58 protein-coding genes and 1 riboswitch (2 of these 59 running past the window's edge) are annotated in these 57,671 nt (G+C 37.6%); of the genes, 27 read left to right on the top strand and 31 right to left on the bottom strand.

Annotation, left to right across the window (positions count from 1 at the left end; all coding sequences use genetic code 11):
- The 5 genes in view from AVFI_RS15165 to AVFI_RS15145 are tightly spaced (at most 2 nt apart) and all read left to right on the top strand, a layout consistent with a single transcriptional unit that may run on beyond the window.
- Positions 1–415 carry the 3' portion of an alkaline phosphatase family protein gene (locus AVFI_RS15165; protein ID WP_188863226.1) on the top strand. It extends 401 nt beyond the left edge of the window, so only the last 415 of its 816 coding nucleotides appear in the window; its start codon lies off the left edge, out of view; its stop codon occupies positions 413–415.
- Complete coding sequence (locus AVFI_RS15160) at positions 412–1,299, top strand: ABC transporter permease (protein WP_188863227.1); 888 nt, start codon at positions 412–414, stop codon at positions 1,297–1,299. Before AVFI_RS15165 ends, AVFI_RS15160 begins: the two co-directional genes overlap by 4 nt.
- On the top strand, positions 1,286–2,074 hold the full coding sequence (locus AVFI_RS15155) for an ABC transporter permease (protein ID WP_054775151.1): 789 nt from the start codon (positions 1,286–1,288) through the stop codon (positions 2,072–2,074). Before AVFI_RS15160 ends, AVFI_RS15155 begins: the two co-directional genes overlap by 14 nt.
- Positions 2,071–3,090, top strand: coding sequence for an ABC transporter ATP-binding protein (locus AVFI_RS15150; protein WP_054775150.1), 1,020 nt, complete (start codon positions 2,071–2,073; stop codon positions 3,088–3,090). Before AVFI_RS15155 ends, AVFI_RS15150 begins: the two co-directional genes overlap by 4 nt.
- Positions 3,091–3,092: 2 nt before the next feature.
- Positions 3,093–3,749, top strand: coding sequence for an HAD family hydrolase (locus AVFI_RS15145; RefSeq protein ID WP_188863228.1), 657 nt, complete (start codon positions 3,093–3,095; stop codon positions 3,747–3,749).
- Positions 3,750–3,793: 44 nt separating this feature from the next.
- On the opposite strand, the gene AVFI_RS15140 is transcribed toward AVFI_RS15145, so the two are convergent.
- The 10 genes from AVFI_RS15140 to AVFI_RS15095 form a co-directional block, all read right to left on the bottom strand.
- Positions 3,794–4,003 (bottom strand): hypothetical protein, encoded by a 210-nt coding sequence (locus AVFI_RS15140; protein ID WP_005423775.1) that lies wholly within the window; start codon positions 4,001–4,003, stop codon positions 3,794–3,796.
- A gap of 277 nt (positions 4,004–4,280) precedes the next feature.
- Positions 4,281–4,490 carry a transcription antiterminator/RNA stability regulator CspE gene (gene cspE, locus AVFI_RS15135; RefSeq protein ID WP_005423776.1) on the bottom strand — a complete coding sequence of 70 codons (210 nt, stop codon included), beginning with the start codon at positions 4,488–4,490 and terminating at the stop codon, positions 4,281–4,283.
- A gap of 347 nt (positions 4,491–4,837) precedes the next feature.
- Positions 4,838–5,752, bottom strand: a complete 915-nt coding sequence (locus tag AVFI_RS15130) for a halovibrin HvnA (protein ID WP_188863229.1) — start codon at positions 5,750–5,752, stop codon at positions 4,838–4,840.
- A gap of 28 nt (positions 5,753–5,780) precedes the next feature.
- Positions 5,781–7,970: a DUF1566 domain-containing protein gene (locus tag AVFI_RS15125; protein ID WP_188863230.1), complete on the bottom strand. Its 2,190-nt coding sequence runs from the start codon at positions 7,968–7,970 to the stop codon at positions 5,781–5,783.
- Positions 7,971–7,995: 25 nt separating this feature from the next.
- Positions 7,996–9,768, bottom strand: coding sequence for an RCC1 domain-containing protein (locus tag AVFI_RS15120; protein WP_214651493.1), 1,773 nt, complete (start codon positions 9,766–9,768; stop codon positions 7,996–7,998).
- A gap of 60 nt (positions 9,769–9,828) precedes the next feature.
- On the bottom strand, positions 9,829–10,995 hold the full coding sequence (locus tag AVFI_RS15115; protein ID WP_188863231.1) for a hypothetical protein: 1,167 nt from the start codon (positions 10,993–10,995) through the stop codon (positions 9,829–9,831).
- 74 nt (positions 10,996–11,069) lie between these two features.
- Entirely contained in the window at positions 11,070–12,953 is a 1,884-nt protein-coding gene (locus AVFI_RS15110; protein WP_236782044.1) for a hypothetical protein, read from the bottom strand.
- A gap of 1 nt (position 12,954) precedes the next feature.
- Positions 12,955–13,989, bottom strand: coding sequence for an outer membrane beta-barrel protein (locus AVFI_RS15105; RefSeq protein ID WP_005423781.1), 1,035 nt, complete (start codon positions 13,987–13,989; stop codon positions 12,955–12,957).
- Positions 13,990–14,056: 67 nt separating this feature from the next.
- Positions 14,057–14,344 (bottom strand): hypothetical protein, encoded by a 288-nt coding sequence (locus tag AVFI_RS15100; RefSeq protein WP_005423782.1) that lies wholly within the window; start codon positions 14,342–14,344, stop codon positions 14,057–14,059.
- Between the two features lie 440 nt (positions 14,345–14,784).
- Positions 14,785–15,588, bottom strand: a complete 804-nt coding sequence (locus AVFI_RS15095) for a tyrosine-type recombinase/integrase (RefSeq protein WP_188863232.1) — start codon at positions 15,586–15,588, stop codon at positions 14,785–14,787.
- A 264-nt stretch (positions 15,589–15,852) separates the two neighbouring features.
- On the opposite strand from AVFI_RS15095, the gene AVFI_RS15090 reads away from it, so the two are divergent.
- From AVFI_RS15090 to AVFI_RS15075, 4 genes are all read left to right on the top strand, one after another.
- A complete protein-coding gene (locus tag AVFI_RS15090; protein WP_038155702.1) occupies positions 15,853–16,863 on the top strand; it encodes an HlyD family secretion protein in 1,011 nt (336 codons plus the stop codon).
- Positions 16,860–18,329: an MDR family MFS transporter gene (locus tag AVFI_RS15085; protein WP_005423785.1), complete on the top strand. Its 1,470-nt coding sequence runs from the start codon at positions 16,860–16,862 to the stop codon at positions 18,327–18,329. The genes AVFI_RS15090 and AVFI_RS15085 overlap by 4 nt, the downstream gene beginning before the upstream one ends.
- 170 nt (positions 18,330–18,499) lie before the next feature.
- Positions 18,500–19,378 carry a halovibrin HvnA gene (locus AVFI_RS15080; RefSeq protein ID WP_065623289.1) on the top strand — a complete coding sequence of 293 codons (879 nt, stop codon included), beginning with the start codon at positions 18,500–18,502 and terminating at the stop codon, positions 19,376–19,378.
- 155 nt (positions 19,379–19,533) lie between these two features.
- The gene (locus AVFI_RS15075; protein ID WP_005423787.1) at positions 19,534–19,749 is read left to right on the top strand and encodes a hypothetical protein; all 216 of its coding nucleotides are present in this window, start codon (positions 19,534–19,536) and stop codon (positions 19,747–19,749) included.
- Positions 19,750–19,801: 52 nt separating this feature from the next.
- On the opposite strand, the gene AVFI_RS15070 is transcribed toward AVFI_RS15075, so the two are convergent.
- Entirely contained in the window at positions 19,802–21,406 is a 1,605-nt protein-coding gene (locus tag AVFI_RS15070) for a mechanosensitive ion channel family protein (protein ID WP_012535509.1), read from the bottom strand.
- A gap of 236 nt (positions 21,407–21,642) precedes the next feature.
- Positions 21,643–22,164 (bottom strand): NADPH-dependent FMN reductase, encoded by a 522-nt coding sequence (locus AVFI_RS15065; RefSeq protein ID WP_065597844.1) that lies wholly within the window; start codon positions 22,162–22,164, stop codon positions 21,643–21,645.
- Positions 22,165–22,340: 176 nt separating this feature from the next.
- Here AVFI_RS15065 and AVFI_RS15060 point away from each other — a divergent pair, with 176 nt between their 5' ends.
- Complete coding sequence (locus AVFI_RS15060; protein WP_012535357.1) at positions 22,341–23,243, top strand: LysR family transcriptional regulator; 903 nt, start codon at positions 22,341–22,343, stop codon at positions 23,241–23,243.
- Between the two features lie 6 nt (positions 23,244–23,249).
- Here AVFI_RS15060 and AVFI_RS15055 read toward each other — a convergent pair whose 3' ends face one another.
- Together AVFI_RS15055 and AVFI_RS15050 are read right to left on the bottom strand one after the other, a co-directional pair.
- Complete coding sequence (locus tag AVFI_RS15055; RefSeq protein WP_005423791.1) at positions 23,250–24,089, bottom strand: TPR end-of-group domain-containing protein; 840 nt, start codon at positions 24,087–24,089, stop codon at positions 23,250–23,252.
- A 91-nt stretch (positions 24,090–24,180) separates the two neighbouring features.
- Complete coding sequence (locus tag AVFI_RS15050) at positions 24,181–24,768, bottom strand: LysE family translocator (RefSeq protein ID WP_017018938.1); 588 nt, start codon at positions 24,766–24,768, stop codon at positions 24,181–24,183.
- Positions 24,769–24,874: 106 nt separating this feature from the next.
- Between AVFI_RS15050 and AVFI_RS15045 the strand changes: the two genes are divergently transcribed.
- Positions 24,875–25,318 (top strand): Lrp/AsnC family transcriptional regulator, encoded by a 444-nt coding sequence (locus AVFI_RS15045; protein WP_054775148.1) that lies wholly within the window; start codon positions 24,875–24,877, stop codon positions 25,316–25,318.
- Here AVFI_RS15045 and AVFI_RS15040 read toward each other — a convergent pair.
- A complete protein-coding gene (locus AVFI_RS15040; protein WP_054775147.1) occupies positions 25,315–25,998 on the bottom strand; it encodes a cation transporter in 684 nt (227 codons plus the stop codon). The two genes, AVFI_RS15045 and AVFI_RS15040, sit on opposite strands and share 4 nt — an antisense overlap.
- A gap of 140 nt (positions 25,999–26,138) precedes the next feature.
- On the opposite strand from AVFI_RS15040, the gene AVFI_RS15035 reads away from it, so the two are divergent.
- Positions 26,139–27,023 (top strand): LysR family transcriptional regulator, encoded by an 885-nt coding sequence (locus AVFI_RS15035; protein ID WP_005423803.1) that lies wholly within the window; start codon positions 26,139–26,141, stop codon positions 27,021–27,023.
- 106 nt (positions 27,024–27,129) lie between these two features.
- Positions 27,130–27,747, top strand: a complete 618-nt coding sequence (locus AVFI_RS15030) for a LysE family translocator (protein ID WP_017018935.1) — start codon at positions 27,130–27,132, stop codon at positions 27,745–27,747.
- A 90-nt stretch (positions 27,748–27,837) separates the two neighbouring features.
- Here the strand turns inward: AVFI_RS15030 and AVFI_RS15025 are convergent, their stop codons facing one another.
- From AVFI_RS15025 to AVFI_RS15015, 3 genes are all read right to left on the bottom strand, one after another.
- Positions 27,838–28,812: a GGGtGRT protein gene (locus tag AVFI_RS15025; RefSeq protein WP_065623286.1), complete on the bottom strand. Its 975-nt coding sequence runs from the start codon at positions 28,810–28,812 to the stop codon at positions 27,838–27,840.
- 14 nt (positions 28,813–28,826) lie between these two features.
- A complete protein-coding gene (locus AVFI_RS15020; protein ID WP_005423808.1) occupies positions 28,827–29,519 on the bottom strand; it encodes an iron-sulfur cluster assembly scaffold protein in 693 nt (230 codons plus the stop codon).
- Positions 29,520–29,669: 150 nt separating this feature from the next.
- A riboswitch (Fluoride riboswitch) is annotated at positions 29,670–29,735 on the bottom strand.
- Between the two features lie 154 nt (positions 29,736–29,889).
- On the bottom strand, positions 29,890–30,321 hold the full coding sequence (locus AVFI_RS15015) for a c-type cytochrome (protein WP_005423810.1): 432 nt from the start codon (positions 30,319–30,321) through the stop codon (positions 29,890–29,892).
- A gap of 133 nt (positions 30,322–30,454) precedes the next feature.
- On the opposite strand from AVFI_RS15015, the gene AVFI_RS15010 reads away from it, so the two are divergent.
- The 10 genes from AVFI_RS15010 (at position 30,455) to AVFI_RS14965 (ending at position 37,762) form a co-directional block, all read left to right on the top strand.
- On the top strand, positions 30,455–31,093 hold the full coding sequence (locus AVFI_RS15010; protein WP_054775146.1) for a cytochrome b/b6 domain-containing protein: 639 nt from the start codon (positions 30,455–30,457) through the stop codon (positions 31,091–31,093).
- Positions 31,094–31,098: 5 nt separating this feature from the next.
- Positions 31,099–31,524, top strand: coding sequence for a MarR family winged helix-turn-helix transcriptional regulator (locus AVFI_RS15005; protein ID WP_012535415.1), 426 nt, complete (start codon positions 31,099–31,101; stop codon positions 31,522–31,524).
- Between the two features lie 275 nt (positions 31,525–31,799).
- Positions 31,800–32,345, top strand: coding sequence for a diaminobutyrate acetyltransferase (gene ectA / locus AVFI_RS15000; protein WP_038155704.1), 546 nt, complete (start codon positions 31,800–31,802; stop codon positions 32,343–32,345).
- Positions 32,346–32,365: 20 nt separating this feature from the next.
- Entirely contained in the window at positions 32,366–33,631 is a 1,266-nt protein-coding gene (ectB, locus tag AVFI_RS14995) for a diaminobutyrate--2-oxoglutarate transaminase (RefSeq protein ID WP_063666869.1), read from the top strand.
- A gap of 14 nt (positions 33,632–33,645) precedes the next feature.
- Entirely contained in the window at positions 33,646–34,032 is a 387-nt protein-coding gene (locus AVFI_RS14990; protein WP_054775210.1) for an ectoine synthase, read from the top strand.
- 88 nt (positions 34,033–34,120) lie between these two features.
- Positions 34,121–35,548, top strand: coding sequence for an aspartate kinase (locus AVFI_RS14985; RefSeq protein WP_155661865.1), 1,428 nt, complete (start codon positions 34,121–34,123; stop codon positions 35,546–35,548).
- A gap of 454 nt (positions 35,549–36,002) precedes the next feature.
- The gene (locus AVFI_RS14980; RefSeq protein ID WP_155653683.1) at positions 36,003–36,893 is read left to right on the top strand and encodes a helix-turn-helix transcriptional regulator; all 891 of its coding nucleotides are present in this window, start codon (positions 36,003–36,005) and stop codon (positions 36,891–36,893) included.
- A 38-nt stretch (positions 36,894–36,931) separates the two neighbouring features.
- The gene (locus AVFI_RS14975; protein WP_005423826.1) at positions 36,932–37,195 is read left to right on the top strand and encodes a RebB family R body protein; all 264 of its coding nucleotides are present in this window, start codon (positions 36,932–36,934) and stop codon (positions 37,193–37,195) included.
- A gap of 12 nt (positions 37,196–37,207) precedes the next feature.
- Complete coding sequence (locus AVFI_RS14970) at positions 37,208–37,480, top strand: hypothetical protein (protein ID WP_005423827.1); 273 nt, start codon at positions 37,208–37,210, stop codon at positions 37,478–37,480.
- Positions 37,481–37,564: 84 nt separating this feature from the next.
- Positions 37,565–37,762, top strand: a complete 198-nt coding sequence (locus tag AVFI_RS14965) for a RebB family R body protein (RefSeq protein WP_054775144.1) — start codon at positions 37,565–37,567, stop codon at positions 37,760–37,762.
- A 359-nt stretch (positions 37,763–38,121) separates the two neighbouring features.
- Here AVFI_RS14965 and AVFI_RS14960 read toward each other — a convergent pair whose 3' ends face one another.
- The 11 genes from AVFI_RS14960 to AVFI_RS14910 all read right to left on the bottom strand — a co-directional run bounded on the left by AVFI_RS14960 (position 38,122) and on the right by AVFI_RS14910 (position 53,993).
- Positions 38,122–48,393, bottom strand: coding sequence for a putative adhesin (locus AVFI_RS14960; protein ID WP_199414877.1), 10,272 nt, complete (start codon positions 48,391–48,393; stop codon positions 38,122–38,124).
- A 398-nt stretch (positions 48,394–48,791) separates the two neighbouring features.
- Positions 48,792–49,610, bottom strand: a complete 819-nt coding sequence (locus tag AVFI_RS14955) for a hypothetical protein (protein WP_155661869.1) — start codon at positions 49,608–49,610, stop codon at positions 48,792–48,794.
- A gap of 27 nt (positions 49,611–49,637) precedes the next feature.
- Positions 49,638–50,369: a hypothetical protein gene (locus AVFI_RS14950; protein WP_005423831.1), complete on the bottom strand. Its 732-nt coding sequence runs from the start codon at positions 50,367–50,369 to the stop codon at positions 49,638–49,640.
- Between the two features lie 240 nt (positions 50,370–50,609).
- Positions 50,610–50,888, bottom strand: a complete 279-nt coding sequence (locus AVFI_RS14945; RefSeq protein ID WP_005423832.1) for a RebB family R body protein — start codon at positions 50,886–50,888, stop codon at positions 50,610–50,612.
- A 31-nt stretch (positions 50,889–50,919) separates the two neighbouring features.
- Positions 50,920–51,228: a RebB family R body protein gene (locus AVFI_RS14940; RefSeq protein ID WP_011263932.1), complete on the bottom strand. Its 309-nt coding sequence runs from the start codon at positions 51,226–51,228 to the stop codon at positions 50,920–50,922.
- A gap of 39 nt (positions 51,229–51,267) precedes the next feature.
- Positions 51,268–51,576 carry a RebB family R body protein gene (locus tag AVFI_RS14935; protein WP_005423837.1) on the bottom strand — a complete coding sequence of 103 codons (309 nt, stop codon included), beginning with the start codon at positions 51,574–51,576 and terminating at the stop codon, positions 51,268–51,270.
- Positions 51,577–51,614: 38 nt separating this feature from the next.
- Positions 51,615–51,893 (bottom strand): RebB family R body protein, encoded by a 279-nt coding sequence (locus tag AVFI_RS14930; protein ID WP_005423838.1) that lies wholly within the window; start codon positions 51,891–51,893, stop codon positions 51,615–51,617.
- 32 nt (positions 51,894–51,925) lie between these two features.
- Positions 51,926–52,210 carry a RebB family R body protein gene (locus tag AVFI_RS14925; RefSeq protein ID WP_005423839.1) on the bottom strand — a complete coding sequence of 95 codons (285 nt, stop codon included), beginning with the start codon at positions 52,208–52,210 and terminating at the stop codon, positions 51,926–51,928.
- Positions 52,211–52,245: 35 nt separating this feature from the next.
- Positions 52,246–52,524, bottom strand: a complete 279-nt coding sequence (locus tag AVFI_RS14920; protein ID WP_005423840.1) for a RebB family R body protein — start codon at positions 52,522–52,524, stop codon at positions 52,246–52,248.
- Between the two features lie 85 nt (positions 52,525–52,609).
- A complete protein-coding gene (locus AVFI_RS14915) occupies positions 52,610–53,194 on the bottom strand; it encodes a structural protein P5 (protein WP_252653964.1) in 585 nt (194 codons plus the stop codon).
- Positions 53,195–53,345: 151 nt separating this feature from the next.
- Entirely contained in the window at positions 53,346–53,993 is a 648-nt protein-coding gene (locus AVFI_RS14910) for a hypothetical protein (RefSeq protein ID WP_005423842.1), read from the bottom strand.
- Positions 53,994–54,222: 229 nt separating this feature from the next.
- On the opposite strand from AVFI_RS14910, the gene AVFI_RS14905 reads away from it, so the two are divergent.
- Genes AVFI_RS14905 through AVFI_RS14895 form a run of 3 tightly spaced genes read left to right on the top strand, consistent with a single transcriptional unit; the run spans position 54,223 to position 55,089 of the window.
- Positions 54,223–54,501, top strand: coding sequence for a RebB family R body protein (locus AVFI_RS14905; protein ID WP_063660389.1), 279 nt, complete (start codon positions 54,223–54,225; stop codon positions 54,499–54,501).
- Positions 54,502–54,532: 31 nt separating this feature from the next.
- Entirely contained in the window at positions 54,533–54,808 is a 276-nt protein-coding gene (locus tag AVFI_RS14900) for a hypothetical protein (protein ID WP_155661873.1), read from the top strand.
- A gap of 32 nt (positions 54,809–54,840) precedes the next feature.
- Positions 54,841–55,089: a hypothetical protein gene (locus tag AVFI_RS14895; RefSeq protein WP_047863368.1), complete on the top strand. Its 249-nt coding sequence runs from the start codon at positions 54,841–54,843 to the stop codon at positions 55,087–55,089.
- On the opposite strand, the gene AVFI_RS14890 is transcribed toward AVFI_RS14895, so the two are convergent.
- Positions 55,086–55,973: a LysR family transcriptional regulator gene (locus AVFI_RS14890; RefSeq protein ID WP_054775137.1), complete on the bottom strand. Its 888-nt coding sequence runs from the start codon at positions 55,971–55,973 to the stop codon at positions 55,086–55,088. The two genes, AVFI_RS14895 and AVFI_RS14890, sit on opposite strands and share 4 nt — an antisense overlap.
- A gap of 142 nt (positions 55,974–56,115) precedes the next feature.
- Between AVFI_RS14890 and AVFI_RS14885 the strand changes: the two genes are divergently transcribed.
- Entirely contained in the window at positions 56,116–56,553 is a 438-nt protein-coding gene (locus AVFI_RS14885; protein ID WP_054775208.1) for a PACE efflux transporter, read from the top strand.
- 111 nt (positions 56,554–56,664) lie between these two features.
- Here AVFI_RS14885 and arsA read toward each other — a convergent pair whose 3' ends face one another.
- Positions 56,665–57,671, bottom strand: partial view of an arsenical pump-driving ATPase gene (arsA, locus tag AVFI_RS14880; protein WP_347341245.1) — the 3' portion only. Its footprint extends 742 nt past the window's final position; only the last 1,007 of its 1,749 coding nucleotides appear in the window; its start codon lies beyond the right edge, outside the window; the stop codon is at positions 56,665–56,667.

The following is a 57,671-nucleotide window of genomic DNA, read 5'->3' as shown; positions in this document are numbered from 1 at the left end:
TGATGAAGCATTATTTCTTGATGCTGAGCACCTGCGTCGTACGCACCAACCGGATTTTTTATTAATCCACCCAATGAATATTGATGATGTTGGACATAAATTTGGTCTGGATTCTCGTCAATATCGAAATAGTGCCCGCACTGCTGACATTATTTTATCTAACTACATTGATGACTGGGTAAACGACGGCTATCAAGTCCTTATTACCAGCGATCATGGTATGAATAACGATCTATCACATGGTGGAAATCTACCAGAAGAGCGTGACGTCCCCTTATTTGTTATTGGAGAGCGCTTTGCTCACCAAGCATCCGATAACATCCAGATTAAGCAAACGGATATTTGCGGTGTGTTATGTCAATTATTAAGCCTTAAACACAACAAAACCTATCCTCAGGAATTATTAGTATTATGAGTAGTTCTGCAGTCACTCACCCAAGCAACGCATCAAATAAATCGATTGTTGCTTGGATAAAGAAAATGAAACCAGCAATTTGGCTTGCTCCATTAGCGCTGTTTTTTTATCTCTTTCAATTAGCGCCTATGATTTGGGTATTCATCAATAGTTTCATTTATGAAGATGAATACTCATTTGAAAACTACCAAGAAATATTCGATTCTAGCTTTATGCTACAAGGGTTTAGTAACAGTCTATGGTTATCGATATGGTCCAGTTTAATAAGCTTAATGATTGCGACACTCTTGGTTTCGTCACTTCGTCGCATTGATAGTAAGCTACGTGATGGCATTATTGCTTTCACTAACATGAGCAGTAACTTTTCAGGTGTACCATTAGCGTTTGCTTTCATTATCATTCTTGGTGTCAATGGGGCATTTACCCTATTACTTAAACAATACGGATTAATAGATGACTTTAATCTCTATGGGAAATGGGGATTGCTTTCTCTATACATCTACTTTCAGATCCCACTTGCCGTGTTATTACTTTATCCCGCTTTTGATGCATTAAGTGATGATTGGCAAGCGGCATCAGCATTACTTGGCGCTAAAACATGGCAGTACTGGACCAAAATAGCGCTGCCAGTACTCTTCCCTGCGCTACTAGGTACATTCATTATTCTTATCGCCAACGCCATAGGGGCTTATGCGAGTGTATATGCCTTAACCAATGGTAACTACAACGTAATTACTGTACGTATCGCTAGTCTTGTTTCTGGTGATTTATTCCTAGAACCAAATTTAGCGGCCGCTATTTCCGTTATATTAATGGCCATTCTGGCTTTTATTACCATAGTTAATCAGTGGCTTATCGCTAGGAGTTATCATGCAAAACGCTAATACCGCATTTCATAAATCGGTGGTTTACTCTATTGTCGGATTAATGATGATCCCCATCATCGCTACTTTTATTTATTCGATTTCATCTCGTTGGGGAGCCACCATTTTACCCGATGGATTTTCTCTACAATGGTATGGTCAACTCTTAACAGATGAGCGATTTTTAGCCGCTTTTGGACGCTCATTATTTATTGACATTTCTGCATTAACGCTAAGTGTTGTCTTAATTGTCCCTGCTATTTTTGTTGTGTTTTATTACTTTCCAAAACTCGACAAAGTAATGAATATTCTGATCTTATTGCCTTTTGCAGTACCACCTGTGGTCTCCTCTGTTGGATTATTGCAAATCTATGCAGATAGCAGTATCCCTTTAGTGGGAACGCCTTGGATATTAATTGGAACCTACTTTACCATTGCACTTCCATTTATGTACCGTGCTATCGCAAATAGCTTTGAATCCATTAATTTACAAGATCTTATGGATGCAGCTCATTTATTAGGGGCCAGTACAACAAGAGCATTTCTCTTGATCATTCTTCCGAATTTACGTAAAGGACTAATGGCCTCACTTTTTCTCTCTTTCTCTTTTTTACTAGGTGAATTTGTCTTCGCTAATATCTTGGTTGGCACACGCTATGAAACCTTACAAATCTATCTCTACAATATGCGTCAAACCAGCGGACACTTCACGTCTGCATTAGTGATGACCTATTTCTTGTTTATCTTTTTACTGACTTGGTTAGCAAGTCGCTTTAACCGAGGTATTAAATCATGAGCTATGTAAACGTAAACCAATTAACAAAACGTTTTGGTGACAATACGGTTTTTGAAAACGTAAATTTTAATATAGAAAAAGGCGAGTTTATTACTTTACTAGGTCCAAGCGGATGCGGTAAATCAACCCTACTTCGTAGCCTAACAGGATTAGATCCTATCAATAATGGTGAAATTTGGGTTAATGGCGAAAACATAACAGAACAAACACCACAGCAGCGTGGTATTGGCATGGTATTTCAATCTTATGCGCTTTTTCCAAATATGACCGTAAAAGAAAACATCGCTTTTGGTTTAAAAATGAAAAAGATAGACGTAAATACGATTGAAAAAGAAGTCTGTAAAGTTATTGAATTAGTTGATTTAAAGGGTAAAGAAGATCGCTACCCTCATCAACTTTCAGGTGGGCAACGTCAACGAGTAGCACTCGCTAGGGCCCTGGTTGTAAAACCGAGGATCTTACTACTTGATGAGCCTTTATCTGCACTTGATGCCAAAATAAGAAAGCGTCTCCGACAGCAGATCCGCGATATTCAAAAAGAACTAAACTTAACTACGATCTTTGTTACTCATGATCAAGAAGAAGCCATGATCATGTCAGATCGCATCTTCTTAATGAATCAAGGTGAGATTGTTCAGCAAGGATCACCCGAAGAGATTTATACTCAACCTGCAAATGAATTTGTGGCAAGCTTCATGGGACATTACAATTTGGTTGATGCACCAAAAGCCAAACAATTATTTGATATTGAAACCGAATGGAAAGTCGCTATACGCCCTGAATCGATTTATGTAAAAGAAGAAGGCAGGCACTATGCTGAACATATTTCTTCACCAAAACAAGGGATTATCAAAAATCATCAACTGCTTGGTAATGTCATTCGCTATCAAGTGGATGTTAATGATTGCGACTTAACCGTTGATTTACTTAATCGTTCATCAGAAAGACTATTAGCAGCGGGAAGTAAACTAGAGTTACTTTTTAATCTTAACGAAATTCAGCCAGTGAGAGCCTAAACATGACACACCCACTTTATATATTTGATCTTGATGAGACCTTGATTAATGGTGATTGCGCCATGATTTGGAATGAATTTTTAGTTGATAAAGGCATTGTCACAACACCTGATTTTTTAGAAGAAGACAAACGCTTAATGACGCTGTATTCACGAGGTTTAATGGACATGGAAGATTATCTTACCTTTGCCATGTTCCCACTAAAAAACATACCAACAGATCAAGTAGAAGTACTCGTTGAAGAGTGCGTTAAACAACACATACTTCCTCTTTTATTCCCAGAAGCGAAAATACTCATTAACCAGCTAAAAGCAGATAATGTAGATATGATTGTTATTTCAGCTTCTGTCAGTTTTCTTGTAAAAATCATAGCCAAGAACATAGGTATAGAGCATGCAATTGGAATTGATTTAAAAGAAAAAAATGGCTGTTATACAAGACATATACTTGGTGTTCCAAGTTACAGAGAAGGCAAAGTATCTCGACTAACAGAATGGTTAAATGGAGGAGATAAAACCTATTCTAGTCTTCATTTTTATACTGATTCAATCAACGATTTACCATTATGCTTGTACGCAGATCATACGTACTTGGTAAACCCTTGTGAACAATTAGCAGTATATTCTAAAAAGAAAAATTGGCCGATACTTGCTTGGTGAAGCCAATAAATCAAAAATTATCCTTAATTTTCGTGATAACTGGTTTAAAACGAAACCATAAAATTACCAATAGTTTGATTATGGCTATTGGTAATACTGCCTTCACCTGTCTCTTCACTGTATGAGAAATCAACATCAAGCGAATCAAGTTGTCCTTTCATTAAAAGATTACGTAGTAATACATCGCTGTTTAATTGATGAACTACTGCGTCCCACGACACATTGTTTTTAAAAATTGTGAAATTTACGTTCATTAAATACCTTTATATTTTGATAGTTTTTTTCAATTTTCATTTTATAAATTAAAGAGTTCGTAAAATGAAAATAAAATAATGTAATTTGAATTTGTTGTAGAAAAATGATGGATTAAAACTAATGAAGTAGATGTTACTGAGAGATTTATGGCAAGTACGAAACAGGAGCAGATGTTTGAAATGTTGCAATCTTACAAGTAGAGCTAATTTAAGTATTAATTGTGCATTATAAAGTAGCGCAAATGGCGTAAACACCACCTGCGCAACTTATTTGAAATTAAAGCGCTACAACGTTAGCAGCTTGAGGGCCTTTTTGGCCTTGCTCAACTTCAAAAGAAACTTTTTGGCCTTCAGCAAGAGTTTTGAAACCTTCTGAAGCGATAGCACGGAAATGTACGAATACGTCAGCGCCGCCGTTATCTTGAGTGATGAAACCGAAACCTTTTTCTTCGTTAAACCATTTAACGATACCAGTTGTTTTAGACATATTATGTCCCTTCTTAGTAAAAATTCATAAAAATCGCATTATGCGATGTGCTTGAGCTTGAATTATTAAATGTGGCGATAAAGCTAAGGGAGACACTGAGGATAACAACACTTACGAAGAAATTCTGAGGCTTACTTTTACTTGATGTTCACTAACAACTCTGAGCAACAGAGCGAGGACAATAGTACTTGATTACTGATCTTTGTAAAGGCTTTTTTAATTTTTTTAAAAAAACTGTAAAAATGTTCTGTTATATAAATATTTATATTCCATCCACATACAAGTACAAAAAACCGCCATAACAATGACGGTTTTATCTTTACAATCAATAACTTTAAAATGAAAAATTAAATTGCTTGATCACTTATAGAAAATAAAAATTGAGCATCTTGATTTGAGTGATCAGGTAGCTTCATTTTAATTACAGGAATAGCAATGCCTGTTGTTTGATAAAAATCTTTTTGATAACTTTGGGCTTCATTTCGTCCATTATAGCCAGAATCAGCTGTATAGAAAAAAGCTTGTATAGGTAATTCTCTACCTATATTTTGTGGCCATACAGCTAATCTTAGCTCATTTTGAGTACCAAATGATTCACTAGAAATCTTAGCCATTGATTTAATACCTTCAGAAAAGTTTCTAGATGTATCAGATGGTGCAGTCTCTCTTAAGTTAAACGAACATTGATGATGGTGCTTATCGCCATGCGTATCATAATAATGTGATTTCCACTCTGATGCCGTATAAATATTTTGTTGGTCACAAGAACGACTAGAACCCTTATAATCAATATTCTCTCCACAACCATTATAATTACGATGATTTGAATCTGCATCGATAGGGAAGAAACATAGATAATCTAAATCTCTTTTACCTTGTGGAGCACCAAATATTTGATAAATAATATAACCACTATCATAACCATAAGCCAATCTAGTATATTTTGAATCTTTGCGTAAATAAGAAAACGATACCCCACCACTTTTTATTGCATTTGGGCTTGGATTCCAAACGTGATAATTACCAGGCTTATTACCACGGAAAGTAATCCCCGAACACAAAAACGCAGGAGAACCATTACAATCTTGCGAAGTATCATTGTAATCCTTCTTTAATGCATCGACTAATGAACTACCTTGCTGTTGTGTAATAACACTACTACCACTACGGCTTACCGCAGTACTATCATCAGAAACATCATTTGCCAACACAGACAAACTAAGAGGTAAAACAAACCAACTGATCAATTTTATAAATTTCATAATATATTCCATATATTTTAAGTTGTAATTAATGCACATCACTGCGGTCAATACACGTTACGTAATCGGTATACGTGTCATAACCGTCATCGCTATTACCATTACTCAAATCAAGCCAGAAATGAGCATCGGGATCAGAACCAGACCCTGATACGGTCGATGACCAGTAATATGTATTGGTTGGCCATTGATATCTCCCCATATCACCGTATTCATTCTGCAACGTTTTCAGATCCCAGATTGTTGGCAATTTCCATGATGAACTGCCTCCAATACGTAAACCTTCACAAAATTGCTTTGCTGTGTTTGGATGATATTTAGGATATTTATAGCCATTTTCATTGTTGTACCCATCATAATTATGATAAGAACCAACCTGGTCTAATTGCTCAACATTGACTGGACAAGAAACTTTAGCGCCACTTGATAACGTCACCATTCCACCATCGTTTGAGCAAGTAGGTGTATATTTATCATCATCTTCAGTGATAGCTAATGACGTTATACAACTTTGATTTCCTTCAATTTGCCCTGTACTTTTAGGGACAACACAGAACTCAATGTGCTGGCCAACAAGAGAGGCATCGTTTTTCAAATTGAAAGTAGAAGAGAAATGCTCTGTTCCTTTATCTCGATATAATTCTTCGTGAGTTTCCACCACAGTCCAGGTGCGCAAACTGTTTTTTTCTTCTGCACCAGAATCAGCTGCAACATAAAGATAATCACCTTTTAATTTCTCGCCTATAACTGGCACATCAGGGGTTATTCGTAACGATGATACTGAAGGTAAACTCTCTTCCCCTGTCTTCCATGTTGTCACTTCATCACCACAACTAGGGTGATATGCAAGAAAATAAGATACGCTGTTATCAGGGGCTTGCGTGGAGTACAAATCAATAGGCATGCCATCGCAAGTCAATGTAATATCATCAACATTAGCGCCATTAGCCCAACTGTTTAAAATATTACTTCCTGCCCCCAAGCCTTGGTGGTTTACAGCAGCAAATGCATTACCACTGGCAATGGTTTCACTAGCAGGAGCAACAAATGCATTTAAAGCATCAGGTGACAGTTCTGCACTTTGTAACGCATCAATATAATTCCCATCACTATCAAGTACCAAAGCACCTTCATTGGATGTTCTCGTCACTAAACGGGTATTTTCGCCATACGTTTTTTGAGTATGCTGGTTGCCCCATTGCGCCAGTTTTCCGGTTGATATATCCGTGGCAATAAAGCTGCATCGAGTCGCACTTAACTGGGGACTTTTCATATTTAGTAAGAAACTAGAAGTTGATGAATTTATCTTTCCTCCACAAGCATCATCTCCCCACGCATAAATAGTTGAATTAGAGATAACCGCAAAGGCTTTTTCTGTTGCTTGTATACTCGAACTTCCAGAACTATTTAAAATAGAAGAAATATCACTAGGAATAGTGCCTGACTCTGAATTATCTCCCCCCCATGCAACGTATTTATTACTCTGTGTTTTAACTAGAAACGCATCTTTCGTAGCATAAATAGACTGTACAACTTCATTTTTTAAAGCCTTTTTAGCCTCTTTAGATATTGTTCCCCCAGCGGTACCGTCACCCCACGCCTTAATCTTTCCTGATTCTAAAAGCGCAACCCAAGCAATAGGTTCACCGATAGTACCTCCAGAGTGATAAATTGAGCGTATAGAGTCAGAAGACGTAATTGCATCAATCGTGTTCTCTGTTCCTGTCGACGGAGTATATTCAATAAGTGAACCATCGGTTTTTACTATCATGAATGATTCTGTTCCCGGATAAACAGACTGGATATTCTCAATCGATTTCTCTTCACCACGAGTAACACCATTTCCCCAAGCAACGCCTTGGTGGAATACAGGATCTAAAGCCAGAAAAGCATTACCAGATGCATACATTTGGCTTGGTTTAATAAATGCTAATAATTCATCTAATGTACTTCCTGCTTCTATTTCCCCCCCAAACTGCGGATTACCAAATGCCATCACATTTTGATATTCACCCTTATCTTGTATGATAAAAGCACCTGCAGCGAGGTTAATCCCAGCAGTACCTGGTAATGGTTCACTATTATTAAAGCGATAATTATTTGTTTGATTAAACCAACTGTTATTCGCTTCACTTTGAGGGATTAACATTGGTTGTGCAGCCATCACTACTGGACTTAATACATTAGCCAATAGAAGTGCGATAATAGACTTTTTCATTATTATTCCTTTGTTATTATTTTTATTACTCATTGAACACACCATCAGGAACAGAATTGCCCCACATCACGACAGCACCGCTTCCCCTAACATAAAACCCCCCTACAACTTCCTCCTCGAACTCAGAAAACGTATTAAAACTACCAATTTGAGAAATATCAGAAAGATCATTAATGGCACTACGTAAATTCAAACTAGAGTCATCAGAAGAAAGACACTGATGTCCATCAGGAATACAACCACCTTGGTTTAGCCCTCCCCACGCATACACATCATCCATCGCCTTCATCAAAAAAGCGTGATTATTGCCAATGACATTAGCTATTGAGAAGGTAGGAATATTGCTTGGCAGTGCTCCGCCATATTTCTTATCTCCCCACACAAAAAGATGTGAGCTGTCGTATAAAGCAATGGCTTTTTCTGTTGATGCACAATGAAAATCATCGGTAATCGTTGTTGCATCTAACTCTGTTTGAATATTTGATGGGATATAACCAGCACCGTAATCATTTCCCCATGCAGCAACACCTTTATTGCCATCAGAAATAGCAACAAACGATGCATCAGATGCACATAAACGGGTAATAGGGTTTGTATTAGTAAAGTCAATAGCCGCAGAACTTAGTAATCCACCATAATATGAATCACCCCATGCTTTTACCTTCCCTGATGTGGTGATCCCAGCAAAGGCATAACGAGTCGCGTACACCGTTTGGATATTTTGGTGCTGCTCAAATGGACTATGTCCCCATGAATAAGCATTTCCATCATTATCGAGTACAGTAAAACTGTCTTGAGACGTGACAATATCTTTAATTGATAAAGCGGATTTCATTTCATCAGGTAATGTGCCGCCATATATGGATTGTCCCCACGCAACAAGCTTTTGTTTACCACTTGGCATATCAAACACAGCTAAAAATGCTTGAGCAGTATGATAAATTGCCTTTGGTAAACCATCTTTGCTTAACAACTTATCAATACGTTTTTGTGCTTCACTTGATATTGAGCCACCACGAACCATATCCCCAGCCGTATTTATTCCACCATCTTTTAAAATGGCAGCCATAGCATAAGGCGCTGGAAAAATTTCTTCGACCTGATTGATATAAGATGGCGTCGTATCAAACTGCCCCCAAATAATGGCATCATCTGACTCACTTTTTATCGCAAAGCCATCAAGCATAGAATACACTTCTTTCGCTTTAGGTAAGTTAGGGGCATTAGTCACTTCAGAGCCATAACCAATTAATGAAGCATCGCCCTCAGAGCTAAGAGATAACGCCGCAGAATTACTTGTTACAAAGGAAACATCATCTTTTGCATCCGTGATTGGTGCATTGTATAAACTGAAGTTTTTAGTTTGATTTAAATAACTGAATAACGCATTTTTATTATCAATATCTCCATTAGTAATTAATTCACTTCTGCATTCATTTTCTGATGGTAAATATGCTCCAGACTTACTGATTGCTGATATACAATAACTTAAATACTTACCAGCAAGATCCTTGGGAATACTAACAGAAATTGAATAATCTTCCGTTTCACCTGATGATAATAAATCATCACTTTTACAGGTAGAAAACTCATCATTTAAAATACAAGTATAATACTGAATTACTATATTATCACTTGGTTCAACCAAATAACTTATACTAGTCTTTTTATTTTCTATTGGTGGCGATGTCAAATATAAATCTTCTATTTGTATTACAGCTAACTTTTGAGAAAAAGCGATATCGCAATTAGTTATTAAAACAATTGCAAATATTAAATTTAATACATTAAATTTCATTAATATTTTATTCCAGATAAAAAAAGCCTCTATAAAGAGGCTTTATATATTGTTATTAATTTATTTATCTTCACATACAACTAAAGCAAGCGAGTTAGGAGATTGACTGAAAACTTCAAAATCAGCTTTATCATCATCATAGCCAACAGTCATATAGTTACCAAAGTAAATTCCAGGTTCTTCCGTATCAAGCACCGAACTCCAAAACATACGAATGTTATTAGGCCAATGCTCTGTTTCACCACCAGCAACTGAATGAGCATTCATATAATTAGAAAACTCAGTAGCATCTTTAACTAACTCTAAACCTCGATTGTTACATTCCTTTATAGCTTGATCTATTTTCAAAGCAGCGAACCCATAAGCACTAGCACTTTCTGGAACTTCAACACCATCGCCATTAGTGAATACTATATTTTCAGGCTGCTCATCAAATGTTGTTTCAGATTCTAACATTGGTCGATAATACTTATCCGCAATATTACCTCCTGGATAGTTTTCTTGAATTACAAATGGTTTAGCGTCATCAACCGAACCACTACCAAAATCATCTGTAACGGTTACTGAAACTGCCACAACTAGATTCATACCTGCAACTACATCAACATCACCAGTACCATCATTATATTTTTCAGGAATTGTATAATTTATCTCATTTTTATTTGTTGTTGAGTGAACTAATGTCCCATTAATAAACCACTTATATTCGGTATCAGTAAAGTCATCCATTGTTAGAGGTTCATCAGGAGTCGTACTATCTGGATCAAACACATCAAAATCTAACGTTACAGTTTCGGTTGGTGCAATAAATTTACCAACAAGAATACTTGATATTGTAGTATTACCAATTCTAGGATCCTTATCTTTAGTCTGTAGATTATATGTACTTACATTATTTAAAGATAAATTATCAGAACACTCGATTGCTGAAGTATCTTCTAATTTATTAATATAAGAAACACATGCAGATAAAACCTGACTATTACCTAAAATGTCAGGAGTCACCTTTAATTGAGAACCAGAACCAACAATTACATTCTTTTCATCTTTCCAAATATATTCAGGGTTTTTTATTTGATCTTCTTGTAAATCTGATTTAACTGTTAATACCGTATTTGGATAAATTTCTTGACCCTGATGTTCAATATATACATTAGCCGATGCAGTTCCAACTACACCTACACTAATCAATGAAATCACTGCCAACTGATTTAATTTAAAATACATAATTTATATTCTCCAACCACTATTATTGTGGTTAATTATTTATAGTTTAATAAGAAGCATCTATTATTAAATGCCTATTTACTTACACACACCGAATTAATAAAGGTCTTACCTGTAAAATCCGGATCATTAAAGCCAGCGTTACGATCTTCATTAAAAAGAACATCAACGTTAGCAAAAACTAAAGGATCTAATTGTGAACTTGTAAAGCCAGCATTAGTCGCTATATTTCCATTAACAAATGACACCCAACCAGTAGTTGTTGAATGAAATGAAAAAACATTTGGTGGAGTTATTAGACTTACAGTACTTTTTGATAAACCAATTAAAGAACGATTCAAAGCTGTCAAACTATAAGCCGACGATGATAACTCCAACATATTTTGTTCTAAATCGTCATGGTTAGAACCATGGCCTTCAACATCAACTCCCGAAACAGGTAAATACCATTTTTTTCCGTTATCCGATAACAATCGACATGAATCTGCTTTAATGTCTTTACTATAAAGTGCCCAATAATAGCCATAAGATTCCGAAGGACCTGTATCAACGGAAGCAGGAAACTCACCTTCACTAAATTTCAGTTTTTGTGCATTTTTTGCTTCTGTTATTGTTAATGGTCTATGGTAATAAGCGTCATCTCTTGTACCACTCAAAGAATCTAAATAACGTCCTTCTGCCGAACCAGGGATCAAGATTTCACGTATCGGCTCTATACCTCGAGAGTAAAATAATGGCTTATCTGGTGTTTCAGGATAATATGCACCACCTGTGACGCACTCCGTATCATCCGTACATATCTCAGCATCCCCTTTTGCCGAAAGAGGTGTCGCTTCTGAGGCATTAACACAATATTCATACCCAAGTTCGGTACTATCAATACAAAAACTGATGTCTTTACCAATAAAATACGTAGCATCTTTAGGTAAAGGGTCTCCATTTGCTTCAGCAACAAGCCAATCCCAATCATCAAGTTGGTTATCAAGACTCACCTGTTGATCTCTACTACTTCCCATATCCATTAAGCCCGGAACTAATTCCACAGCCTTATCTCTAGTGCCTATGGTGTAAGATAAATTAGTACCTACACCACCTTCTCCTTCAGCAATCTCAACTCTGTCTTCAGCTTTATCGTTTGTCCAACCATCTTGTGCGCTTAAATTGGCTTTCCATTTTGTATCGCCAGTTAGCCCATATATGTTCGCGGTTAACGTCGCGCCATATTCCAATGAGCCGGTAATTTTAGTGCCAATTCCTTTTGTTGAATCACAATTCAGTGGACCAACTTGAGTGCCCTCTCCAATTGGGAGAACACAAGCTCGAATGGTTTTATCAATATAACGGCGGTTAATATCATACATACAATCCTTACCAGCTCCGGAGTCACATTGAGTAAATTCTGGCATATGATCATCGCCCAAAGTATGAGTAACAAAACCAAATATACTCTTACCTTCAGGGATTCCTGCACCGTTATCATCATAGGTATAAGAAGCACTTATGGTATTTCCAGGTAGAGGAAAAACTGACGAATCTATCGACACTTCTGCAGAAATATCCGATGAAAGCCCAATACTTAAATCTGTACAATATTCATCACCAATTAATTCACCTGTTTTTGCTGATGGAGTAACACATCCAGATACTGTTACGCCTAATAACGAACTTGCATCTGAAACAGGCAAGATATAATCATCAGCACCAGGAATATCGACACCATCTTTTAGCCAGCGAAAAGTAAACTGTTCAACATCAGGCTCGTCTCCTTCTTCATCGTAATATGTCCCAGTCAACTCCAACTGTTTATCTGCAATATTACCAATAATCTGTTCATCAAGAACTTGAGGGGCATGGTTTGATGTCGGATCCGTAGGCCGGCTAGGCATAAGATCCGTATCTCCATTCTTACAACTAACTAAAGAGACCAAAGTAGTTAATACAACAATAGATTTATTCATATTAAGACCCAACCCTACGGTTAAACTGAATAACCACTCGACGATTCAGAGCCGATTCATTTCTCATAAGATCTTCATTTACAAGCGGGTCTGCTGAACCTTTAGAATTAATGAGAATTCTTTCTTCATCCACACCAGCTTTAATCAGCATATCTGCAGCGTAAGTTGCTCTTCGTAAAGATTCGATATCATTTGCTGAATCCGTTCCTTTTGCGTCGGTGTAACCTGTGATGCTTACTTTCCCTTGTCCCTGCTTAACGCTTAACGCCAGTTCATTCCATGAGTGCCATTGCTTACTTTCAACAACAAAACGGCTTTCCCCAAATTCAAAATGAAGCGTAACTTGCTCTGGATAATAGGTTGCTTCAGGGACCAGTTTTACAATCGTTTCAGGCTTAGGCTCTGGTTTTGCTTTAAATTTATAAGTCAAACCAAGAGAGGTGAAGTAGAGGTCACTTTTACCCGTTTTAGCATTACCTATACCGTCAATAACTGAGGTTCCAAATCGTAAGCTCCAGTTTGGAGCAAGCGCATATTCCGCACCAATTTCCCAAATACCGTCTAGACTAGAATCGGATTCGAACATGCCAAGATGTACATTATCGTTGCCTGAAACCGATAAATAGTTATAAGCAGCACCACCTTTTGCATAAAGATCAAGATTATCGGTTACTGGTAGTGATAACTTCACAGATAAATCAACACCCGTAGCATTTGAATAATAACCATCACCAACCCCGTAAAAAGTCTTAGGGCTTCCGTAATCATGCCAGCTACCTTCTAAGGCAAACCAAGAATTAAACTGATAACCACCATAAAGGCCACCACCAGTGACATAATTTTTACACTCGATAGCATTTGATGAACACGCACCTAAAAAGTGACTAACGCCAACCTGCCCACCTAAATACACATGAGATTGTTCTTCTTTTGATTCAGAAGCTACAGTTCCATTAGAGATAATTAACATTATTGCCAATAGTAAGGCTTTTATTTTTATTATGTAATTATCGTTATAAATTTTATGTTTTATCACTTTACTTTACCTTTATAACTAGCCAAATTTAAAACAAAGACAAACTTCATTTTAATTTATATTCTATTTATGTATTTATATAAGACTCAGATTGAGCAGATGATTGAAATCGACACTTATTTGCCATCTCTAGTGATTTCAATATACTCTTCATTCTTTCCTCACTTATTGACGATTTTTTTTCTTTAGGTTCTTTAATATCAAAGCTTTTCTTACTTACGAATTTATCGTCACTGTTTTTTATACGATATTCAAAATAGCTGGATAATATTAGATCTAAAGAAATACTTTCATATCTCTCATAACAACGCTCTAAGCGTTTAATCGTTCTTCTCTCTACAGGATTCATTTTCATTAGCCACGGGTTACCTAGTCAACATTTTTAATATTAATATTTTTTATATATAAGAGATTTCATTTTTATTTATATGAATATCTCCCCTCCAAAAAAAGATATTTCTTTTTAGAGTTTCTTCTTATTTAAATTAATATTTAATTCTATTTTACAAAGTAGGTAGAATGTAAGTTAAATAATAAGACTTGTTTTGGTAACGATGTTTGAAGGTGATATGAAAATGGATTAAAATGAACGCATGTTGTAACAAAACGTAAATTGATATTTGTAAGCTATTGATTTTAAAGTGGGTCTGACGCTAGTTTACCGTCTACCTATTTGGTTAAATAGATGAAAAAATACACCATTTACAACAATCAAAACCAATCAATAACAATAAATACATTTACCAACCCAATAAAAAACGCCATTATTTTGGCATTGAGTCACAGAAATAAAACTTAGCTCGATAAATAAGTAATAAGTGTCTTTTGGGCCAATTTAATGTCATCGTCTGATACACCTATATACCTTAAGCTGACACTTTCTGATTTATGCCCTATGGTGGTCATGACAAGACTAATATCCTTACCCGTAGCGAAATACAAATGCCTCGCAAAACTCTTCCTTAATGTATGACACCCTACTTTAGCTGTACTCCCTATTTTCTCTAATACCTGAGTAAGCTTAGAAAACACAGTCCAACAAGCCTGACGAGTTAATAAACCATCCACACCTTTGGCTCTATTACTCAGTAGTGTTTTACGACTAAAAACAGAATCGCTATTAATGTGTCTAAATTTCTCCTTTCTTTGTTTGAGCATAAAAACCATTTTTTTACTAAATAAGAAAGAACGAGTTACTGGTGGTGTTGCTTTTTTAGCTGCAGACACCCTTTCATTCACCATTAATATCCACTCTTTAGGAAGCAGTTTTTCAATTTGATAAAATGGAGTTATGTACGTTGCCGTCAATTTTTTAACGTTATGTTGATAATGAAGGATAAGTTCCTCTTTAACTTGTTTAAGTACCCGATGTTTCGCTCTTGCTTTACGTGCTAATGTACCTTTACTTTCAATAATTTCACAATGACCACTTCTAAAATCAATATCAGAATATTTTAATCTTAATATATCGCTGATCCGTAACCCTGTCTCAAGTCCAATATTCCAAATTAATGAAAATGCAGGATCATGATTCTTCTGTAAATATTTTGCCGCATACTTTAAATGCTCTTTGTTTTTTATTGGTTCTACATAAGCCATTACTTTGCTCCTCTATTATGGCTGTAAGTTAGTTATATTAACTGATAATTTTATAAGCTAACATACCTTAGACGTTAATAACAACAATGTCAGTATAGCTCTATATCATTGAGTATCTTTAAAAATATTAACTACAATTTTCACTATCAACTTAAGTTAATTTAAGGTTTTGCCTTAAATAAAGCAGTTTTAAATTTCGCTGCATTGTCATTCAAAAAGCACTAGGTAGTATTGTTTATATTCTATAGCGTCTTATAAAAACTCATGAAAAAAAGCAGACATTTCAGTATTACTTTCACTTTATTTTTTGTCTCAAGTTTAATTGGATATTTAATCTACTTTGCCTGGCAATATTCTAATAATCACCCTAGCACCGAGAATGCTTACGTCCGCGCCAAAATAGTATCCATTGCGCCCCAAATAAAAGGACGAATTATCTCAGTTGAGGTGAATGACTACCAAAAGGTAAATAAAGGCGATCTACTGCTTAAGATAGATCCTCAACCGTATCTTCTAGCAGTAAAAAGAGCAGAGTCAGCATATCAACTCGCAGTGCAACAACATCAAGTCGCTGACAGCAAAGTTACACAAGCTATTGCCAACTTAAATGGTGTAACTTCTAACCTTAAAGAAACACAAATTGAATTCAAAAGAACTCAAGCCTTAGTTAGTCGCAAATTAAGCTCACAACAAGAGCTAGACATAATCAAAAACAAATTAGCCATTGCACAGGCAAAACTAGAAGAAGCAAGAGCCAACGTAGAAGCCGCAATAGCAAACAGAGGGAACGACAATGGTGTTGATGCCGCGATAGTTCAACAAGCCTCTGCAGAGCTTGCTCAAGCTGAACTAGACCTAAGTTACACCGATATCACAGCTCCAACCGACGGTTTACTTGGCGAAATAAATGTTTTTGTAGGTTCAGTTGTTAAAAACAGTCAAATGCTGTTTCCTTTAGTGGTTAAAAACACTTACTGGATTAGAGCTAACTTTAAAGAAACCTCATTAACCAACATTAGAATGGGACAAACAGCAGAAGTCGTTATTGATATGTACCCAAATATCACTTGGCAAGCCAAAGTAAGCGAACTTTCTCCTGCCAGTGGTACTTCGTTTTCTCTCATGCCACCAGAAAACGCAACCGGGAACTGGGTAAAAATAAAACAACGTTATCCTGTGAAATTAATTTTGGATATCCCCAAAGATGCCCCTCAGCTTCGCATTGGTGCAAGTGCAGAAGTCACTATCAATTTATTAGATGACTCAAGAACATGAGCAAAAATGGTGCAACGATTGCCGTCATGCTTGCTGTCTTGATGGTACAAATTGACATCACTGTTGCGAATGTTTCCTTACCTCACATCATGGGCTCTCTTGGTACAACGGTTGACAAGATCCCTTGGATATTAACCAGTTATAGCATGGCCGAAGCCATCTTTATTCCAATAACAAGCTTTTGGGTCGCTCGGTTTGGTGAACGCAAAGTAATGTTAGTTGCTATCATAGGTTTTACTATCGCAAGTATGCTTTGTGGTACCGCACAAACCTTAGCTGAGCTAGTTATTTACCGAATTTTTCAAGGAATGTTTGGGGCTTCAATGTTGCCTTTAGCCCAATCGACCATTGCTCAACTTTATCCAGCTGGACAAAGAGGGCGTGGGATGGCCATTTTTTCTATTGGTATTCTTCTTGGCCCAATATTCGGACCTATTATCGGAGGGATTATTACTGATAACATCAACTGGCGATGGATTTTTTACATCAACCTTCCTGTTGGCTTAATTAGTATTTACCTTATTTATAAACACATTCACCTTAACAATCGCTCTAAATCCAAGTTTGACTGGTGGCTTGTTAGCTATATGGCAATATTCATCAGCTCACTGCAATTTATTCTTGATAGAGGCAATGAGAAAGATTGGTTCGATTCAAGATTAATTCAAATTTTACTCGCCTTTACTATTATTGGCGGAATAATGTGGATATACAGAAGTTTAAAAACCAAAGGTTCTATTGCTCCGCTATGGGTTTTAAAAGATAGGAATTTATTAGCCTCATCCATTATCGGAGGGTTAATATCAATGTGTACTTCAGGATTAGGAGTTCAATTATCTATTTTATTAGAAGAAGTTCTTAACTATCCGGTATTAGATACAGGGCTACTTATGACACCAAGAGGACTTGTTTCAGCATTCGTACTTGTTTTAGTCATTAAATTTAATCCGCAGTTTGATCCTCGTTTGAAAATACTTTTTGGTTTACTCTGCCTTGGACTCGGAAATTACTTAATGACTAAGTACTCACTCAATATAGATACGTTTTGGATCGTATTTCCTGGCATGATACAAGGATTAGGTCTTGGGTTAGCCTTTTCCACATTATCCGTTGTTGCCTATTTGACCTTACCGACACAGCATTCCATTGCAGGTGCGAGTATTTATAACCTTTTCAGGATCTTAGGTAGTGCGTCAGGCATCTCAATTGTCACAACACTGCAATATCGAGATTCGCAACAACAATGGCACGGATTAACAGAAGGTTTTTCTCCTTACAATCCTGATTTACAAAAGTGGCTTCAATTAAACGATTTATCGATTACTGATCCTGAGTCAATTCTACGCTATGAGAATATGATTTATGAACAAAGTCAGATCGTCGTATTTACGCATATGTACCAATGGATTGGTATGAGTGTCATATTCCTTATTCCATTACTCTTATTAATCAAAGTAAAAAAATAAGGCTTGGCTTAATTTAATAATAAACAAAAATCAATCTTTAATTTTCTTAAAAAATATAAAATGCGCATGTGAATGACAATCCAATAATAAATTAGTTGTTAGTATCTTCTTCGTTGATTGGCTAGAAACATCAACATGAAATTAACTAATTAAAAATAAGGAAACATGTTATGAAACATACAAAAAAATTACTTTTTGTAACGACACTACTGGCAAGTAATATTGCTTTCGCAGGAAGTATTATTAGTCAAGAGCAAGGTGATGGCTTAGTTCAGGCACTAACAAAAGATTACAACCAATCTGATTCAAGTTGTGGCGGAGATGGCAGTCCATCATTCCTTTGTACCGGCATTATGCTTCATGGTTCAGAACCAACGAAAAACCATGTATGGAACCCAACAAAGGCTGAAAAAAAATCAGATGGCGTATCATTCTCTTATCTGCGTCATGACTCCAAATACTCTGAATTGGCTTACCGCTTTGACAGTGGCTACATCGTATATCAAATCTTTGGCTCACCAAGTGATAAAATTGATTTAGAATATAACTGTTTCTTCCCTGTTGATGGCTCAACAGATGGACGTGAACTTGCAGGTTGTGGCGCTCATGAAAATTACCCAAGTGAGAGTGGTTCATGTGAATCACAAGGTATACATACAGCATATGAATGGAAAAAACATTACCAATCTACATCAGGTTCTAAGTCTGAGCACCAATGTTCATTTGATGTAAGAGACGGCTCTAGCAGTACCTCATACAACTTTGCACAAGGCTTAGCTGCAATGAAACTGATCTCTGATGAATCTATGCACATTCAAAATGAAGTTCGTGCTTCATTATGGCAGGACGATATCGGTGATGAACTTCCAATCCAAGCGTTTTTCTACCTTGAAGGTTCAAAGTCTGTTGGCTTAAAAGAAGCTAAAAGTTACCAAGAGGATTATTATAATACGACGGGAATCGCTATCCCAGTGATTAAACTAACGCTTCCTAACAAACCATCTGAAGATGCTAAGTTTAAGTTCTCACGTAAAGAACAAGCAATCTAATCGTCATCATTAAGTTTAGACCACGACAATTTGTTCGTGGTCTTTTTTTGTCAAAACAGTAATCTTACATTACTCACAAAGGCCATTAAATTCTGTTTTGTTTCCGATATGATGTTTTTATCAATAGTTAATGAATATTTTAGCCGGAGCCACGCATGAAAAAAATCGTCCCATTTATTTTACTCGCCTTTTTCAGCTTGCGTTTATTTGCTTCTGTCGGTCCTCATATTCAACAGCTAGAACATGATGGTTTTACTATTCTACGTTCAGCTCTTATTGTTGGGGCGGTCTGTTTTGCCATTTCATTAATCATTAAAAAGTTTAAAAAACCGACTCAGATAGAAACCAAATCAGAAGATAATCTAGATTAGAATCCATAAAAAAAGAGTGACCATTTGGCCACTCTTTTTTTATTTCTGCATTTTATGCTTCGTGTTTATAAATATGCAGGTCACGTTGTGGGAATGGAATGCTCACACCTTCCGCATCCAAACGTTTTTTAACGGTTTCAGTTACTTCCCAGTACACATCCCAGTAATCATCAGTCTTAACCCAAGGGCGCACAATAAAGTCCACAGATGATTCATTTAAAGTATGCAATTTAACCATAGGCTCTGGCGTTTTTAATACTGCTGGGTGGCTTTCTAAAATATCAGTAAAGATAGCTTTTGCTTTTTCAATATCGTCTTGATAACCAATACCAAACACCATGTCTACACGACGTTCAGTTTCAATAGTTACGTTCTTAATTACGTCACCCCAAATCTTATTATTAGGGAAAATTAAGTTTTGGTTATCAACGGTTTTAATCGTTGTTGATACCAGGTTCATGCGATTAACTTTACCGACAATACCACCGATATCAACCAAATCACCCACATCAAACGGACGATAAATCAGGATCATCATGCCTGATGCAAAGTTAGATAACGTGTCTTTTAATGCAAAACCAATAACAACACCAGCAACACCAAAACCAGTTAATAGTGGGCCTAAATTAATACCGATTTGAGATAGAGCAATTAAGATACCAATCATCATGACGAACTTTGAGCCCATAGACACAAAGAACTCTTGCATTAACTTGCTGAATTTCATTTTTGAATGAGAAACACTTCTCTTAATTGCACTCTTAGCAAGACGAGAAAGGAAATTCGTAATCCAAAGAATAACAGCAAAAATGATTAACTTAACAATGATAGATGGTGCATTTTCTACCGCCCAATCTTTAAAGCGAGTAACCCACTCTTCAGTCAGACCATATGCTACGCTGATATCCAATACATCACTGTTAATATCACCCGTCACAGAGAAGATAAGCTGCTTATACTCTGTAATATCAATGTTATTTTGTTCCATTAATGCGGTAGTTACTTCTAAACTCGCAATCATTAATGAAATACGTTCAGTCAAGTTAGTCGCATTTTGCGTAAGAAGGTCTTTCTTCTCAACAGATGCATATTGCATACGTTTAGCAATATCTGACTTTTGTGATTCAAGATAATGGATGATGTTAGATAACAAATCTGCACGATTTGTCAGCTCTTTTAAAATCGCTGTCTTTTCTTTAGTGAAATCAATATTTAGCGTTTCACCCCATGACAATGTTTTGAATGCTTCTTCATAATATACATCCATAATGCCAAGACGTTTTTGCGCAGCAAATTCTAGATCGTCTTTCTCTTCACCTTTTGCTTTACGAACCGCTTTAGTTAACTCAACCAGATCTTGATGACTTAACTGCAATAGCTTGCCCATAAGCGTCATCTCTGAACGAACAACACCATCCAATCCTTTTATGCTTGGGTTATCTTGTAGCTGTAATTCAATATCAGCTCGAATCTTGTCATTTTTACGACGCAATACATCTTCAAAAAACAATTTATCGGCTGGATCAGCCGTTGATAGCTGAACTAATCTTTCTTTTAACTCTTGTTGAACCGTAACCATGCTATCAATAGATTGAGCATAGGCAGAAGCCATCATACTCATCATTAATAACAATGCGGCAAAATACTTTTTAATCATAAAAAACGTCCTATATAAATCATGACCATATAATAATTGATACTAAGCTATTCTCATCTATAACAAATACAAATAACAGTGACGAATGATGAAAGCTTGTTCATTTGTTGGAATTTTGTGAGATTAAAAGTATCTATTTGAATTGATAAATCAGTTTTTTTGTTTTCAATCTGCGGTTTTCTTGTATAAAAAAAGGCGCATCCATCAAATGGATACGCCTCTATTTTTATGAAAACTTATAATGCTGACATGATTGTTTTTAACTCAGCAATCAATGCTTCATTACGCAGTTCACCTTTTTCCATATCAAAGTTATCGTAAAAACTTGGGACAGATAATGAACCTTTAACATCAGCTGCGAAGTAAGGAGCTGAACCAGTAGCAGCAGCTAATACTGTTGCTGCACCACCAGGACCTGGAGATGTAGCTAACATCACAACAGGTTTACCTTGATACACTTTCATATCAATACGAGAAGTCCAGTCAAACACATTCTTAAACGCTGTAGCATAAGAGCCATTATGTTCAGCATAAGAAATAACAACCGCATCCGCTTCACCAATTTTTTGGAAGAAACGCTTAGCTTGCTCTGGTTGACCTAATTCTTTTTCTTTATCTTCACTAAAGATAGGCATTTCATAATCATTAATATCTAGCACTTCAACTTCAGCACCGGCAACCAAACCTGCTGCATACGTTGCTAGTTGTTTATTAATTGATGTTGAACTGCTGCTTGCTGCTAATGCTAAAATTTTCATCGGGGTACCTTCATATTCTATTTAAGTAAAAAGAGTAGTTAATGCTCTGCTCTTTTCAAATCTATTGTTCTTGTTTGCGATGGGATAACTATAATTCATTCACAAATATTGATTAATAGCCTAAATGTGCAATGATTATTTCCATATGACTCTTAATAAAATAAAAGATACGTAATATGGCATTTAATTCAGCATTGTTTGATGGCATGGTCATTTTCTCAGAAGTAGTGACCAGTGGTAGCTTTACTCAGGCCGCTCTTAATAGTGGGCACTCAACCTCTTACATCAGTAAAGAGATTGGAAAATTAGAAGAGCGTTTAGGTGTCCGCCTACTTCATCGCACGACTCGAACGTTACGTTTAACCCCTGAAGGTGAGCTTTATTTTCAGCAATGCCAACAGCTAATTGAAGATGCTCAAATGGCTGAAAATTCGATTACAGGACAACAAGAAAAACCTAAAGGTCGATTAAAAGTCAGCTGTCCTGTTGGCTTTGCTCTTTCACGCTTACGTCCAATACTAGGGAAATTTACTGATTTATATCCAGATATCACACTGGAGTTAGATTTAAATGATAGAAAGATTGATATTGTTGCAGAAGGGTTTGATATGGCGATCCGTGCATCGCATCAACTTGAAGATTCCAGTTTGATCAGTCGTCGATTTTTACGTTCAAGAGCGATCACTATCGCCTCACCTGATTATCTAAAAAAACACGGAGCACCACTGCATCCTAATGAACTGCCTTCACATAAAACCATAGGCTATGCGTATGTTAAACAAGGAGCCGTTTGGGATTTTACCGATAAAAATAGCCAACCACTGGCGATTCAATTAAACAGTCAAGTGATTACCAACAATTCGTTTATGGAGTTATCATTGTGTTTGGCAGGACAAGGGATAACTCGTATCCCTCATTTTCATTTAACCGATGAATTAGAAACAGGCAAGTTAGTTGAGTTGTTTGCGGACTATCCAAAATTAACCATTGATATATTTATGGTTTATCCAAGCCGCAAACATATGTCAGCCAAGGTGCGATGCTTTATGGACTTCATCTCTGAACACCTTGGTGATTAATAGGTATTACTCTTCTAATAGTGTTTCAAAGCGCTCTAAGCCTCTTAGAGGGTCAAAATCAGGCTCTTCCAATACAAGCTCACGCATAGACGTACTCGCCTCAATAGAACGCTGCAAGTCATCAATGGCTTGCACTTCTGCCCCTAATTGCGCATACGCACAAGCACGTTGGAATAGTGCGTGTGCATTTTGATCATCCACTTCTAAAACACGATTACATAAATTCAGTGCCCAATGAAATTCACGCATCTCCATTGCCGCATCCGCTTTATACGTTAACGCTTCTAAATCACCCGGTCTTACTTTTAAAATCTCATCATAAATATCCATTTTTTGCTCAGGCGTTTGTACACTTTGAGCACGAAGCCACAAATTATGCACTTCATTGATGATCTCGATTTCACGGTTATTCTCAGTAATAATTCGCGTTTTACGTTTTAAATCGCGCTCTAACGCCACAAACTTCTTCTCATAATCTTGCGCTATTTTATTGAGTTGCTTGTCTGCCATTTCTTTGGTGTTTTGTTTCATTTCTCTTAATGATTGCCAACCAATAAGTGCAATCAAAGAAGCCACAGCCGCAATAACATAGAAAAAATAAGTAACCGTTGTATTAGAATAATTTAATGATTTATCTGCAACCGCTAACTCACGGTCGGTAATTTGAATGGTTAAACGTCGCTCTAGATCTTGTTGTTCGATACGCAAAGCCTTCAGCTCATCTAAAATATAGCGCTCCATTAATGGACGATCTAAATACTCTTGTTCTGAATAAGTCACTTCCTCTGCTTGTAATGACAGTGAAGTAAAAAGAGTGATGAGAAGCAAAAAGAAGTGTCGATACATAGGGATACCCTTGTTAATCGTGTATTTAGAAGTGATATACATAAAGATAACACATCAAAGACAGCAACACCCGATTAACAAAGAAAACCAATTAAAATCCCATCACCATGGAGCCGACAAGTAAACCTGCCATACTGTAGTTAAAAAACTTTAAATGCTTCGGTGTTTTTAATCTCTTTTGTAACTCTTTACCTGCAACGGTCCAAAAACTCACAGTCGGAACATTAATACAGATAAACACGAACGCAATTAACAATACACTGAACATATCAGAACTGGTTGCATAGATGCTCATCACAGATAAAGCCATCGACCACCCTTTTGGATTTACCCACTGAAAACTTGCCGCCGCTAAAAAAGACATGGGTTTATAATCGCGATTGTCACTGTTTATCGGCTCACTTCTCGCAATTTTATATGCTAAATAACTCAAATAAATCGCACTAACCATCTGCAAAATAAATTCCAACTGAGGATAAGTTTGAAAAATTTGAATTAGCCCAAACCCGACCAATATCAGCATAAAAGCAAAGCCAAATATCACTCCAAGCATATGTGGAATAGTACGAACAAATCCAACATTAGCCCCAGATGTCATCAACATAATGTTATTTGGGCCAGGAGTAAACGCGCCCACAAAAGCAAAGGTAATTAACGCAAATAAGTAAGTGTAATCCATCATAACCATCTTAAAATTAAATTCTGCTTGTATCTTAATGCGAGACTAAGTAAATTTTCTGTCTATATTTGTTTAAAATGAAAATAATTCGCAAGGTATTGTCACTATGGATAGGTTTGACGAAAGAATATTGCAAGAGCTGAAATTAAATGGACGATTAACCAACGTTGAGTTATCTGAGCGCATTGGGTTATCCCCTTCAGCAACATTACGTCGTGTACAAGAATTAGAGCGAAATGGGACGATTCAAGGCTATCGTGCGGTATTAAATCCGAATAAGTGTGGAATAGGATTTGTTGCTTATGTGACGATCGGATTATCGGATCACAGTAAAAAATCACAAAAAGATTTCGAAGCGCAGATAATGGAATCAAATGAAGTAACAGAATGCCACAATATTACGGGATCGAATGAGTATCTATTGCGGGTTGAGACTGAGAGTCTATCCTCATATAAGCAGTTTCATTCAAACGTACTTGGAGAGATCTCTCAGGTCAACTCAATTGGCACCTTAGTGGTGATGGACACGCCTAAAGATGAACGAACTTAGGCGTGTGAATACTTTGCTAAAACACCATCTCGATTTAATTGGTGTAATTGCTTTGATGAACTAATGATCATTTTAACTGGCACAATAATAAAATAGATAGATGCCATTACAACCATGATTGGATCAGCAAGTTGTGCATAATGTGCATATGAAGTAAGTAATAATACTTTTGCAACCATAAAGCCAACAAATACAGCAGCACTAATTACGGTATCCATTAACCATTGTTTTGCTTCTGCATCAACAAGAGCCGAGTTCGTTTCACGACCTTGTGTTTTCATTACCCAATAACTTGTATAACAACCTATCATGCTAAAAACACCAAACGCTAATGCGATACCGGTATTCACTTCTCGACCACCTTCCATAATTGCTTGAACAGCAGCAATAAATGAAAGTACACACATTAAGGTAATTGCGATCCCTTTAAGCAAGATTACTGAAGACTCAATTACCTTAACACGCTTGATATTCTTCGAAACGTCTTCTTTTCGAATGTACAGCACTGTCACTAGCGAAACTAGGGTTAAACCTAAACTCACTAATGAGTAAACACCATCAAAAATAATAACTAATGAATGAATCAGCGTACCTAATACAATACCTAACATTGCAAACAGTAAAGCTGAAAACGTTGAAACCAGTAATAATTGCCTTTCTTTTTTAATTGAATACGACATATTTTCCTCCATCGACTTATTTTTCGTCTTTTTTATGTATACAGATCATCATATAGAGAAAATTGGTGATAGGATAATCAGTCAGCGTCAACTAATTCGTCGCTTAACATTAAACGGCATAAATTAACGAGAAAAAGATCATGAAAACCAGTCAAATTGAAATGCTCTTATATACGGTTGAATTGGGTTCTATTGCAGAAGCAGCTCGTAAACTTCAAAAAAGTCGAACCACCGTCAGTGCTGCATTAAGTACTCTTGAAGATGAGCTTGGAGTGACTTTATTAATTCGCACAGGTAACCGCATTACTCCAACAGAAATTGGCGAGTCGATTGTGAATGATTGCCAACGTATGATGATCATTAGCAATGATATTGTTAGTAAGTGCTTACAATATAACGAAGGTATAGCCTCAACCATTCGCGTGGTTAGAGATGACTCACTACCTGAGCCCATTTGGCGTGATATTTTAACTCGCATGAGTCGTAAATTCCCAAACACCAGTATCTCTATTTACGTTGCCCCATCACCAGAACTTGAAGAAATGGTAGAACAAAATGTGGTTGATGTAGCGTATGGCATTTTACCTATCAATAGCCAACTTCTGCATGTTCAACAAAACGAGTTAGGCCAAATTCGCATGATGTCGGTCGCACATAAAGAGCATCCATTAAGTCAGCTAAGAAAAGTAAGCCCAACAGATCTAGAAAGCCACACTGAAATCATTCTGAACTACATTGATGATGATGAATTAATGGTGTTTGAGCCAACATCCAGTAAGTACATTGCTCTTACATTTTATGAGCACCTACGTGATGCAGTCTTGGATAAAACAGGTTGGTCGTCCGTTCCCGCGCTATTAATTAATGAGCATTTACGCGATGGCACCTTAAAGGTTCTTAAACATAATCGAGCGATGAACTGGCAATCTTTCGCTGAAATGACAAAGACTACCATGCCCCGTGGTGTGATTATTGATTGGCTATCAGAACAAGTTGAAGACTATTTATTAGAAGTCTCAGAATAATGATTTCTTTCGTTCAAAATAAGCAGTAAATTACCCATGATTCACATATGAAAATGGGCTTAATCATAGCCCTTAATACCAAATGCAGCAGTACATGGAATTATTTATGAGCATTGAAACTTATCTTCTTTTTATCGCAGGGATGTTCGCCTTTTGTGCGATGCCCGGCGCCGATTTCTTTTACGTTCTTTCAAGAGCCTTAGGCGGTGGTGCCAAAACAGGGGTTTATGCCGCTGTGGGTATTGCCACAGGTGTTCTTTTTCATACCTTTTTAGCTGTTGTTGGCTTAAGTGCACTACTGCTCTCTTCAGCAACTGCGTTTATGGTAATTAAATACATAGGTGCCGCTTACCTGTGTTATATCGGATTTAAAATGTTCACAGCAAAAGGCGGTTTTGGCCAAGTAGAAACCACTAATCGTACATCTGATATAAAAGTGTTTCGTCAAGGTATTCTAACCAATGCCCTCAACCCAAAAGTGTGTTTGACCTTTGTTGCTTTTATTCCTCAATTTTTAACTCCAGAGACATCATCACCTTTAATGCTCGGAATGCTTGGTATCACAACCGCTATTATCGCTTTGCTATGGTTTACTTGCGTTGCCGTTTTCGCTGCAAAATTCAGAACGGTTATTGCCGAGAGCAAAGCATTTTCAAACCTCTTAAAATACGGCCTAAGCTCTTTATTAATGGGCTTTGGCGCTAAGTTAGCAATGACTAACTAATATTAGTCTAAAATCAAAAAAGGGGTGAAGCTATTGTCGCTTCACCCCTTTTTTATCACTTCAATAACTACTTATTTTCTTCAAAATAGATTAACGATTTAAACGTTGATCAATATCTACCGCCAGAGCTACCGATGCTCCAACCATTGGATTATTCCCCATTCCAATAAAACCCATCATCGCAACATGTGCAGGTACAGATGAACTTCCAGCAAATTGTGCATCTGCATGCATTCTTCCCATGGTATCTGTCATACCGTAAGATGCAGGACCAGCAGCCACATTATCAGGGTGTAAAGTTCGTCCTGTGCCACCACCAGAGGCCACAGAGAAGTACGGTTTTCCTTGAGATAAACGTTCTTGTTTATAAATGCCAGCAACAGGGTGCTGAAAACGTGTAGGGTTCGTTGAATTCCCCGTAATACTCACATCAACATTTGCAGCATGCATAATAGCGGTGCCTTCACGAACATCATCCGCACCATAACATAAAATATCCCCACGCTCTGTTTGCGAAAAACGCTTTCTACCTACTTCAACCAATTCACCGGTTTGGTAATTAAATTCTGTTCTTACATAAGTAAAACCATTAATACGCGAGATAAGATAAGCGGCATCTTTACCTAAGCCATTTAATACCACTCTTAATGGTGTATGACGTGATTTATTTGCATTTAATGCAATTTTAATCGCTCCTTCAGCAGCAGCAAAAGACTCATGACCAGCTAAAAATGCAAAGCACTGAGTTTCTTCCGATAATAAACGAGCTGCTAATGCACCATGGCCAAGCCCAACTTGACGCTGCTCAGCAACACTCCCTTTTTTACAAAATGCTTGTAGCCCTTCACCAATCATAGTTGCAGCGGTTACCGCACTGTTTGCTTTTCGAAATAGTGCTAAAGCAGAGCCTAAAGTATAAGCATCACACGCATTATCAAAAGCAATCGGCTGAGTATCTAATACCAATTTTTTAGGATCGATCCCAGCTTCAACGCAATAATCATATGCTTGATCAAGTGTTGAGAAGTTCATTTCTTTAAGTAATGTTTGGATATTTGTATTCATAATGATGACCTCAATTATTCTTGACGTGGATCGACAGTTTTTACTGCTTCAGAAAAGCGTCCATAAGTCCCCTTAGCACCTTTTAACGCTTCATCAGCAGAAATACCTTTTCCAATATCTGCCATCATTTTTCCAAGATTCAAATACTCATAACCAATCACTTCACTATCTTCATCAAGACCTAAACGAGTTACGTATCCTTCGGCTAATTCCATATAACGCACACCTTTTGCATTAGTTGAATAACTCGTACCAACTTGGCTTCGTTTGGTTTTACCTAAATCTTCTAATGCAGCTCCAACCTCTAAACCACCTTCAGAGAAAGCAGATTGAGTTCGACCATAAGCAAATTGAAGAAATATTTCACGCATCGCAACATTAATTGCATCGCATACCAAATCCGTATTCATTGCTTCTAAAATGGTTTTTCCTGTAAGGATCTCTGCTGCCATTGCCGCAGAGTGCGTCATTCCAGAGCAGCCAATCGTTTCGATCAGTGCTTCTTCAATAATGCCTTCTTTCACATTTAAAGTTAATTTGGCCGCTCCTTGCTGAGGAGCACAAGCACCTACGCCATGACTTAATCCAGAAATCGCTATCACTTCTTTTGGGTTAATCATTCGTCCTTCAACAGGAATTGGTGCTGATGGGTGAAGGTCGCCTCTTTGAATAGGGCACATGGTTTGAATTTCAGATGCATATTGCATAATGTTTTCCCGTTGGTAAGGAAAACAGGTGTAGGAGGGTATATGACCTACAGACCAAGAGCGAACAACAATCTCAATCTAGATAAGTAACTATAAAGATACTTATTTGGATTGATACAAAACGTTCGTTCAACAGATACACCTGTTCTCTATTCTGTAGGAGTCATCAGCCAACATTGGCGGTTAAGTAGGTGGAACCCCATCACCTTTACGTATTCAATATTAGCTCCAAAGAACACGCAGTCGCAACAGGGTTATTAGACTTATTTTATATATTAAATCCAACTTTTATATTAGATAAACCATAAAGATTGAGTATTTATCACTATTTAATCTGAGTAATACAACGTAATGTAATATTACTTAAAACTTAAAATCGTGAACGATAACTACGATGGCATCCATTACAGGTATCCTGCGCCTGCTCTAAACCAGCTTCTGCCGCCTCTTTATCTTGTTGTTGGCTTGCTTGATATAGCAAAGCAAAACCACTATCCATCTCTTTCATCAGTTGATTAAACTTTTCCGGTTTATCCCACACCGCTTTTTTTGCTTTACTGCCTTCTTGGCTCCCTTCAGTAAAAGCCGTATTTAATAATTGACTATGTTGAACCAATTGCTGACTGATCGATTCAATTTCGCTCCAATTTAGTACATTTTCATCCATCATCTCTTCTACTTGCTCTGATTGATTTTCTATATGTACAAAAGCCTGTTGTCTTGCGTTAATTAGGTCAACACTCGCTTGAGCAAATGCAATATTTGGTAATAAAACACATAAACTAATTACTAATTTTTTCATTACGTTCTCTCTTAATAGATGTCTGTCTCGCTTCGAGTTGCATTTAATTTACACCACAACAGTTGCACATGCAACTGTTGTGGTGTAAATTATCTTTCAGTTAGTTAAAACATCCATTAATTAGGAACAAGAAATGAAAATTTGGGATTTACCAACACGCATATATCATTGGCTTCAAGCACTGCTTTTTATCGGATTAGCCGCAAGTGGTTTTAATGGAGAAGGGCCACATATCTATTTAGGTTTGGCGCTTTTTACTCTTATTTTATGGCGTATTGTTTGGGGCTTTATCGGAAGTGACACGAGCCGTTTTAAGCAATTTATTTCTTCTCCAAAACGTACAATTTCTTACTTATTAGGAAAAGAACCATCAAAAGCAGGTCATAATCCAGCGGGATCTTGGATGGTTATTGGGTTAATTTCCACCTTATTTATTCAATGCATTACTGGAATTGCATTAGCAGGATTATTCGATCACATCCCTTATGCCGATATTGTTTTAAATGACAATGTCTTTGATGTTTTTGTTACTCTGCATGGAATATGTGCACGCTTATTACCTGTATTAGTCGTATTGCATTTAGTCACCATTCTCTTTTATAAATTACGCTCAAAGCCACTTGTTTGGGCAATGATCACTGGCGTGCAAAAGAAACTTACAGAACATCAAATGCCATCAAATCTAGTATTTGTATCAAATAAGCGTGCATTATTAGTGCTAATTGCAACAGGATTAGTTACCATTGCAATAGTTGTAAGCGCAGGGGTTTGAACACAATGGAAGAATTTGATCGTCAAAGTAGCTTTGGTTGGATGATAAATGTTGTTGCTAATCAAGCATCAAAACATTTCGAAACGGAATTAAAACAGCACGGTTTAACTGTTGCACTGTGGCCAACCATGATGTGTCTATGGGAAGAAGAAGGTGTGACTCAGCGTGATATTGCCGAAAAGTCAAAAGTGGAAAACTCCACAACCACTCGAACATTAGATAAGTTAGAAAAACTTGGTCTTGTTGAACGACAAGCTGATCCCAATAGCCGTCGTTCCTTTCGAATTTACTTAACTGATGAGGGTCGAGCATTAAAAGAAACCCTTTTGCCGATCCCTATTAAAGTAAATAAAGAAATACTTAGCTCTCTTGAGTTAAATGAGCAAAAAGAGATGATTCGGCTACTGCAAAAAATGGTCGCTGCCGTATAAATATTACTCTTTTAAACTAATAAATAGCCCAAATCATCATGGGCTATTTTTGTATCTACGCCACCTTCATATCCAAATCAAAGCCCTCACAGATACTAAGAGAACTAATCTATTTTTCTCTATTTATTATTTTAGCAATCGAACTTAAATGTGATTTAGATCGCATTTAATTGGACTTAATCGTCTTTTTTGTGCCATTAATTTGCTTTTCAACTGCTAAAAATGCCCATAATAAAAAGGAATTTAATTAGAGTACAAAGGATATGTATTTACATATGGCTATCGCAGCGCCCAGAATCTTGTGTCCAGATATGGATTCTGACACAACAAAAAAATGGATTTTTCGAGAACCTTCGAGGACAGACGGTGACGATGTTTACGCATTGATCACCGAGTGTCCTCCTCTTGATATAAACTCTTCATACTGCAACTTTCTTCAAGCTACTCATTTCAGTAAAACCTGCGTTTTGGCAGAGAAAGATGGCGATCTCGCTGGCTTTATCTCTGGGTACCAAAAACCTGATGAACCGAATACGCTGTTCATATGGCAAGTCGCCGTCTCCCCACGTTACCGAGGTAAAGGGTTAGCGTTTTCAATGCTAACCACACTTTTAGAGCGAAAAAAACTTCTGCATATCGAATTTATAGAAACCACAATAACCAAGGCAAATAACGCCTCTTGGTCACTATTTAAAAAAATTGATGCCCAATATGGAAATCAAGGGCAAGTTACTACGTTTCTAGATAAAGAATCACACTTTAAAGGAAAGCACGATACAGAGTATTTGTATCGTATCCCTCTAAAATCTTCACAAAAATAGGAATCATAAACGGACTCATCATGAATATTTTCAAGAAGCAAGAATCACAAGTACGCTCATACTCAAACAATTTCCCAGTTGTTTTTCAAAAAGCAAAAGGCAGCTGGCTAGAAACTGAAAATGGAGAGCGTTACCTAGACTTCCTTGCCGGAGCCGGATCACTTAACTACGGTCACAACAACCCAGTCTTAAAGCAAGCTTTACTTGAATACATCGAAAACGACGGTATCACTCATGGCTTAGACATGCACTCTAGTGCAAAAGCCACATTTTTAAATGCCCTAAATCGTTATATTCTCGAACCAAGAAACCTAGAGTACAAGGTACAGTTCACGGGACCTACGGGCACCAATGCTGTTGAGGCCGCTTTAAAACTGGCACGAAAAGTCACTAACCGAACCAATATTGTCGCGTTCACTAATGGCTTTCATGGTTGTACAGCCGGAGCACTGGCGGCAACGGGGAATCAACACCATCGCCAAGGTGCCGGTTTTAGCTTAAACAATATTACACGCATTCCTTTTGAAGGTTATGCTGATATCGATGGACTTAACCTGTTTGAGACCATGCTATCTGACAATTCAAGCGGTTTAGATAAACCAGCTGCGGTACTTTTAGAAACCGTACAAGGTGAAGGCGGTTTAAACGTCGCTTCAAACGAATGGCTACAACGTCTAAGTAAGATCTGTAAAGCCAACGACATTCTAATGATTGTTGATGATATTCAAGCAGGTTGTGGGCGTACTGGTACTTTCTTTAGTTTTGAGTCATCAGGTATTAGACCAGATATGGTAACTCTATCAAAATCAATTGGTGGCTACGGCTTACCAATGGCAGTTGTTTTACTTAAACCTGAATTAGATGAGTGGAAACCCGGTGAGCATAACGGTACTTTCCGTGGTAACAACCATGCCTTTATTACTGCAGCAAAAGCACTTGAAATTTATTGGGCGAACGATAACTTTGAAAACCACATCAAACAATCGTCTAACAAAGTCAGCGACGTAATCCTTCGCACCATTAAACGTCACCCTAAGTTATTTGTTCAACAGAAAGGCCGTGGCATGATGATTGGCATTGAATGTAAAGACGGTATCATCTCAAGTGATATCGCAAAAACCTGCTTTGAAAACGGTATGGTAATTGAAACCGCAGGTCCTGATGACGAAGTGGTTAAATTCTTCTGTCCATTAACCATTACTGAATCAGAGTTAGACCAAGGATTGGCTATCTTTGAAGACGCAGTTGATAGTATTGCAGCAAAACATTTTAAAAAAGCATCTTAATCAAGGAAGATACGATGATAGTAAGAACATTAGATGAATGTCGCGACAGCGAACGACGTGTAGCATCTGAAACATGGGAAAGCGTAAGAATGTTATTGAAAAATGACAACATGGGCTTCTCTTTTCATATCACGACAATCTATCAAGATACTGAAACACACATCCATTACAAAAACCATTTAGAGTCCGTCTATTGCATGAGTGGTGAGGGGGAGATTGAAGTGGTTGGAGGGGAGACTTACCCCATAAAATCAGGAACATTATACATTCTTGATAAACACGACGAGCATTATTTACGAGCGTATAAAGATAAAGAAATGGTGATGGCGTGCGTTTTCAACCCGCCAATTACGGGTGCCGAAGTTCATGATGAAAACGGTGTTTATCCTGTTCTCGATTAACTCACACTATTAGTTAACCACAACCTTCCCCTATCAACCTGAATAATCCATCGTTCAGGTTGATACAAAAGTCAAAAAGGACTTACTCATGACTTATACCGTAGAAAAAATCGGCGGTACCTCAATGACAGCATTTGATGCCGTTTTAGATAATATCTTTCTTCGCCCTAAAGACCCATATAATCGTGTTTTTGTTGTTTCAGCTTATGGTGGTATTACCGATTCACTTTTAGAATGTAAAAAAACCAGTAAGCCGGGTGTTTACCAACTTATAGCCAAACGTGATGATAAATGGGAAGAAGCATTAGAATACGTTGAAAAGCACATGCTCTTAACTAACGAACATATCTTCATTGACCCAATGAACCGCATCAGAGCAGACAAATTCATTTGCTCTCGAATCAAGCAAGCAAAAAACTGTATCGCTAATATTTTAGAAACTTGCCAATATGGTCAATTCTCATTACGTCGTTACTTACCCCAAGTTCGTGAGTTTCTCTCATCTATTGGTGAGGCACATAGCGCCTTCAATACCGCGCTGAAGCTAAAAACCATGGGAATTAATGCCAAGTTTGTTGATCTATCCGGTTGGGATAATCAACCTCCTCGTTCATTAGATGACACCATCATCAACGTATTTAAAGATATTGATGTAACCAAAGAACTGCCCATTGTCACAGGTTATGCCTACTGCCAAGAAGGATTGATGGGGACATATGATCGAGGTTACAGTGAAATGACCTTTAGCCGTATAGCCTCACTGACTCAAGCCGATCTAGCCATTATCCATAAAGAATATCACCTAAGCTCAGCTGATCCTCGTGTTGTTGGTACAGACAAAGTATTTCCAATTGGACGAACTAATTATGATGTGGCCGATCAACTGGCTAACTTAGGTATGGAAGCAATCCACCCTAATGCGGCTGCAGGTCTTCGAGAAAGTAACATTGAAATCCAAATTAAAAATACCTTTGAACCTGAACACAAAGGCACATTGATCTCATCGGATTATCAGCCAGAAACAGACAAAGTTGAAATCATTGCAGGTAAAGAGAAAGTATTTGCTTTACATCTTTTTGATCAAACCATGGTTGGTCAAGTTGATAACGTTAGTTATGAGCTCATGGAAATCATCTCCGATGCGCACGTTAACTTAGTCGGTAAAGAAATGAACGCCAACTCGATTACCTATTACCTCGGTGGCAATACTGAGAGCTTAAATAAAGTGTTATACAAGACCGAAAAACGTTATCCAAACGCCTCAATCAAAGGTCGTATGGTGGCATTAATCGCTGTCATTGGTTCACAGATTGACACCAATAAAGCACTCGCAAAAGGGGTATTATCATTAATGAACAGTGACGTAACGCCTGTTGCTTTGCACTCCTCTATGCGCAATGTAAACGTACAGTTTGTTGTCAGCGATAAAGACTATCAAAATGCAATTAAAGCGCTCCACCACGAGTTTTGCGAAAATACAGCCAACACACAAGTAAAAACGAGTCAGGTTGCTTAATTCATTAACTATATACCAATCCAGATAATGATTAGAATATTTGGATTGGTATTAATAATTCCCTACGTCTTAGATAGTTAACATAGAGCAATTAATCTACAACTCAATAAAACCCACTATTATTAATCTTACAAATGTTTATTTAGTTATTTTAAATATAAGCAAAAGTTATAGCAAATATAAACAAAAAAACAAAGTTAACTCTTGACAATAAATATTACAAAAGAAATAAACATCTTAAATGCAAATACATACCTCAACTTTCATACATTACTTAAATGGAAAATAAAATACTATATTAGAGTAATCATTCAGTTAATTCCATCAATAGGCATTTCATTAAAAAAATAAAATACCACTTGCTCAATACTTACTAAATATTAGCCATATTTGACAATGAAAAATTAAATATTAATGTAAAACTTTATATTAAATTTTAATCATTGGTTTTTTTATGCCTTATACTTTTATTGATAATATAGAAAATAATTATTATCAAATTATTTTTAAAAAACACATTCATATGGCTTATGTTTCAGGGAAAAAGTTAATAAGCATATATTCACTAAATGATGAATCTATAAACTCTGACATAGAAAAATTTCATTTTGATTCATTTGGCAAATATGGAGACATCATAATAATTAATGGGGGCACACCTATTGATAAATATATCAAACAAGCGGAGATGTTAATAAAAAGCAACAAGAAATCTATTTTCATAATTAATAAAATAAATTCTTGCAGTAAAGAAAATATTATAAAACTTAGAGATTTTGTACAAAAATTAAAATCAGATGACAATATAAAATTCATCCTCCCTTTTACAGATGACACAGTAAGAAGAGGAATGATAAATATTTTACTATCTGACGAGTTTTTTAATATATGTATACCTCACCCAGACTATAGTAACGAAATACAATCTAATAAAAACCAACCTGAAAATGATGATTCATTAATAAAAAGCATACTTAGATCTGAAGAAGATATAGAAAAGCTGAAAACCTATCACTCTTCACTATATTTAGCAATTTCTTATATTAATAAAAATTATTCTGACGATATTACATTAGAAGATGTAGCAAAAGCTTCTTATGTTAGTCCTTCTCATCTATCGTATTTATTCCGGAAAAAATTAAATACGAAATTTAAAAAAGTTCTTTTCATTTTAAGATTAAATAAAGCTAAAGAGATAATAATGAATAACCCTAGAATGACATTAACAAACATTGCTATTCAAGTTGGTTTTTATGACTTAAGTCATTTTGGAAAAGTATATCGCAAATATGAAGGAGTCAATGTTAGTGAGATAAGAAACAATATTATTTACAATTTATTATAATTTAAATCATTAACTTACGTTTAATAAGAGGAAAAATTATGGCCAATATCGTTAATGAAAAAACAACAGATTCAGTTACTCAAATAAATACAGAAAGTATCGGAGGAATTCCCTCAATGGCTATGAATAATTTTATAATGGCAATAAATACAGCCATTAGTAATGGGAATCAAAATGCAGCAATATCTCAACAGCAGGGGCAAATGTTAATGCAAGCTTCTACAACACAAGGGATCAATGCTATCAATGCCATATCTTCAGCATCAATATCTAAAGCCACAGAAGCTATTCTAGATAAATAATAGGACTATATTATGAATAAACCAGCAAGCCCGATTGAAAGTGCTAAGAATAATGCAACACAATCCATTGCTCATTCATCTGCTATGGCTCTTTCTGATGCAACAGACAACTTAAGAAACTTATCTTCAATTGGAACTACCGCCATTGGTGTTGCACTAAGCCAATTTATAGAAACAGGTGATTCAAAATACCTAGATGGTATAGATAAAGCAGGAGAAGTTGTAACACAAGCAATAAATAACTTTTCAGAAATTGGGACTAAAGTAAAAGAAAATATTGAGTAACATTAATAACATTGGCTATTCATATATTTATGATAAAATCACTGAATAGCCAATTTATAATAATTTATATTTAATGAGAAGATAATGGAAAAAAAATCTGATTCAAACGAAAATATTTACTCACTACAGAAAACAACTCTATCCGAAAGTACATTTAGTGAAACAATGGGCCTAGCAATGCATAATGCCATCGCTAACCAACAACAATCCCAAATAACAACCTCATTCACCGTCGCAAAAACTTGTGCACTTATTTTATCTACCGCTACAAAAACGCCTTAATATCAATTCTTATTATATAACTCATAATCTAAAACACTTTAAACCAACTCTATAAAATAATAACATATACTTATAAATTAAAACAAATACTTCCATTTATTTTATTCATAGTTTAAACAACCTTATTCACTAAGTAATTATCAAAACACAATAATCAACTCTCATTATTCTCTGAAATTCATATCTAATGATATAATTAAATCTTCTACACTATGTATAATTAAATCATTAGATAAAGACAATATACTTACATTATCTTTATCTAATAAACAATATTCTCTATTAATTATTTACGTATAGAAAGCAGATACCGCTTTCACTAGCGGTATCTGCGTTGGCATAAAGCGTTAATTCACTATTTACAACTCAAACTCAACATCAGATGCTGGCCCACGCCCCCCTCCCCCTCTTGGCTCTCGACACGCACAAAACACGACTTCATCATATTGTGCAAGATCCCCTCCTGGCTTCATTTTTTCGAGAACTGTACTAAAGTCCTGCCAGCCTGCTTCTTGTCTGACAGTCAAAACATCAGCTGGTGGCGCACCAGATGAAGACTTCCGGTTATGCCATACCGCTGCTTCATATTCACCCATGGACGTTTTCTCGAAATACTTGATACGATATTTTCTCACTCTTTCCGGAGACCTTACTTCATCTAACCCTGTTGCGTCAGCTGTAGAGATGTTTCTACCATGGTCATCAATACCTTGACCTCTAATAACCGTGGAATAGGGTTTATAATGTCCATTAAGAAGCTTATCCCACCCTAGTGTACTCCCTTCTGGTGGCACCTCTGAAAGCGTATCTCCATGCTTTCCTAAAAAGACTATTTTTTTCCCTTGTGGAACCATAACACCACCAGACATACCAGGATCAAAATCCCCATGAGCAGAAATTACCAATCTTTTAGCAGGCGATGCACCATTTCCTTTTATCAAAATAAAATGAACACCAACATCTTCCTTCACTGGCTTTAAATGAGGAAACTCAACTTCCAATTGCGTTAAATTTATCTGCGCAAGTCTTTCAGATTGTTGAAAAACAATGGACGGAGCGCCTGAAGATTCTCGGTACTCCCTCATGCTTTTTTGTTTTCGTGCCAGCTTGTCTAACAAACTTGGAAGCTTCTGACGCTCACTCGCTACTATATCATCGGTCAGTCCACTCAGATAAGATTCATAGTCTCCTTTAAAACGGACGTCATCAGCATCATTGACATACTTGGCTAACTTAGGTTTCTCTGGCCCCATATGGCCATTCGCAGTACCTAGCACAAAAGAGGTACTTGGCTCATTCGTTACAAAAGCTTGTCTAACACTACCCTTTAACGATTTTGCATATAGATTATAATCAGATTGACTATACCAATGAGAACTCGAAAGCACTCTCGCACTCTGAATATATCGAAAGCCTGAGAACTGTTCACTCGAAGAGAATGGCGCACCGGAAACATGGCTAACTTCTACCATTTTGGCTAATACGCCCCGCTTCTCATTTAATGCCTGCTGATACCTCGAAGTCCAGTTATGACGGGTCTCGAGTATCGGCTCGTTAATGCCATATTTTGTCGAAAACTTGTGTGCGGTGGGGTCAAATACCACTTCCACGCCATTATAATTGGCCAAGACAACCCAATGGTTGGTAAACATATCTGCATCCATACCAGACGCCCCTTCCCAAAACGCGATATTACCAAAACGCACTTCGGTATAGCCATCTTGCATTTTGAGAAAGCTGTGGAGCTCTTTGGCTGATTGCTCACATTTTTCTAGTGGGTTAGCCTGATACTTTTGAACTATGTCCTCGACTAGCCCGCGACTATGCTCAATAACCTCCAACTCTTGAGCGTTATGAGAACGCTCTGTCAGCCTCTCTGCGATGTCATTCTTTCTTAAAGACAATTCCCCCTCACCGCTCGCCACATCGAAGACCTCTGAATTTCTCGGCGAGAACACCCGAGCAGAAGCGCGCTTAAAGTTTTGCCTAGTTAACCAACGTCGTAACTGTCCTGCTGGTGTCAACACCTCTAGCGAAGGCGATTCGATCGTTGAGGCCGGTCTCCAACTCACCTCACGGTTAGAATACGCCACAACTGGTCGCCCGGTGGTATCCGCTAACGCCTGAGCAGCACCACTGCTTTTGGCATAACACGCCAAAAGATGAATAGGCCCCGAGCCCTCCCTTAAGTCCACACCGCCGTATTCTTTGATGTACTCAACAAATTCCTCTGGCGTGTGCTTAATCCACTTAGGGCTGACAGCCTCCATTCCCTTGTGGTAGAACAAGCCTTGTTCATCTGCCATGACAGAAATGGCTTGCTGGCCAGCCTTACCTTTAAATTGGTCAGTATATTGGCTCAGTAACGCGGGACCCTCTCCGGTATCACCCCACTCTTTAGACAAGGGCGTGCGACCAATCACTTTTCCGTCAGGTGAGGAGATATCCATATACTCCGCCCGTCTTCCGCCCACTGTGACTTCAAACCCTTGCCCTAACTCACCAATGCGAGTCTGCGTCGCTATATGAGTCTGCGTCGCTATATATTGACGCTGAACCTCATCCATCGAAGTAAACACATAGCCCTTATTCTCTGTTGTCAGGTAATCATTAAATGCTGCCACAGTGTCGCTATCCATTCGATGCTTGGAGTGATTTACTGATGCATGTTTTCCTAACGGCTTCCAAGTCCCAAGCTTAACTTGCAACTGGCTACTGTTCACTTGATAGAAAAAAGTCCCTTCAGTGGAAACATGAACATAAATGACGTGCCTAAAGTGCCTTTCCTCTCCGACAAACTCATTGATATGAATAAAGCCCGATTGGGTTAACTCACTCATGTTTAAGGCCTGCTTAGCTGTCTTACTATTAAAGCCAAACGCTTGCTTATAATGCGCCGAATTCATTATCTCTTTCGCTGCGTCAGGTTTCGCTACGTCTCTATGCAGCCACCTCACCGCTTGAGGCGAGAGCGTGCCTGCCTGCTGAGCATCGTTGAAGGCCGCGGTGTAACAGATACTGCTGTACATTGCGTCTTTTCGACTCGCTCTATTTATGTTCTCATCCAGTTCTTGAACATCACTCACCTTGCCCTGACGGTACTTAAAGCGCCACGTGGCTTGTTGTAACCAACTGCCTTGTATCCATTGAGCGCCCACTTCGTTGCTCTTCACCCAGAAGCCCCCCGATTCCACTTTGCCTTCCAGTGTTTTGCCAAAATAAGAAAAACGTTTGGCCGAAAGACGAGGTGCTACTTCGGTGAGCGTGTCAAAAAACGCTTCCGGCTGTCCGCCAGCATCAAGATACAAAACAAAGTCTTGGTCACTACCCGGTAAGACTTGTGACGAGCCCTTCCAGACCTCTTCTCCTAGCAAAGGACGTCGAAGAGGGGGATTTCCCCCATTCATCGGTCGACCTTCGCCTTCCAGCGCTCTTATGGAAGGCCCCGCATTGTCAGTTGAACCGCCGCCGGCTATTTGGTGAGGTGAGACATCTTGTACGTCTACCCTGCGATGGCTCACATCATCTAAACGCTGAGCTAACCTTACCCGGCCGCCGGCATTTTGTAGCGTCCAGGCAAATAGAGAGACTTTATTGCCCGCTTGCCATGTCTCCCCGTTATTCCAGGACACACTGAACTTTCCTTGCCGCGTTTTACGACCCAACATAGCTTTGCCCATCAACTGGAAAGGGCGCTCTGTGGTTGTAAAAGCGCTGGTATCAGAAGTGACATCATCAACTAAGGCGCCACCGTCCACATCGTCAAAGACCATGCCAGTATCCACATCATCTATTGCACCTCCAACATCAGTATCGTCTAAATTGTTGTGTCTAATTTTAGCGACTCGCTCCGGAAAGACTTCGTCCACAGGGAAGACACGTCGATACAGGGCCGAAGCCTGTCCTTTCAACGATTGCAGCGCTTGGCTGCCCGCAGAGCTAATACTGCTGGTATCGATACTTGAAGACGCCCGCAAACGATGAATGACTTTTTGGGCTTTTGGACTCAATCGCATCCCTCCAATGACCAACGAATACACTAAGTTAATATTGGCCTCTTGATTAAACGCGTCTCCAAACTCCTCTGTCGCAAGCGCCTGTTTCCATTTAGAAAAACCATACTCAAAAATAAGGTCTAGCGCCAAGTTCGCCAATGGATTAATGGGTAAAGCAATATCAGCCACCGCATAAATTTGTTGCACCCTCGTTAACCACTGCAGCCCTACCGCTTCATATTCATTTAAATAGAACGAATCCATCGCGTTACTTAGGTAGTCTTTCAGTGCCTCGACATCCGAAAACTGCGACTTATCAATCAACCGATAGATCAGATTAACTCCTTGACTTGCCTCATCATTAAACTGCGTATTGAGATAGGTTTGATAAACACTCTCTATATTGCGGTTCTCCAGAACAAGTCGGCGAAGTGGTTGCGGCACCTCGAAATCCAACGTATGACCTGCCCATCGATCTGTTTCCAAATGGGTTTCATCCACTCCGCGTACATAATCGAGATAGTTCACCTCAAAGCTCTTATCTGGGTATCTGCGCTTAAACTCAGCCAGTTCTTCTTTATTATGTTTGATGTAATCAGGCACCACTTTTCTGGCTGTCACGGTAAAAGTATCATTCGCGTTGATGTGATAACGCGCAAACAGTCCTTCAATAAATTGCACCGGCGTTTGCAATGTTTCTAGTGCCTGCTCACCTTTCGCAAGTAGGTCTCGGGTCCGTGTTTCTAGTGCTTCCAGTTCATCTGCCGCTTTGAGAATGTCCTGATACGCCTGACCAGAGACGATGGCCTCCCATTGCAATGCGCTCAAACTGTCTGGTTTGCGCACTCGCTCAACAAGGTGGTTGGGTAACCGTCCCGATAAAAGCGCATGAAAACAGACCAAACTCTGCGTTCCGTCGATGGGGAGCCCCTGACGGAATAGTTCTTCACCATATTCTTCTTTTAGTACTTTTGTTTCATGCTTATGGGCATCAAAAAGATGCATTTTCATTTGATCCAGCGCCTCATCATACGTCTCATCGAGCGAACGTATCTGGGCGGTATCTAATGAGGGTGGCCAATACGCATTTGCATTGTCAATCGCCCCAGATAAGAACAAAGCAGTCGGCATCAAAACAAATTCTTGCGACTGACCATTTCTTGGTAAGGACACACTCACATAACCTGGCAAGGCCACGTTTAAGCGCTGATTAAAGCCAGAAAGCGCCTTGTCGTACTCACTCAATCTCCCTGAATTGCGCTCAAGATTGAAGCGATAATCAGCTAAAGATGCGTCAAGCCTGCGTATGACATCATCGGATATAGGCTCCTCATCGGGGTTGTTAAGTAACCCTTTGTAGTGCAGAACTTGCAACGGGTGCCCTGCACGCAAATAAGCGTGTAATGGTTGAAATTGAACCTGTCCATCTGGCGTCTTTAACACAATCGAACGCTCAAGCCATTTTGCAATGCTTGGTTGTGAAAAACCGGTCTGTAAAGAGAAATAAGTCGCCAACGTACGATGGCTCATCCCGCTTCGAGGCAGTTCAAACGTTCGATTTAATGAAAGCCCACCGGATAGTCGAAACACCACCTCTTGTAACGATGGTTCAATCGCTTTCACGTCATCTTCGTTGACGTCGCGATCATGTCTCCAGCGTTCAAGAGAGACTCTTAAGTTTTCCATCACTTGCTCATACTCTGACTCACTCAGCAGATGAGGGGCATGCTCCATAACCTTGGCATGAAACCTCAATGATGAACACACTACATTCATTCCCAATTTCACACGACGCGGTGCAGCAGAGCTCTGCAGCTTGTTGTTGTAGGCAGCCAGCTTTGTGAGCACTCGATTGACGTCTTCTCTGTCTCTCAGTACTTCTGATGGCCATAGCGCTTTTAAATCGGCAAGCTGCTCATCAAAAACTAGGGAGCGAGTAGGTAAATCATCGAGGTAGAAGTGCGTTTCTAAATCCGAATAGTATTGATAACCAACTTCAAAGTGATCACCACCGATACCCGAATAATGATAGTCAACAAATAGTACTAATTTTCTCCTTTTGTATGCAGCAACCACTTGTTCGACAGGATTTCCATGAATCCCTAACGCTACGCGCTCCAGCTGTCCCTTCCATTCTCTTGTCGCACGATTATACATAGAGAAAGCTTCTTCAGGTGAGCGGGCCACGCTCGCGTTGAACTCCGAGATCTCCTCACTTATCTGTGTTCTTTGTTCGCGGCTTAAGTTCAGAGCATTCAGCTTCTCTTCCGAGTTCACCAAATACGGTACAAGCTGCGCAAAGACGTCGCTTTTGGCCTTATCAATAAAAGCACGATAATATTGGTGGACTTCGTCTCTTATCCTCGGGTTCATCATTAAACGTTGACACTCTTGTTCTCCCTCAGCATCCAACGTGACACGTGCCATTTCATCATCCAGATTTATGTCGAGTTTGTGCAACTCAGTCCGTATTGGCGTGAGGTTAGAATTGGGGAGTTCTTCAATTGAACGCAACTGTTCACGAATGTTTGGATGTGATCCCGCTAGATTCACGAAAACCTGTTTAAGCTTAACCGCTGTTCTTACTGTATTTCGCATATCATCCGGCACCCCAGCTCCTTCATAAACGGAGAGATCCCATTGAGGTGCGCCTGCATTGACTTGGGAAAGCAGAGACAACATTCGATACAGCCTTAACTGATACTCCCGAAAATCTCTCGGATTAGCTCCACGTTCGATGTGTCGCATTTCGCTCTTAATCAACGTTTTTAATGACTCTGGATACCCATCAAGATTGAGGTCTTTAAGAGCTTTCTGACGGTTGTATTCCCAAATATCATCAGCCACGACGAGCTTAAAGGTGCCATTTTGTGGCACCACTTGTACGAATTTAGAACCGTCCGGCAAGCCAATTTTATAAATACGCTCCCCAGTGCTAGGCTTGTCATACTCCTGATATGCCCATTCCAGACCAAAAAGAACGATTCGCGGCCTAGCGTGAGTAACGTTGTGAAGACGGTTTCCATCATGGGCCATAAACCCTCCCCCCACACGAGTTGGCCTAATTATCTGGCCTTCCACTCGTCTAGGTGTAGGTCTCACTTTCCGCCAATCCCAATGATTCTGACCACGAGGTAAATCTGCTCCTTTTCCTGCCCACTTTTCAGTCAACAACCACTTAAAAGCGTCCATTCTATGTTGGTCACTCTCTGTCGAGTTGAAGGGTTCGCATATAGAATCATCGACATCCGTCACCTGTCTGCGCTGCGCTGACGTCAAACCTTTTAACTGATACGCATCGTTTATTTCTTGCTTCTCCGTTTGCTCTCTCACGCTGCCATTATAAAGGTAATCCTCTAACCCCTGACGAGGCATAGGGATATTTCTTTGTTGAATGTACGGGAGTAAACGCTGGGGACGATAAAGTTCAGCAGCGCGAGGGGTATCATCGTCGTCCAGTGAGCGCCTAACCCGACGAGACGTCGATGTTTCATCTTCCATTTCCAATGACCAAGGTTCATCTAATGAGTTCGAGGAAACCTCTTGTGCATCAATATACTCTACAGGGGTTCCTTTCTCTCCATTTTGCTCAACAGCATCGACGGCCCACTCAATGTCGGGCATCACTTCATCATCCAGCAGCCTATCAAGTAGATCCGCTTGTTGATACTCCACCGGTGTCGATAGAGTCAACACCTGTCGCTGAACATGATCGGATAATACCTCAAAACCTGAATTACTTAAGGCGGTCACAGAGCGCAACGCCAGTGCACCCAGGCCGTCCATTCTCAACTGCTGACTTTGCTTCCCATTAACCACCTGCTCATATATGCCATCCAGAGTCTGTTCTTTACCACTTACATGCTTGTTATACACATAGCCAGCTCCAGCCAGAACTCCTCCTAGCGCTGTTTTCATCACCGTTGGCATAGGCGAAGTGACCATATTAAAACCTAACTGCTTCATACGTTTCTTAACCATCATATCAATAGCTTTATAAGGCTTATCACTTCCAGGCATGATTAATGATTTGGTTTTATACACTTTGTAGGGAATTCTTAACGAGGCAAGAGGCAGGCGATAAAGTGGACTAAAAATATTAAACATAAACGTCGTTGGAATGCTTAGGGCTAATTCAAACACATGCTCTGTCATCCCACGAGTAAAGCGTCGCAGCCCCCATGCCACCATAAACTCAACCAAATCTTTTTCATATTCAGCATAGCGTTCCGGCGTCATCACTGGCAGTAAAGTGCCCGCTTGTGCTCTTGCAAGCTCAGCCGATAAACGTGTTGCCATTAATGCACCTTTAGGGTCACCCGATGAATGTGTTTCTTCATTAAGACCATATCGATTGATTAATACCAATACTTCACCTGGAGACGGTAATGCTTGACTCACTTCGATTTTTTCCGCCAATATCATTGCCCAATGTTTTGCAATACGAGCTCCTCTTGAGGTGTCATCTAAATCACGTCCAGTCTCTTGTGCTGAACGTTCAGCCAACCGCACTTTCATTAGTAATGATTTTAATATCGCTCTTTCTGTAAAATCCTTAACCTGAGAAAAATGACAAGGCGAAGAGGTCGTAAGATCAACAGCTTGATTCAATAGTTCAATAACTTCAAACTGGGTTTTAGCCATTCTCTCAAGTAGTGGTTTATCTCCCTCCATCAATAAATCATGGCAACGATTATTAATTTCCTCTTGTTCTGCTAAACTCAAATCTAAAGCCGACATTAGTTCATTACTAAGATCTGTCGCTTTCTTATAAAAAGAGAGCTTAAACGCAGCAAGTATGTCGATAGGGCTATCAGATCGTTCATTAGTTTCAAGAGCTTTAACTGCTGCTTTCACCTGTTCAACATGTTTGACAAGAATTTCATTGAGCGTACTTTGCTTCGTCCACATTTTCATTTCAGGTGATTCAAGGTGTCGCTTATGAAGAAGAATATCCATCAGAGGAGATGGAGAAGAAGTCGATTTAAACTCATGATCAAAGTTCTCAGGTAAAGGGGCCTTTATCTGAGCAAGCATCTTAGAACTGGATAACAAGGGTTGAGCAGCTTGTTGTAAATCAGCCATAGATTGTTGTAATTGCCACAAAACACTACGAACAATTGAATCGCTAATCAGTTGACTGGTCTTTTTATCTTTGCACTTTTCATCTAGTACTCGATAACTAACGTGTCCTTTTCCTTTAGCTTTATTGGCAACCAACAAAACCTTATCGTTGGTGTCTTTAACGCTTTTCTCTAACTTAGTTAGTTGTTGCCTTAAGGCCTTTACGGGCTCAGAAACAAAAACTGCCTTTGTTGCTTTAACAACTCCTGACTTGATCTCTTGAACGTTTTTTTCTATTGCTGCTATCGACATCATTGAGTAAGTCTGATTTTTTTCTTTGGGTAAGTACTGTTTAAGATTTTTAAGCTCTTCACTTAGTCTGTTTGCTGTCTTTAACTTATCTGTTTTTATTATTGCTAATGCATTACTAAGTAAACCTTCGGTCACTGCTAGATAGGTACACGCTTCCCCTTTAAAAGGTAATGAAGAAGACGGTTGAAGATGAATATTTTTAATTAAAGAAAGAGAAGCTCCATTTAATTTCTTATCCAGCTTAGTGATTTCATTTTGAATGTCATCACAAGCCTTATTCTGAAAGCTGAGTCTCTGTTCAAGAGCGGAAGCCACTCTTTCATCACGAATTTGCAGCCAAAGACGACGACGTTCATCTTTTGGTGATTGATCCGTAATAGCATTAATTTCAGTCCTGAGCTCCTCCTCAGAAAGCTGAGCAGAGTAGGCTTCCTTAGCCTGTTCATACATACCTTCAGAATCCACTTCCGCTTTTTCATCCAGTTTTTCATCTGTAATAAAAGTATTCACTTTCTCATGTAACTGTGAGCACATTTCAGGTGAAGGAGATACTGGTGCGATCCTATGATAATCATGCGCCATCTCCCTAATTAACTCTCTCTCAATGTGGATATCATATTGCTCAGAGTTACTGTTAATCACAAGCTCACTTAAACTTTGAGCAACTAAGCTCATCGCTTTTAAAGCCCCTTCTAAACGGCGTACCAATGACTGAGCGACTTTTCGACTCCCATAATGTTCTTCTGGTTGAGCATGACGAGTAACACCTAAAGCTCGCTCTAATGGTCTTGCTTCACCAACTATTTTTTTGGGTACATGGGCCTCAATCCACTTTTCTACCCTTTCTTGAGTAGATTCTTGATCCTGTACTTGAGAGATACATTCAATTTGACTTCTCAACTTGCCAGCAATGATTTGAACATCACGAAGTTGATCCGAATTTATATTGATACCATGTAGCTCAATGTCACTTTCTAATCGCTGAACATGTTGTTCAAGTTCATCTCGTAAAGAAAAATCAAACTGAGGCAAGAAACGATTATAACCACGAGTACGAAACTCTTTGGCTTGAGATAAATTCGCATGTTGAAGATATTCAAAAGCGAAATCCATAACAGATTCATGATGATCTAATGATAATTGTGCAATTGCATATTGAATCGATGTCAAACCTGGACTAGCAAAAACTAACGGAGTAGATGTTATAGATGGGTGGTTTAACACGTTATAAGGAAATGAGCCTTTCGTTTTTTTTTCCATAGGAAGATACCTTAAAAATATATTAATAAGACATCTATGATAATTATTCCTTCTTTAATGCGAATGTACAAAACGATGTAATATCTAGCTAAAATAATCATATGTAGCTATTTATTTCATAAAGGTCCTTAATTATTCATTCTTTTATTTTATGTATATACAAAGTCTTTAATACATTAGTACTCTTAGTGCTGTATTTTATACCCCCTTAATATAAGGTTAACCTTTTTGACTACTTTCTTGCACTACTTTTATGTTAATAAAAACACAATATAAAAGTCATTGTTTTCTATGGAATTTGTTATTTATAATGAATAAAGAGAACTAGGGTAGAAAAATAAAAATAGAATATATAGACAGTAAAGAACTTCACTATTGTGAAAGTATAAGGAACGCCACTAAGGACCTGGTGAAGATGGGGGATAGTATGCCTCAAAAACAATTTTCACAGTCTCTGCAAATTGATTTAATTTTTGAACATTAAAGACTTCTTGAATTCCTGATGAAATGGCTCTAAATGTAATCCAAGAAAAACATAACCCTTTTTTCTCCTGGCGTTTTCGAGAGGCTACAATTAAAGAACAAATATTATTGTAACGAACAACTTTTAGATCTGAGAAAAAACGCTCAGTAAATTGTTTATAAGCAGGAGCACTTCGAATCGTACCCTCTTTCATATCAACGCATACATTGATGCGTTCACTATATAAATAACCGGCACGTTTTAAGTATGACACAGCCTTTGCGAACGATTTCGGCGAAATATAGCGACCAAATCGTAAAGCATAATCTTCTTGTAAGAAATCATAACTAACTGTTTTTAAGCCTGCTTCCGTCGGTAACCCGACCCTACCGCCGATCAAATCCGTATTTACAATGATGCAGGCAAGTACATTAGCTACCAATCTTCTAGATTGAATATTATTCATACCTTCTCCTCCCCAAGCATTTAGTGCAGGGAAACGATTAGGATTATCAATAAATTCTTCAAAAGACTTTAATATCCGAGCATATTCTGGAGGTAATACCTCCCAGCGACCACTGCGAAACAGACGACGAGAACGAAATTCAAATTTAAATGGAGTCTTAGGTCTTTTTTTGTTTTCAGCTTCAACAATTGAATGATGAAGTTCAATTAACTCAAACTTACGGCGCTTTCTTTTAGCTCGATACTCCGCATCATACTCTTTTTTCATTTGGCTTTTAGAATAACTCATATTGATATATCTTATATTGTGTATAAATTATTTCTGTGAAACATCTTTAATAAGATTAGAAATCTTTTTAGATATTTTAATTTCAAAAACAAAAATAATCCTTTCTGTCATTTTTATAAAAGTTTCTACCCCCCAACCAAATATGATACAGACAAAATAATCGGGAGCATTTACATTTAATAAATGTTGAGAGCTAGTTATTTTTGAAAGACCAACAACAATGGGTGGCCATATTATAAAATAGATAATAAATCTATTTTTCTTACGCATTGCTGTATTCAGGTCAAAAATGTCACCACTAAGTAGAAAAACTACCCTTAAGATCACAGACATCAACGCAATTGAATATAAATTAATGAATGACTTTAAAATAACATCATCATTATAATGTTGATAAATAAACTTTATAAAACTATTTTCTATTGGCATGTATTCAAAATAATAGAAACAAACGGACACTAACAGAAAAGAAAAAAGTAAAAACCAGAAGAGTGTCAAAAATAAAGTCAGCATTTTTTTAGACTCAATCAATGCCATATTATATTCAGATGATATCTGTTCAGTAGAAAAACCTTGAGTAAGTTCTATTAATTTATTTCTTAATAAAAAAAGAGTATCTATATCTAAGTTATCAACATTTTCAATTTCTGAAAGACTTATATCCATGTTACTTTTTTTATCAGGAGTCAACACTTCACTATTTAATAAAAACCATAACCTTTTCTTAATATCGTATATAATTAATTCTCTTATATCCATACTCCTCATTTAAACTTAATTTATCCCATTAAACGTTGATATATGATGAATTGTTAAAATAAGAACCCAACATAAAATAACCAAATCTAACCATCTAAGATACATCGCTTATATCCTTTTAATTTTTAAGATAATATAGCCATTATATTTTCATATAATGGCTATATTTTATTTTGAAGCTAAATGGTGTTTAGCAATCAACTCAATTTTTAATAATCGTTATTATCAAATATCAGATGATTAACCTTTCTCAATCACTTCTTCACTCGAACGACCAATAACAGCAGAACCAACACTCATTAATGAATTAATTCCTTGAATTGATGCCGCCTGAATTGTGATCTGACCTTGTTGCTGCGCTGTCGTCGCATTATGTGCTGTATTACTTAGAGCATGCGATGTTGACAATAATAAGTTACCCATTGCCATTGCAGGGGTTTCTCCCACAACTTTAGTATTCACTTGTGTTACTGAATCTGTAATCTGAGCATTAACTGCTGATGTTGCTGTATCTGACATAATTTATATCCTCTTATATTTAATTAAATTATTAACCTTTTTCGATGATCTCTTCGCCCACTCGACCGATCACAGCTGATCCAACACTCATGAGAGAATTAACACCTTGAACCGTTGCTGCTTGCATCATAATCTGACCTTGTTGTTGAGCAGACGTAGCGTTATGCGCTGTATTGCTTAACGCATGTGATGTTGACATTAATAAGTTACCCATCGCCATTGCAGGAGTTTCTCCCACAACTTTGGTATTAACTTGTGTCACCGCATCTGTAATTTGTGCGTTTACCGCTGATGTTGCTGCATTTGCGTTTGTATCTGCGCCTGTATTTGTATCTGGCATAATTTATATCCTTTTTTATTTATGATTTAAGTAAGGTGATTAACCTTTTTCGATGATTTCTTCGCCCACGCGACCAATGACAGCAGAGCCTACACTCATCAGTGAATTAACACCTTGAACCGTTGCTGCTTGCATTGTGATCTGACCTTGTTGCTGAGCAGACGTAGCGTTATGCGCTGTATTGCTTAGCGCATGAGATGTCGACATTTGCAAGTTACCCATCGCCATTGCAGGGGTTTCTCCTACAACTTGTGTATTAACTTGTGTTACCGAATCAGTGATTTGTGAATTAACTGCTGATGTTGCAGCATTTGCGTCTGAACCTGTGCCTGTATTTGTATCTGGCATAATTTGTATCCTCTTTATTTATGGTTTAATTAAGGTGATTAACCTTTCTCGATGATCTCTTCACCCACTCGGCCAATGACAGCAGAGCCTACACTCATCAGCGAATTAACACCTTGAACCGTTGCTGCTTGCATTGTGATCTGACCTTGTTGTTGGGCTGCTGTCGCATTGTGTGCTGTATTACTTAATGCATGAGATGTAGACATCAATAAGTTACCCATCGCCATCGCAGGGGTTTCTCCCACAACTTTGGTATTAACTTGTGTTACTGAGTCTGTAATTTGCGCATTAACTGCTGATGTTGCTGTATCTGACATAGTTTATTTCCTCTTTTGTGTTATTAAGACCATTAGCCTTTTTCAATGACTTCTTCGCTAGAACGACCAATAACAGCCGAACTAACGCTCATTAATGAATTAACCCCTTGTACGGTTGCTGCTTGCATCGTGATTTGTCCTTGTTGCTGAGCAGCTGTTGCATTGTGAGCGGTATTACTTAATGCATGCGATGTAGACATCAATAGATTTCCCATCGCCATCGCTGGTGTTTCACCAACCACTTTTGTATTAACTTGTGTTACTGCATCTGTAATCTGAGCATTAACTGCGGATGTTGCTGTATTTGTTTCTGCCATGGTTTCTTTCCTGGTTTATGTGTAATTAAAATTAATTAGCCTTTCTTAATAACTTCTTCACTAGAACGACCAATAACTGAAGAGCCCACACTCATTAATGAGTTCAGCCCTAAAACAGTCGCTGCTTGCATTGACATCTGGCCTTGCTGTTGAGCTGCCGTCGCATTATGTGCAGCGTTACTTAACGCATGTGATGTGGACATCAATAAGTTGCCCATCGCCATTGCTGGAGTTTCACCAAGCACTTTGGTATTAACTTGTGTGATTGAATCGGTAATTTGTGAATTTACTTTTAATACTGTTTGATCTGACATTACTTTTACCTCTGATTTATTTAAACTTAATAAATAAAATCATCTATGTATTAAGTCATGAAAACTATTTTTATATATAACCACATTATTTAATTAATATACTTTTCTCAATTAATGAAATAGGAAATTTATATCCAGATTCAATAATTGTCATTTTATGAATAAGATTAATATAATCATAACCACTAATTACTTTATGTTTTTCTATCCCTGTCATATTAGATAACTTAGTAATTATTCCTTCTGTATTATTTTCATTAGTTGGTGAAAACCTTCTAATAATGCCGTCAATTGTTTTTATGTTATATTCTGTTCTATAGGTCATTAAAACTTTATAAGCTGCCCTAAATCCATAACGAATATTAATAAATTCTTCAAAATCACTGTCTTTTTTTTGGCTGATTTTCACCTCTCCAAGCCATTTATTAGAAAAAGAGTTTCTAATATTTAAAGGATTATTATTTCTAAGACCTCTACTTAACGCCTTTTTATTTTCCATTCCTTTATTTATGGTTTCAGTAAAATCTCTGCTCCCTAACACATCCCATTTAAATAAATAATAATCTTTCAAAAAAAATGCACATAAAATAAAAACAAAAAAAATCATTAAAAAGTGATTCAAACTAAAATATATACCTTTTTCGTATTTATCTTCACTCAATATAATCACACCTCTATTCGTAATAATTAATACCCATTCTAATGGTTATTAAATTTCTTAATAGGAAAAAACAATCAACAAATAAGATAAAACATCTAAACAGGTTTCAATATATAAATAATAAAAATTAACTTTAAATATAAAATCAATTTCAATTTAATTAAGATTGTAAACTATTAACTAAATGCTTAAGTTCTGATTCTGCATATTCTTTACTTGGAGGAAGATCATGTAGTTGTTCACGGTAAGCACTTTCATTTGAATAAATCAAATGTGCTGCTGTAACTATTGAGGTAAGAATTGGCTTTTCTTCTTTTTTACAATAAGTAATAGTTCGAACATTATTACTATCACCACCAACTTTAAAGGTAATACTTTCAGGGCATTCATCGTATAAATCCCCAAGAGAAGACTCATCAGATATAAGAATCCAGCTAGGTGATTTATCCTTTTTAGTTAGGTCTAATCCATCTGCATTATCAAATACAGGAAAATCTTGAGCAAAACCTAAATTTCTATCACAAACAAGAATCTCAACGCCTTTTGTCATATTGTCTATGCATTCTTTTATTTTATGATATTCATTTTTTATAGAGGTATTCCTATCCGAACCTCTTAAATCAATTTCATCAGAAGAAACTGAAAAATATATCTCCGCGTTAGGAAAATAACGATTCTTAAGATTTCTAAATAATGCATCAAAGCTATCAATATCTGAATGAGTTAAAATAGCCAATGTTAAATTATTCCCTTTTTCAGCGGGTATACCCTGCAACTCCATTAATGTTAAAGTTAATTTGTTTTTCATAATAATTAGTCCTAATTAGATATTTTTTACATTAGAACAAATTAATAACAGGTATAATTGTAAATAATGATGCTTTAAATAATTTGTTATTACAAAAAGTTAAAGTTCGAACTATTATAAAAAATAACAATAAGTGATAATTACTAAAAGTTAATCATTTTTTAATAATCATAATCTAATTACCAAATTATAATAACAAGCCTAAATCCAATAAAATAAAGGTAGATATATGTCTAACTCTGACTATACAACACTTCAAGAATTTTCAGATCAACCAACATCAATAACTGAAACAACGTTATCTGAAACTATTGGCTTATCAATGCATAACTTAGTTGCAAACCAGCAACAATCTCAAGTAACAACAGCGGCCTCTGTTAGCAGTACTTGTGCCCGACTGCTCGCAACTCCGCAAGCAAAATCAATAAAGAATAACAATGAAGAAAATACGGACACACCAGAACAAAAAAAGAAAAAAGGGTTAAGTAGCTTATTCTCACGCTCTTAATTTATATGCATCTTGAATAGAAAATGACGCAATGGGAAATGAATACAATAATTACATTGACCAAGCTACATCAATAGCTATTCAAGATGCTGCCGACAATATTAGAAATGTTACTGATATAAGTAATACCGCCTCAGGGGTAGCATTAAGTAAATTATTAGAAGGCGGAGATAAAGTAAAATGTATGGCAACAATAGCTGAAGCCAATAAGCTCATCAAAAATGCCATTCAAAACTATGAAAAAATCATTCGTTTATCTATAGAGTGCAGAAATTCAAATGCAAAATCTTCACAATCCTCTAAATAGACCTTCCTATTAATTCACTTAAGTAATAAATAATGAAAAATAATAATTCCACATATAAACGTACAATGATTCGCCGAAAAAGTGGCAAGATTGTAAGCAAGAAGACCCTGATAAAGAAAATACCATTAGAGAAGCCTCGCCTCTCAGATTTGGATAATATATTGGCATTACTAGAAAAAATTGATAGTGAAGAGTCTTTTTTAAAAATAAAATTCAAAATAGAACAATTAGAAAGGCAAAATATTAATCCGTTAAAAAGAGTGAGACTAAATAGCCTTTAATGAACCGCCTTACTTAACTCTTGCAGTGATGACAATAGATCCTCTAATACGGGGCCAAATGCGTGACGCCGAGAGACCAAGCAACCCATAGGCGTTAACCAACCATGAAACTCATGAGCAATCGGCAGCGCAACTAACTTTTTCTGCTCAATGAAACTTGTCACTGTATGTTCTGGAACGATAGTCCAACCCACCCCACGGCACGCTAACTCGATTAAGGCTTGATGCGTGTTGGCATACCATAGTTTTGAACTGATCCCGTAACTGAACCACAGTTCTTTTCCCTTCGAGCTTCGATGCACTAACTGTCGATGTCCTTTCAATGCCGCATCATTCACCATTGGTAAAGCCGCTAATTCATGATCTGGCGCAGCCACAGTAAGAAAACGTATTTGTCCTAAGGTGAAAAAATCCATATCAACTTTAAGCTCGCCATCAGCATAGACGATACCTACTTGTGCTTTTCCCTTTCTAACCAGATCTTCAACATCAAAGGTTGAGGTCGTTATAATTTCAACATCGGTAACGGGAAACTTATCCGCCAATGTCGCTAAAATTTGCAATAAATCATCATTAATTAAGCTCTCATCAATCGCAATAACCAACTCATATTCATGCTCTTTTTCTAACGACTCAACCTTTTGATCAAAGTATTTCTGCTGGTGCAAAATAGATTGAGCAATTGGTAATAAAGCCTTACCCTTCTCTGTCAGTACTGGCGTATTTTTCTCACGATTAAACAGCTCTTGGTTAATCGAGATCTCTAAATTAGCAATGGCCTGACTCACGCCTGATTGAGCACGTTTTAATTGACGAGCCGCAGCCGAGAAAGAACCGCACTCACATACGGTGACAAAAATTTTTAATTGCTCAAAACTGTACATAACATTTAGCTCAAGTAAGTAGATCCACTCTTAAGCTATCACGATTTGTGATAGCTGTTAACTTTATCTCTTTTACTCACTCTTTATAATCGCGCTTCTTTATTTTAGAACAGCCCCATTTTTTGAGAATACACCAATGAAGATGAAAACTAATGAGCGCATTTTTCATGCCATTTTATTTGAAGTATTAGCCGTCAGCTTATCTATTATTGGATTAGCCATTTTTACTGATCATGATGTTACGGCACTATCAGGAACCATGATAGTCGTTGCAACTATCGCCATGATTTGGAATTTCATTTATAACTGGATTTTTGATCAATTCTTCACTGGTGAAAAAACACAACGCACGCTGTCATTACGTATTTTCCACGTTATCTTATTTGAGTTAGGCTTGCTGTTTGTCACTGTGCCAGTAATGGCTTACTTATTAAACGTAGGCATCTGGGAAGCGTTTGTGATGGATATCGGCGTAACTATATTTATCACCATCTACGCCTTTGCTTTTAATCTTATATACGACAATGTTCGAGCGATATTAGTGAAAAGAATAACGGGGGATAAATCGGTCACTGCGTGATAGATTCGATATGATATAGAGCTAGATAGTAAACAATCCGCTCTAGAGAAGGAAGATAATACATGGTTGAACAAATCAACCATGTATTTACAAGATTACTTTAAATTCAGTTTAACTGTCAGAAAGTGCATTCAGAGCTAAAACGCCTACAGGTTCTTTTTTCTGTAACGCAACCACAGCAGTTCGAGAACTATATTCATTAATCACTTTATCAATCAATGGTTGCTGACTTGCTGCTCGTTCTTTTAAAAGAGGTGCATTAATATCACTTTGTACCAATGAATTATTGATGATCCAACCCCAAGGATTAATGTTCGCCCGTTGAAGATCTTGTTGAAGATCGTATGCCTCTTGTACCGGCGTAGGCTCCGCTAGCGTCGTGATGATCACTTTGGTCACATCTGAGTTTTGCAGCATTACTAAAGGGGTTGCTACATTTTGATTCTGACGTGTCATCTCTTTATGATATGCACCCGTTGCATCAAGCAATAACAAAGTATGACCAGTTGGCGCAGTATCCATAATTACGAATTTTTTATCTGCTTGCTTAATGACTTCAGAAAATGCTTGAAATACAGCTATCTCTTCAGTACACGGCGAACGTAGATCTTCTTCAAGCAATTTACGACCATCTTCATCTAATGACGCTCCTTTCTCTTTTAGAATAGCTTCTCGATAACGGGTAGTCTCTGCTGCAGGATCAATTTTGCTCACTGTAAATTTTGTGTCTTCACTGTTCAATGTGAATTGTAAATGAGCTGCTGGATCTGAAGTGGTTAAGTGAACATCAAGACCTTGTTCTGCTAATTTACTTGCAATTGCCGCCGCCATCGTAGTTTTACCTACTCCACCTTTACCCATGAGCATGATTAAACCATGCTTCTGCTTCGCAAGTTCATCAATCATCACCGATAAAGAATCATACTTATCGACATTGATGGCGGTTGAATTGACTGAGCGCGTCACTATAGGTTGTGCTTCAAGTAGTGCCCGTAAGCTATCTAAACCAACGACATTGCTCGATAAAAGTGGTATTTGAGTTAGGGGCAGTTTTGCTAATGACCATGGCAGATCCTCAATTATCTTTTGTTCACGCTCAATAATTGCCAATGCTAGTT

The organism is Aliivibrio fischeri ATCC 7744 = JCM 18803 = DSM 507, assembly GCF_023983475.1.
Lineage (GTDB): Bacteria > Pseudomonadota > Gammaproteobacteria > Enterobacterales > Vibrionaceae > Aliivibrio > Aliivibrio fischeri.
The sequence above is the reverse complement of the archived record's forward strand: the minus strand, read 5'-3'. Positions and strand labels throughout refer to the sequence as shown.

What these genes read in the sequence shown, in the direction of transcription:
- AVFI_RS14980 (WP_155653683.1), top strand. Translation starts at nt 36,003, where the DNA reads ATGCCTTATACTTTTATTGATAATATAGAAAATAATTATTATCAAATT.
- AVFI_RS15040 (WP_054775147.1), bottom strand. Translation starts at nt 25,998, where the DNA reads ATGTCGTATTCAATTAAAAAAGAAAGGCAATTATTACTGGTTTCAACG.
- AVFI_RS15090 (WP_038155702.1), top strand. Translation starts at nt 15,853, where the DNA reads ATGAAAAAAAGCAGACATTTCAGTATTACTTTCACTTTATTTTTTGTC.
- AVFI_RS14950 (WP_005423831.1), bottom strand. Translation starts at nt 50,369, where the DNA reads ATGGATATAAGAGAATTAATTATATACGATATTAAGAAAAGGTTATGG.
- AVFI_RS14985 (WP_155661865.1), top strand. Translation starts at nt 34,121, where the DNA reads ATGACTTATACCGTAGAAAAAATCGGCGGTACCTCAATGACAGCATTT.
- AVFI_RS14970 (WP_005423827.1), top strand. Translation starts at nt 37,208, where the DNA reads ATGAATAAACCAGCAAGCCCGATTGAAAGTGCTAAGAATAATGCAACA.
- AVFI_RS14900 (WP_155661873.1), top strand. Translation starts at nt 54,533, where the DNA reads ATGGGAAATGAATACAATAATTACATTGACCAAGCTACATCAATAGCT.
- cspE (WP_005423776.1), bottom strand. Translation starts at nt 4,490, where the DNA reads ATGTCTAAAACAACTGGTATCGTTAAATGGTTTAACGAAGAAAAAGGT.
- AVFI_RS15060 (WP_012535357.1), top strand. Translation starts at nt 22,341, where the DNA reads ATGGCATTTAATTCAGCATTGTTTGATGGCATGGTCATTTTCTCAGAA.
- AVFI_RS14965 (WP_054775144.1), top strand. Translation starts at nt 37,565, where the DNA reads ATGGAAAAAAAATCTGATTCAAACGAAAATATTTACTCACTACAGAAA.
- AVFI_RS15025 (WP_065623286.1), bottom strand. Translation starts at nt 28,812, where the DNA reads ATGAATACAAATATCCAAACATTACTTAAAGAAATGAACTTCTCAACA.
- ectB (WP_063666869.1), top strand. Translation starts at nt 32,366, where the DNA reads ATGAATATTTTCAAGAAGCAAGAATCACAAGTACGCTCATACTCAAAC.
- AVFI_RS15085 (WP_005423785.1), top strand. Translation starts at nt 16,860, where the DNA reads ATGAGCAAAAATGGTGCAACGATTGCCGTCATGCTTGCTGTCTTGATG.
- AVFI_RS15070 (WP_012535509.1), bottom strand. Translation starts at nt 21,406, where the DNA reads ATGATTAAAAAGTATTTTGCCGCATTGTTATTAATGATGAGTATGATG.
- AVFI_RS15130 (WP_188863229.1), bottom strand. Translation starts at nt 5,752, where the DNA reads ATGAAATTTATAAAATTGATCAGTTGGTTTGTTTTACCTCTTAGTTTG.
- AVFI_RS15015 (WP_005423810.1), bottom strand. Translation starts at nt 30,321, where the DNA reads ATGAAAAAATTAGTAATTAGTTTATGTGTTTTATTACCAAATATTGCA.
- AVFI_RS15055 (WP_005423791.1), bottom strand. Translation starts at nt 24,089, where the DNA reads ATGTATCGACACTTCTTTTTGCTTCTCATCACTCTTTTTACTTCACTG.
- AVFI_RS14975 (WP_005423826.1), top strand. Translation starts at nt 36,932, where the DNA reads ATGGCCAATATCGTTAATGAAAAAACAACAGATTCAGTTACTCAAATA.
- AVFI_RS15150 (WP_054775150.1), top strand. Translation starts at nt 2,071, where the DNA reads ATGAGCTATGTAAACGTAAACCAATTAACAAAACGTTTTGGTGACAAT.
- AVFI_RS15030 (WP_017018935.1), top strand. Translation starts at nt 27,130, where the DNA reads ATGAGCATTGAAACTTATCTTCTTTTTATCGCAGGGATGTTCGCCTTT.
- AVFI_RS15140 (WP_005423775.1), bottom strand. Translation starts at nt 4,003, where the DNA reads ATGAACGTAAATTTCACAATTTTTAAAAACAATGTGTCGTGGGACGCA.
- AVFI_RS14930 (WP_005423838.1), bottom strand. Translation starts at nt 51,893, where the DNA reads ATGTCAGATACAGCAACATCAGCAGTTAATGCGCAAATTACAGACTCA.
- AVFI_RS15100 (WP_005423782.1), bottom strand. Translation starts at nt 14,344, where the DNA reads ATGAAAATGAATCCTGTAGAGAGAAGAACGATTAAACGCTTAGAGCGT.
- AVFI_RS15045 (WP_054775148.1), top strand. Translation starts at nt 24,875, where the DNA reads ATGGATAGGTTTGACGAAAGAATATTGCAAGAGCTGAAATTAAATGGA.
- AVFI_RS15050 (WP_017018938.1), bottom strand. Translation starts at nt 24,768, where the DNA reads ATGGATTACACTTACTTATTTGCGTTAATTACCTTTGCTTTTGTGGGC.
- AVFI_RS14935 (WP_005423837.1), bottom strand. Translation starts at nt 51,576, where the DNA reads ATGCCAGATACAAATACAGGCACAGGTTCAGACGCAAATGCTGCAACA.
- AVFI_RS14945 (WP_005423832.1), bottom strand. Translation starts at nt 50,888, where the DNA reads ATGTCAGATACAGCAACATCAGCAGTTAATGCTCAGATTACAGATTCA.
- AVFI_RS15065 (WP_065597844.1), bottom strand. Translation starts at nt 22,164, where the DNA reads ATGAAAATTTTAGCATTAGCAGCAAGCAGCAGTTCAACATCAATTAAT.
- AVFI_RS15095 (WP_188863232.1), bottom strand. Translation starts at nt 15,588, where the DNA reads ATGGCTTATGTAGAACCAATAAAAAACAAAGAGCATTTAAAGTATGCG.
- AVFI_RS15020 (WP_005423808.1), bottom strand. Translation starts at nt 29,519, where the DNA reads ATGCAATATGCATCTGAAATTCAAACCATGTGCCCTATTCAAAGAGGC.
- AVFI_RS15080 (WP_065623289.1), top strand. Translation starts at nt 18,500, where the DNA reads ATGAAACATACAAAAAAATTACTTTTTGTAACGACACTACTGGCAAGT.
- AVFI_RS15035 (WP_005423803.1), top strand. Translation starts at nt 26,139, where the DNA reads ATGAAAACCAGTCAAATTGAAATGCTCTTATATACGGTTGAATTGGGT.
- AVFI_RS14885 (WP_054775208.1), top strand. Translation starts at nt 56,116, where the DNA reads ATGAAAACTAATGAGCGCATTTTTCATGCCATTTTATTTGAAGTATTA.
- AVFI_RS14925 (WP_005423839.1), bottom strand. Translation starts at nt 52,210, where the DNA reads ATGGCAGAAACAAATACAGCAACATCCGCAGTTAATGCTCAGATTACA.
- AVFI_RS14960 (WP_199414877.1), bottom strand. Translation starts at nt 48,393, where the DNA reads ATGGAAAAAAAAACGAAAGGCTCATTTCCTTATAACGTGTTAAACCAC.
- AVFI_RS15155 (WP_054775151.1), top strand. Translation starts at nt 1,286, where the DNA reads ATGCAAAACGCTAATACCGCATTTCATAAATCGGTGGTTTACTCTATT.
- AVFI_RS14895 (WP_047863368.1), top strand. Translation starts at nt 54,841, where the DNA reads ATGAAAAATAATAATTCCACATATAAACGTACAATGATTCGCCGAAAA.
- AVFI_RS15160 (WP_188863227.1), top strand. Translation starts at nt 412, where the DNA reads ATGAGTAGTTCTGCAGTCACTCACCCAAGCAACGCATCAAATAAATCG.
- AVFI_RS15110 (WP_236782044.1), bottom strand. Translation starts at nt 12,953, where the DNA reads ATGAATAAATCTATTGTTGTATTAACTACTTTGGTCTCTTTAGTTAGT.
- ectA (WP_038155704.1), top strand. Translation starts at nt 31,800, where the DNA reads ATGGCTATCGCAGCGCCCAGAATCTTGTGTCCAGATATGGATTCTGAC.
- AVFI_RS14940 (WP_011263932.1), bottom strand. Translation starts at nt 51,228, where the DNA reads ATGCCAGATACAAATACAGGCGCAGATACAAACGCAAATGCAGCAACA.
- AVFI_RS14905 (WP_063660389.1), top strand. Translation starts at nt 54,223, where the DNA reads ATGTCTAACTCTGACTATACAACACTTCAAGAATTTTCAGATCAACCA.
- AVFI_RS15120 (WP_214651493.1), bottom strand. Translation starts at nt 9,768, where the DNA reads ATGAAATTTAATGTATTAAATTTAATATTTGCAATTGTTTTAATAACT.
- AVFI_RS15075 (WP_005423787.1), top strand. Translation starts at nt 19,534, where the DNA reads ATGAAAAAAATCGTCCCATTTATTTTACTCGCCTTTTTCAGCTTGCGT.
- AVFI_RS15115 (WP_188863231.1), bottom strand. Translation starts at nt 10,995, where the DNA reads ATGTATTTTAAATTAAATCAGTTGGCAGTGATTTCATTGATTAGTGTA.
- AVFI_RS14990 (WP_054775210.1), top strand. Translation starts at nt 33,646, where the DNA reads ATGATAGTAAGAACATTAGATGAATGTCGCGACAGCGAACGACGTGTA.
- AVFI_RS14910 (WP_005423842.1), bottom strand. Translation starts at nt 53,993, where the DNA reads ATGAAAAACAAATTAACTTTAACATTAATGGAGTTGCAGGGTATACCC.
- AVFI_RS14920 (WP_005423840.1), bottom strand. Translation starts at nt 52,524, where the DNA reads ATGTCAGATCAAACAGTATTAAAAGTAAATTCACAAATTACCGATTCA.
- AVFI_RS15010 (WP_054775146.1), top strand. Translation starts at nt 30,455, where the DNA reads ATGAAAATTTGGGATTTACCAACACGCATATATCATTGGCTTCAAGCA.
- AVFI_RS14955 (WP_155661869.1), bottom strand. Translation starts at nt 49,610, where the DNA reads ATGAGTTATTCTAAAAGCCAAATGAAAAAAGAGTATGATGCGGAGTAT.
- AVFI_RS15005 (WP_012535415.1), top strand. Translation starts at nt 31,099, where the DNA reads ATGGAAGAATTTGATCGTCAAAGTAGCTTTGGTTGGATGATAAATGTT.
- AVFI_RS14890 (WP_054775137.1), bottom strand. Translation starts at nt 55,973, where the DNA reads ATGTACAGTTTTGAGCAATTAAAAATTTTTGTCACCGTATGTGAGTGC.
- AVFI_RS15145 (WP_188863228.1), top strand. Translation starts at nt 3,093, where the DNA reads ATGACACACCCACTTTATATATTTGATCTTGATGAGACCTTGATTAAT.
- AVFI_RS15125 (WP_188863230.1), bottom strand. Translation starts at nt 7,970, where the DNA reads ATGAAAAAGTCTATTATCGCACTTCTATTGGCTAATGTATTAAGTCCA.